At 68.6% G+C, this 41796-nt stretch carries 33 protein-coding genes; 16 read left to right on the top strand and 17 right to left on the bottom strand.

Translation table 11 applies throughout. The features are described from left to right. The 5 genes from Q664_RS07200 to Q664_RS07180 all read right to left on the bottom strand — a co-directional run. Positions 1 to 942: hypothetical protein (locus Q664_RS07200; protein ID WP_052517778.1), on the bottom strand; the 942-nt coding region annotated here is incomplete at its 3' end. Positions 943 to 1368: 426 nt separating this feature from the next. After that, a complete protein-coding gene (locus Q664_RS07195) occupies positions 1369 to 2268 on the bottom strand; it encodes a hypothetical protein (RefSeq protein WP_043391349.1) in 900 nt (299 codons plus the stop codon). Positions 2269 to 2429: 161 nt separating this feature from the next. Beyond that, complete coding sequence (locus Q664_RS07190) at positions 2430 to 4388, bottom strand: serine/threonine-protein kinase (RefSeq protein WP_043391347.1); 1959 nt, start codon at positions 4386 to 4388, stop codon at positions 2430 to 2432. Then, positions 4385 to 5959, bottom strand: coding sequence for an adenylate/guanylate cyclase domain-containing protein (locus Q664_RS07185; RefSeq protein ID WP_235216587.1), 1575 nt, complete (start codon positions 5957 to 5959; stop codon positions 4385 to 4387). Before Q664_RS07185 ends, Q664_RS07190 begins: the two co-directional genes overlap by 4 nt. Positions 5960 to 6165: 206 nt before the next feature. Then, on the bottom strand, positions 6166 to 7125 hold the full coding sequence (locus Q664_RS07180; RefSeq protein WP_043391342.1) for a hypothetical protein: 960 nt from the start codon (positions 7123 to 7125) through the stop codon (positions 6166 to 6168). Positions 7126 to 7220: 95 nt separating this feature from the next. Between Q664_RS07180 and truD the strand changes: the two genes are divergently transcribed. The 8 genes from truD (at position 7221) to Q664_RS07140 (ending at position 16517) form a co-directional block, all read left to right on the top strand. Next, positions 7221 to 8774 (top strand): tRNA pseudouridine(13) synthase TruD, encoded by a 1554-nt coding sequence (gene truD / locus Q664_RS07175; RefSeq protein ID WP_043391340.1) that lies wholly within the window; start codon positions 7221 to 7223, stop codon positions 8772 to 8774. 123 nt (positions 8775 to 8897) lie between these two features. Further along, positions 8898 to 9464 (top strand): RNA polymerase sigma factor, encoded by a 567-nt coding sequence (locus tag Q664_RS07170; protein WP_200883674.1) that lies wholly within the window; start codon positions 8898 to 8900, stop codon positions 9462 to 9464. Continuing rightward, complete coding sequence (locus Q664_RS07165; RefSeq protein WP_043391335.1) at positions 9461 to 9970, top strand: hypothetical protein; 510 nt, start codon at positions 9461 to 9463, stop codon at positions 9968 to 9970. The genes Q664_RS07170 and Q664_RS07165 overlap by 4 nt, the downstream gene beginning before the upstream one ends. 8 nt (positions 9971 to 9978) lie before the next feature. Further along, positions 9979 to 11382, top strand: coding sequence for a DUF8173 domain-containing protein (locus tag Q664_RS07160; RefSeq protein ID WP_043391332.1), 1404 nt, complete (start codon positions 9979 to 9981; stop codon positions 11380 to 11382). Positions 11383 to 11609: 227 nt separating this feature from the next. Then, complete coding sequence (locus tag Q664_RS07155; RefSeq protein WP_043391329.1) at positions 11610 to 12968, top strand: 2Fe-2S iron-sulfur cluster-binding protein; 1359 nt, start codon at positions 11610 to 11612, stop codon at positions 12966 to 12968. Then, the gene (locus Q664_RS07150; RefSeq protein WP_043391326.1) at positions 12965 to 14452 is read left to right on the top strand and encodes an FAD-dependent oxidoreductase; all 1488 of its coding nucleotides are present in this window, start codon (positions 12965 to 12967) and stop codon (positions 14450 to 14452) included. Before Q664_RS07155 ends, Q664_RS07150 begins: the two co-directional genes overlap by 4 nt. Before the next feature lie 479 nt (positions 14453 to 14931). Next, the gene (locus tag Q664_RS07145; protein WP_052517777.1) at positions 14932 to 16092 is read left to right on the top strand and encodes a protein kinase domain-containing protein; all 1161 of its coding nucleotides are present in this window, start codon (positions 14932 to 14934) and stop codon (positions 16090 to 16092) included. A gap of 47 nt (positions 16093 to 16139) precedes the next feature. Further along, positions 16140 to 16517, top strand: a complete 378-nt coding sequence (locus tag Q664_RS07140; protein WP_052517776.1) for a helix-turn-helix transcriptional regulator — start codon at positions 16140 to 16142, stop codon at positions 16515 to 16517. Between the two features lie 19 nt (positions 16518 to 16536). On the opposite strand, the gene Q664_RS54060 is transcribed toward Q664_RS07140, so the two are convergent. Beyond that, entirely contained in the window at positions 16537 to 16908 is a 372-nt protein-coding gene (locus Q664_RS54060) for a helix-turn-helix domain-containing protein (RefSeq protein WP_043391324.1), read from the bottom strand. 96 nt (positions 16909 to 17004) lie between these two features. Between Q664_RS54060 and Q664_RS07130 the strand changes: the two genes are divergently transcribed. Beyond that, positions 17005 to 18990 carry a serine/threonine-protein kinase gene (locus Q664_RS07130; RefSeq protein ID WP_043391322.1) on the top strand — a complete coding sequence of 662 codons (1986 nt, stop codon included), beginning with the start codon at positions 17005 to 17007 and terminating at the stop codon, positions 18988 to 18990. 97 nt (positions 18991 to 19087) lie between these two features. Beyond that, positions 19088 to 20020, top strand: coding sequence for a DUF2381 family protein (locus Q664_RS07125; protein ID WP_152621958.1), 933 nt, complete (start codon positions 19088 to 19090; stop codon positions 20018 to 20020). A gap of 158 nt (positions 20021 to 20178) precedes the next feature. Here the strand turns inward: Q664_RS07125 and Q664_RS07120 are convergent, their stop codons facing one another. Next, positions 20179 to 21060, bottom strand: coding sequence for an SDR family NAD(P)-dependent oxidoreductase (locus tag Q664_RS07120; protein ID WP_043391319.1), 882 nt, complete (start codon positions 21058 to 21060; stop codon positions 20179 to 20181). 389 nt (positions 21061 to 21449) lie between these two features. Between Q664_RS07120 and Q664_RS07115 the strand changes: the two genes are divergently transcribed. Further along, a complete protein-coding gene (locus Q664_RS07115; protein WP_043391316.1) occupies positions 21450 to 22247 on the top strand; it encodes a trypsin-like serine peptidase in 798 nt (265 codons plus the stop codon). A 285-nt stretch (positions 22248 to 22532) separates the two neighbouring features. Continuing rightward, positions 22533 to 22991: a universal stress protein gene (locus Q664_RS07110; protein ID WP_043391314.1), complete on the top strand. Its 459-nt coding sequence runs from the start codon at positions 22533 to 22535 to the stop codon at positions 22989 to 22991. A 2-nt stretch (positions 22992 to 22993) separates the two neighbouring features. Here Q664_RS07110 and Q664_RS07105 read toward each other — a convergent pair whose 3' ends face one another. Then, entirely contained in the window at positions 22994 to 24055 is a 1062-nt protein-coding gene (locus Q664_RS07105) for a hypothetical protein (RefSeq protein ID WP_235216588.1), read from the bottom strand. Between the two features lie 135 nt (positions 24056 to 24190). Here Q664_RS07105 and Q664_RS58885 point away from each other — a divergent pair, with 135 nt between their 5' ends. Next, the gene (locus Q664_RS58885) at positions 24191 to 27862 is read left to right on the top strand and encodes a tetratricopeptide repeat protein (protein WP_043391312.1); all 3672 of its coding nucleotides are present in this window, start codon (positions 24191 to 24193) and stop codon (positions 27860 to 27862) included. Between the two features lie 29 nt (positions 27863 to 27891). Further along, positions 27892 to 28926 (top strand): threonine aldolase family protein, encoded by a 1035-nt coding sequence (locus Q664_RS07095; RefSeq protein WP_043391309.1) that lies wholly within the window; start codon positions 27892 to 27894, stop codon positions 28924 to 28926. A gap of 3 nt (positions 28927 to 28929) precedes the next feature. Here Q664_RS07095 and Q664_RS07090 read toward each other — a convergent pair whose 3' ends face one another. From Q664_RS07090 to Q664_RS07080, 3 genes are all read right to left on the bottom strand, one after another. Then, positions 28930 to 30180 (bottom strand): hypothetical protein, encoded by a 1251-nt coding sequence (locus Q664_RS07090; RefSeq protein WP_043391306.1) that lies wholly within the window; start codon positions 30178 to 30180, stop codon positions 28930 to 28932. A 135-nt stretch (positions 30181 to 30315) separates the two neighbouring features. After that, positions 30316 to 30687: a hypothetical protein gene (locus tag Q664_RS07085; protein WP_043391303.1), complete on the bottom strand. Its 372-nt coding sequence runs from the start codon at positions 30685 to 30687 to the stop codon at positions 30316 to 30318. Then, positions 30687 to 31838 carry a fatty acid desaturase family protein gene (locus Q664_RS07080; RefSeq protein ID WP_235216586.1) on the bottom strand — a complete coding sequence of 384 codons (1152 nt, stop codon included), beginning with the start codon at positions 31836 to 31838 and terminating at the stop codon, positions 30687 to 30689. Before Q664_RS07080 ends, Q664_RS07085 begins: the two co-directional genes overlap by 1 nt. A 183-nt stretch (positions 31839 to 32021) precedes the next feature. On the opposite strand from Q664_RS07080, the gene Q664_RS07075 reads away from it, so the two are divergent. Then, the gene (locus Q664_RS07075) at positions 32022 to 32222 is read left to right on the top strand and encodes a hypothetical protein (protein WP_152621957.1); all 201 of its coding nucleotides are present in this window, start codon (positions 32022 to 32024) and stop codon (positions 32220 to 32222) included. On the opposite strand, the gene Q664_RS07070 is transcribed toward Q664_RS07075, so the two are convergent. The 5 genes from Q664_RS07070 to Q664_RS07050 form a co-directional block, all read right to left on the bottom strand. Next, positions 32209 to 32988 carry a lysophospholipid acyltransferase family protein gene (locus tag Q664_RS07070; RefSeq protein WP_043391298.1) on the bottom strand — a complete coding sequence of 260 codons (780 nt, stop codon included), beginning with the start codon at positions 32986 to 32988 and terminating at the stop codon, positions 32209 to 32211. The two genes, Q664_RS07075 and Q664_RS07070, sit on opposite strands and share 14 nt — an antisense overlap. A gap of 18 nt (positions 32989 to 33006) precedes the next feature. Further along, on the bottom strand, positions 33007 to 33795 hold the full coding sequence (locus Q664_RS07065) for an exodeoxyribonuclease III (RefSeq protein WP_043391295.1): 789 nt from the start codon (positions 33793 to 33795) through the stop codon (positions 33007 to 33009). A gap of 97 nt (positions 33796 to 33892) precedes the next feature. After that, entirely contained in the window at positions 33893 to 34927 is a 1035-nt protein-coding gene (locus Q664_RS07060; protein ID WP_043391292.1) for an aldo/keto reductase, read from the bottom strand. A gap of 100 nt (positions 34928 to 35027) precedes the next feature. Next, positions 35028 to 35615, bottom strand: a complete 588-nt coding sequence (locus tag Q664_RS07055) for an NYN domain-containing protein (RefSeq protein ID WP_043391288.1) — start codon at positions 35613 to 35615, stop codon at positions 35028 to 35030. Positions 35616 to 35670: 55 nt separating this feature from the next. Continuing rightward, positions 35671 to 36264, bottom strand: a complete 594-nt coding sequence (locus Q664_RS07050) for a dihydrofolate reductase family protein (protein ID WP_326938676.1) — start codon at positions 36262 to 36264, stop codon at positions 35671 to 35673. 159 nt (positions 36265 to 36423) lie between these two features. Here Q664_RS07050 and Q664_RS07045 point away from each other — a divergent pair, with 159 nt between their 5' ends. After that, entirely contained in the window at positions 36424 to 38142 is a 1719-nt protein-coding gene (locus tag Q664_RS07045) for a trehalase family glycosidase (protein ID WP_063934669.1), read from the top strand. Between the two features lies 1 nt (position 38143). On the opposite strand, the gene Q664_RS07040 is transcribed toward Q664_RS07045, so the two are convergent. Further along, a complete protein-coding gene (locus Q664_RS07040) occupies positions 38144 to 41776 on the bottom strand; it encodes a lamin tail domain-containing protein (RefSeq protein WP_152621956.1) in 3633 nt (1210 codons plus the stop codon). Positions 41777 to 41796: the final 20 nt, after the last annotated feature.

Below are 41796 nucleotides of genomic sequence, written 5' to 3'. Positions count from 1 at the left end.
GGCCAGCCGACGCTCGGGCTTGATCTCATAGCCCACGCGCACCGTGCCGTTGTGCAACATGCCGGGACCGCTCCCCGAGAGGGTGGCGCCGCCCGTGGCGGGCGTGTCGTAGCTGGGCACCACCTTCGAGGAGTCGAGCACCTTCTGGTAGCCCGCCATGCCATAGACGGCGTGAATGCCCGTCAGTACCTGGCGGACCGAGATGAAACCTCCGATGTCCTGCACGTCCGTGGCGGCGCGGCCCTGGGACAGCGACAGCATGCCCAGGTTGGCGGAGTTCTGCCCGAAGTTGAGCTCCACCCGGATGTTGGTGTTGTCGGTGGGCGACAGCTCGGAGAAGAGCGCGGTGGCGAAGGCGGCGGCGTAGCGCTCATCCACGGCCTTGAAGTTGAAGGGAATCCGCGTGGCGAGCGCCGAGACACCGGCCCGGCTCTTGCCGAACTTGAAGGCGCCGCGCACGGCCAGGGTGGGCAGGGCGCCAATCTCCAAGCCCACGTCCTTGGGCCCGACGTTGGGGGCGGGGAAGCCCACCGCCGCGCCCAGCTCGAAGCCCGGCGTGGTGTAGAAGTATTTGAACTGCTGGCGCATGAAGCCGGTGTTACCCGCCTGGAAGAGCCCGCCCACCAGGTTGATGCCATGCGGATTGAGGGGGGCGTGCAGATCCCAGTCCTGCCCCAGGGACACGCTGTGGCCGGGAGCGATGGTGTAGTCCACGTGCGCGATGCGCAGGCGGGGCAGGCTGGCCACGGTGGGCGTGGCCTTGGTGAAGTCCACGAAGTCGATCTCGACCTGAGCCCTCAGGGGTCCCTTCTCGTTGAGCCAGAAGCCCAGGCGCGACTGCGCCACCTGGAAGGAGTGGCGGGCCGAGTCCGGGAAGTTGGCGACGACGGGGTTGCCCGCGGCGGTGACGGCGGATTCGTTGGGCTGGCTGAAGGACTCCATCGCTCCGGTGGCCGCCACGAAGCGAGGCGTGAGGATGCCGTAGAAGCGGAAGAGGTTCTCGTCCTTGGTGTCAGCTGGCGGGGCAGCCGGGGGGGCGTCGGAGTCGGGGCGGGCTGCGTGGCGGACGGCGGGGTGGCGTCGCCCGTGCCGGGGGTGGGGGTCTGGGCCAGTGCGGTGGTGGCCGAGCAGAGTCCCCCCGAGACGAGCAGTACGGCAAGTCGAGCATTCTTCATGGCTTCCCTGGGGTTGTGGGGTCAATGGGTGCCTGGACGCTGTGAACGCAACGTCCGTACCATAGAACCCACACTCTGACCGACCCACGCTGTCGCGCCGCGTCCAGTGTGGATTCGTAACCTTTGTTACGGTCGGTAACAGCGCCCCGGAGCGCGCCCTTTGGGGCAAAGCACCCCCGAGGGGCAGATTGCCTCAGCCCGCGAGTACCCAGGCCGCGGCCACCGTGAGCCCTCCGGCCAGCGCGAACAGCTTCCAGGCCCGCCGTGCCAGCACCGAGCCCGTGCCCTCGCCCGCGTTGCCCAGGATGACCATGGCCGGGCCTCCCTGCTTCCCACGCAGCTCGTACACGCCCGGTACCGGCCCCCGCCGCAGCTCGCCCACCACCAGGCACTCCTCGCCGAGCCGCCCCACCCGCTCGTACGAGAGCGACTCCTCCACCCCCTGGCCCTCCGCCGGCACGCCGGTGCCCGTCTCCGCCAGGGGTTGGCTCAGCTGACAACGGAGGATGCGCACCGGCGCCAGCAGCAGCTCCGGCGAGAAGCTCACCGCCGCCTCCGCCCGCTCTCCCCTCACCCGCAGCACCGGCGCGTACGCCCGCTCCATCGACAGCAGCGGACCCTTGCTCCCGTCCGGCATGACGCCGCGCAACTCCGCCTCGTAGAAGGCGCACACCACGCCGCCTGGGGACGTCACCTGCTCGCTCGACGCCAGCCGGCCCCGGTACACGCCCCACCCCGGCGAGCGCCCCGCGCGCAGCTCCGCCACGCCCTCGTCGATGCGCCGGGGCGCCTCGGCCCGCAGCGCATCCGCGCGCACCCAGATCCTCGAGCCCAGCACCGCCAGCCCCGCCGCCACCACCAGCAACGTCAGGCCCAGCCCGTCACCGAGCTTTCCCGGGGACACCCACATGAAGGGACCGGCCCGGTAGCGCAGCGCGACGAGCGCGAAGAGCACCGCCAGCAGCCCGAACCACGCCATCGGCCAGCGCGGCATGAAGGCCCGGGCGTCCTTGCGTCCAAAGGCGAACGCCGCGACCACCAGTGCACCCAGGCCCGCCGCGTACAGCGGGGCGAATGCCCACCGCAAGTCCATGGCTCCCCCTCGACCCGGAGTCCACACCGCGGCTCGCGCTCACGGATGGACCGCGGCCCGGCCAAAGGTGGAGACGCCTCCCGCCTTCGGCAAGAGCACACCGGGCGCAGACTCCCGTGCACCCCCGGACGCGGACTCGTCCTCCAGGACGAGTCCTCCCGTCACTCCTGTTGGGTTTCCGCCACCTTGTTGGTGCGCGCGGACTTCTTCGTCTGGATGCCCCGCACCACCACGTCGTCGAAGGTGCAGACCAGGTTGCGGCACCCCACCGCCACCTTCGCCGAGCTCCCCGGGAATCCCGCCAGGAACTTGGACGCGAAGGGCTCGGAGGCACCGTTGAGATACCCGGTCACGTCCACGCCGTTCTTCTTCTTCTTGATCTGCAGCTTCACGCGGAAGAAGCCCGAGGGCACGGGCGTCTCATCCTGCACCAGGCTCTCCACGTCCTGCGCGCTGTTGCCCGCCACGACCTCTCCCTCGGGCGTGGTGTACTTCCAGCCCAGCCGCATCCCCGCTTCCGGGATGGCGAAGACGGACACCTGCAGCCCCGTCACCCGGTAGGACAGCTCGGCGAAATGCTGCGCGTCCGGCTCCTGGATGTAGCCCTTGTCCAGGGAGGCCACGCTCATCTGCGCCTCGATGGAGAAGTCGTCGCTGGAGAAGTAGCGGTGGGCCAGGTACGCGCGCGGAATCAACTGCTCATCCGTGGTCTCATCGCCGCCCTGGATGACGTGGAGCCGCCCGTTCTCCAGCGTCCACGTTCCCGCGTGGGCATTCAGCTCCTCCTTGCCCTCCTTGAAGTCCACCCGCAGCCGCACCTTCCCGTCCGTCTGGTCCTCCATCCTCGAGAACACGAACAGCTCCCCATCCGTGTTGGCCGGCCACGGCTTGCCCGCGTCCTTCCACCGGGGGCCCCACATGCCGAGCACCAGCACCCGGTTGCCCCAGCGAAACAGCTCCGCCTGGCCCAGCATCTGCCTCGCCGCGGCGAAGATCAGCACCAGGCCGCCCAGCACCGTGAGCACCGCCCGCACCGTGCGCCAGCCCGACCGCAGCCGGCTGCGCACCGGGCTCAGCGCCTCCCGGTCCCGCAGTGCCCCCGGCGGCAGCGAGGTGCTCGACACGAGCCCCTCCAGCGCCTGGCACACCTCCGCGGCCTTCGGGTAGCGGGCCTCGGGCTCGTTCTCCAGCAGCCGCGCCACGATCTCATCCACCCGCGAGTCCAACCCCTGCACCCGCTCGGACGGCAGCTTGAAGCGCCCCACCGGAATCTCGCCGGTGAGCATCTCGTAGAGCACCACGCCGAACGAGAACAGATCCGCCCGCCCGTCCACGTTCTTCGCGTCCCGGCGCTGCTCCGGGGCCATGTAGTTGAGCGTCCCCATGGCCACCGACGTGGCGGTGAGCTGCAGCCGCGAGTCCGGCCGGCGGATGCCCGCGAGGCCAAAGTCCGCCACCTTCACGAGCCCGCGCCCGTCCAGCAGGATGTTCTCCGGCTTCAGGTCGCGGTGGATGATGTCCTTGTCGTGCGCGCTCTCGATGGCCCGCGCCACCTGCAGCGCCACGCGCAGGGCCTCGGGAGGTGACAGCTCGCGCATCACGTCGCGCAGCGAGCGCCCCTCCACGTACTCCATCACGAAGTAGTAGTGGTCCCCCGCCACCCCGCGATCGATGATCTGCACGATGTTGGGGTGGTTGAGCGCCGCGAGCGCCGTGGCCTCCTTGTCGAAGCGCGTGACGAACTCGGGATCCTTCGCCAGCCGTGGCGGCAGGACCTTCACCGCCACCATGCGGTGCAGCGACTTCTGCCGGGCCAGCCACACCTCGCCCATGCCGCCCCGGCCCAGCACGCGCACCAGCTCGTAGCCCGGCAGCTCCACCGCGCCACCCAGGGACGTGTTCTCCCCTTCCTGCCCCCGCAGCTCCAGCGCCGTCCCCACCGCGGGCACGGGCAACGAGGGGCGCACCAGCGTGGGCGCGGACAGCACGGGCTCCAGCTCGGAGGCAGACGCGGTCCGCACCGGGAAGCGGGCACCACAAGCACACGCCACCTCGTGACCCTCCGCGAGGCCGCTCACGTCGTGCGTACGCGCACAGCTGGGGCAGTTCAGGGTCTTCATCGCTGGGAGTTGGTGATCTCCAACCCGAGGACGCGGAACGCCTGGACGCCCTTCTCCTTGCCCTTGACCTGGGTGACGGGCAGCGGCTCCACCTCGAAGCCGGTGCCGGCCTTCTGCACGGTGCTCTGGTTGGCCACCACATCGCCGCCCCGGGCCAGGCCGCACAGGCGCGAGGCCGTGTTCACCGTGTCGCCAATGGCGGTGAACTCATGGCGCTCGGTGCTGCCCATGTAGCCCACGACGGCCTGGCCGGTGTTCACGCCAATGCCCACCTCGATGGGCCGCTTGCCCGCCGCCATGCGAGAGCCGTTGAGCACCTCCACCGCGTCCTGCATCTCCAGCGCCGCGCGCAGCGCCCGCGCCGGATCGTCCGAGTGCGGCGAGGGAGGGCCCCACACCGCCATCACGCAGTCACCGATGAACTTGTCCAGGTTCCCCTCGTGGCGGAACACCACGCCCGCCATCAGGGTGAAGAACTCGTTGAGCATGGACACCACCTCCTGCGGAGACTCGTTCTCCGACAGGGTGGTGAAGCCGCGGATGTCCGCGAACAGGCACGTCACTTCCGCCAGCCGGCTCTGCCGCAGGTCTTCCGTCTCGCCGCGGATCACCGCCTCGGCCACCGCGCGCGACAGGAAGCGGCTGAGCTCGGCGCGGGTGATGGCCTCGGCTTGAATCTGCTCGCCCAGCGCCGCGTTCTCCAGGGCGATGGCCGCCTGCGCCGCGATGCCCGAGAGGATGGTCAGATCCTTCTCCGAGAAGGCGTTGGTCTGCTGGCGCGAGTCCAGGAACAGCACCGCCTCCAGCTTGCCCTTGGCCAGCAGCGGCACCGCCATGGCCGAGCGGATGCCCTGCGCCACGATGCTCTCCGAGGAGGAGAAGCGCTCGTCGATGATGGCGTCCGCGGTGAGCACGCCCTTCTTCGTCTCGGCCACCTTCTGCAGCACGGTGTCGGAGACCATCACGTTGGGCTGGCTGCCCTGCCGGTGCTTCATCGCCACGGCGTTGAACTGGCCGTCCGCGCCCGGCTTGAGGATGACGCCGTGGTCCGCCGCCAGCAGTTGGAAGGCCACCGAGAGGATCTGCTCGAAGAGGTCCGCCTGTTTGCCCTGCTGGCTCACCTGGCGGTGGAACTCGTAGGCGATGCGCAGCTTCTCGTACTCGCGCTTGAGGGTGGCCAGTTCCTGGATCTGCTCGGCGGGCCGGAAGTTCTGCGGCACCTGCTGATCCATCTGCGCGAGGAACGCGGGGATGGAGTGCGACTGCGCCACCACCGTCACCCGGGGCGCCGCCCGTCCCGGAACGGCGCTGGGGCCCGGCACGGGCGGAGCGGAGGCCGCCACCGGCTCCCCGGTGTGGAAGACGAGCTTGGAGGTGCCCAGGCTGATCTCATCCCCGTCCCGCAACCGCAGCTCCGCCACGCGCCGCCCGTTGACGAACGTGCCGTTGGACGAGCCCAGATCCCGCAGGATGAAGTCGCGCCCCATCCGCTCGATGGTGGCGTGCTCCTTGGACACCTCGCGATCCACCAGCCGCACCGTGTTGGACGGGTGGCGGCCCAGGGTCGTCATGTCTCCGAGGGGGTAATCCCCGGTCGTTCCATCCGGGAACCGCCCCTTGAGGTGCGGCCCCCTCGGGTTGAGGGACTTTGCGGATTGGGTGGAACCTTGACTCACGCGCGAGACCTCGACGGTCCGGACTTCGACGGAACCGGCGGGACACTACCAGAGCCGATGGAGCGCCGGAACGGCCACGGACGCCCGCCTGGAAGGCCGCTTCAGGGAACCGAAACCGGGTTTTGCGGGGCTGGCGGAGTCTCGGAACGGGACGCCCGGCTGCCGAGCGGCAAGGGGTTCTTGAAGGCGATGCCAATGGATGGGTACAGGGTGACCCCCCCCAGATCTCGCCGCTGGCCGAAGACGACGGGGCGGCAGTCGGTGTAGCCGCCGGTGAGCTCGGCATAGAGGTGGACGTACCTGAAGCCCAGGGCGAAGCCCACGCTGGCGCCGTAGAAGTGGCTGGACACCTCGGACGGCAGGGACAGGTCGAAGCCCGTCACGTCCTGGCCGGACTGGGAGGCGTTCACCAGCCGCGAGTCCAGCGAGGTGCGGCTGTAGATGTACTTGGGGGCCGCGTACACCTTGAAGATGTCTCCCAGGTCCATGCTCAGGTAGACGGGGACCTCCAGATCCCACCGGGAGAACTCGTCGATCTTCACGATCTCCAGCGCGTCCAGGACGGGGCTCTTGAAGACGTGACGCGAGTAGCCCACGCCAATGGCCAGGTCGTACGACTTGCGCTGGTAGTCCGGCAGGAGGGAGTCGTCGGGATCGCCGCCGTGCGCCAGGCGCACCTTGCCGTCAAAGCGCAGCGAGGTGGTGCTCAGGCGCAGGCCCAGATCCAGGGTGTTGGACTCCAGCAGGCCGGTGCGGATCATCAGCTCGTTGGCCGGACCCGGAGGGGCCACCGCCAGCGCCATGCCCACGCCGAGCAGCCGCTGGGCCTCCGCCTCTTCCAGGTGGTAGGGCTGGCCGGAGTCGATGGCGTCCCGGATCTCCTTGCCCTGGGTGATGCCCTCATCCAGCAGCGAGCCGAGCTGGCCCACCGGGGCGAAGACGCCCACCGCGCCGGAGACCTGGAACTGGCCCCGGGCGAGCGGCTTCGCCGTTTGCATGGTGGACAGGGTCGAGGCACAGCCGGTGGCCGTCAGCAGGGCGAGCAGGGGAAGGAGTCTCATGGGACGCGGCACGATACGCCGAGGGATGTCCGGTTGTCAGGCCCCGGACCATTCGTTCCTTCCTCTCAGGCCACCCTCGCTGTTAAGGGAGCCCCGTGCGAATCAAGCAGAAGCCCGAGGATTTCTCCGTCAAGGAGTCGTACCGCTTCGACGAGGTGCCGAGCGGTCGCCACCGCGTCTACCTGATGGACAAGCAGAAGCTGTCCACCTTCGACGCGGCGGACCGTATCCGCGACGCCTTCGGCCTCAGGCCCGGCTCCATCTCCTACTGCGGCCTGAAGGACAAGCAGGGCCGCACCGAGCAGCTGATCGCCGTGGATGGGGCGGACGTGGACATGCAGGACCCCGATCTGCGCCTGAAGTACCTGGGGCGCACGGATCAGCCGCTGTCGGCCGCCAACATCACCTCCAACCGCTTCGCCGTCACCGTGCGCATGCTGACGGAGGAGTCCATCGGCCCGCTCAACCTCGCCGCCGCGGAGATCAACCGCCTGGGCGTGGTGAACTACTTCGACAGCCAGCGCTTCGGCTCGCTCAAGCACGGCCAGGGCTTCATCGCCAAGGATCTCATCCGCGGTGACTTCGAGGCCGCGCTGCGCAACTACCTCGCCCAGCCCTCGGAGCTGGACCGCAGCGAGGACGCCAAGGTGAAGGCCTTCTGGCGCGAGAACTGGGGCCGGTGGGACGCGCGCGTGCCCTTCGAGGGCAGCCGCAAGTACCACCGCATCCTCAAGTCCCTGCGCGAGCACCCCGGCGACTACCTGCGCGCCTTCCTGCAGATCGACGCGTCCTACCGCGCCATGCTGCTCTTCACCTACCAGAGCTACCTCTGGAACGAGGGCGTGCGGCGCTACCTCCAGCTGCTGCTGCCCCGCGAGAACCTCTTCCCCCTGAAGTACCAGGCGGGCACCCTGCTCTTCCACCGCGACGCGGACATGGAGGTGCTCGAGACGCTGCGCCATTCCACCTTCCCGCTGCTCGCCCCGGACAGCACCTTCGAGGATCCGAAGGTGAAGCAGGCCGTGGACTGGGTGCTCGGCCGCGAGAAGCTGAAGCTGGAGGACCTCCGCGTCGAGGAGGCCCGGCGGATGCTCTTCTTCAAGCACGAGGAGCGCCCCACCGTCGTCATCCCGCACAAGCTCGTCATCGGCCGCGTCCAGAACGACGACCTCAACCGGGGCTACCTCAAGGTCAACATCGCCTTCACCCTGCCCCCCGGCGCCTACGCCACGCTCGTCATCAAGCGGCTCTTCCACTTCGAGTACGCGGAGGACTCCGCGCAGCAGATCCGCGAGTCCTGGCGCGCGCCCGTCGAGGACCAGGACGGCGAGCGGGAGTCCGGCGACACGGCCTTCGCTCCCCGGGGACCCCGCAAGGCCCCCGGCCCCACGCCTCCCGTCCCCGGATTCAAGGCGGGGCCCAGGGCCACCCCCACGGCGGGCCGCCCCACCGCCGCCCGGCGCACCCCGGCGCCAGAGGCCGCCCCCACCCCGGGCAGGCGGACCCAGCCCCGCGAGGCCGCCCAGGACCATCGCCCCTCCCAGCCCTCGGCCGGATTCCTCGAGCGCCAGCGGCAGAAAAAGGACGCCAAGGAGCAGGCCCGGCGCGAGCAGGCGGCCAAGCGCCCGGAATCACGGAAGAAAAAGTGACAGGGACCGCCGATTTCCACGGCGGTGCAATCAGGCGGGACATGTTCCGTAGACCTGGGCGTGAACGCTCTCTCCCTCAACGCAGCAAACGTCGCGGACCTCGCCCGGGCCATCGGCATGCTGATGGCCGATGACGCCCCGGCCACTCCCTGGAAGGCGGATGTGGCCGCCGCGCGGCGCGGGGACCCGTCGGCCTTCGAGTCGCTCGTGCGCAGCGTGCAGCGCCCGGTCTATGGCCTGGCCCTGCGCCTGCTCGCCAACGAGGCGGAGGCCTCCGAGATCGCCCAGGAGGCCTTCCTCCGCGCCTACCAGAACCTCCACAAGTACGACGACTCGCGCCCCTTCGATCTCTGGGTGATGGCCATCACCCGCAACCTGTGCCTGGACCTGCTGCGCCGGCGCAGCAAGGTGAAGACGGAGGAGCTCGAGTCCATGAAGGAGGTCCTCCCCAGCGGAGAGGCCTCGCTCGAGGACGGCGCCATCGCCCGCCAGGAGCGCCAGTCGCTCGAGGCGGCGCTCGCCACCCTGTCCGCCGACGACCGGGAGGTGCTGGCGCTCTACTACGTCCAGAAGCGCACCACGAAGGAGATCGCCCAGATCCTGGGCTGCGCGCCCGGCACCATCATGGCGCGCCTGTTCCGGGCCCGGGAGAAGCTCCGCAAGCAGATGAGCACGGAGGAGCCGACATGACGCCCACGCCCATCGAGTGCCCGGACCTCGAGGTGCTCTTCACCGAGCTGGAGGCCGGTGAAGGTCCCTCCCTGGAGCACGCGGAGCAGTGCCCGCTGTGCACCGCCATCATCGAGGAGCACCGGCTGCTGGAGAAGGACCTGTGCCGGCTGGCGGATCCGCTCCCCCCGCCGGACCTGGTGCACAAGGTGATGGCGCGGGTGGCCGCCGAGCCCACGCCCGTGCGCCGCGAGCTGTGGACGGGCCTGTCCATCCTCGGGGCCTCGCTGATGATGGGGCTCGGGTTGCTGCTCACCAGCGACGCCGCCCTGAGCGGGCTGGGTAAGACGATGGCCCGCACCCTGGTGGGCGGCACGGCCTTCACCGAGGCCCTGATGAGCGGAGTCCATGCGCTGTGGAGTACCGCCGCCGGCCCGCTGGTCGCCCTGGTCGCCTTCGTCATCCTCTCTTCCGTGTTCGGCCTCAAGCGGCTGATCCGCAACGATCCCACCCCTTCTCAAGCGTGAGTGTCGCCATGAAACCCTTCAATACCCGGGGCCTGCTGCTCTCCGCCGCCCTGCTCGCCTCGCCCCTCGCCCTCGCCCAGACGCAGGCCGAGGACACCAACATCAGCGTCCAGGCTCGCGGCACGCTGAAGGACGTGCTCCAGGAGATCTCCGAGGAAGGCGGGCTCAACCTGGTGCTCATCGGGCCGATGGACGCGCCCGCCGAGGTCTACCTCAACAACGTGAGCGCCCGGCAGGCCCTGCGCACCGTGGCCCGCGCCCACTCGCTGCAGCTGGACGAGCAGGACGGCATCTTCACGGTGCGCTCCACGGGCGCGGAGCCGGCCCAGGGCAGCGCGGTGGCGGCCCCCGTGCCTCCGGTTCCTCCCGTGCCCGCCGTGGCGCCTCCGCCCATGCCTCCCGTGCCCCAGCACGACGCGGACGAGGTGGCCGAGAGCGCCGTGGACGAGGACGAGGTGAAGGAGCGCATCCGCCAGAAGATGAAGGAGGCGCGGAAGGCCAGCAACGGCTCGCGGGACGTGGTGGCCCGCGGCCGTTCCATCGAGGTCAAGGAGGGCGAGTCGGTGGACAGCGCCGTCGTCTACGGCGGCAACCTGACGGTGAAGGGCCACGTGGACGATGACGCGGTCGTCTTCGGCGGCAACCTGGAGATCAACGGCCACGTGGAGGGAGACGCCCACGCCTTCGGCGGCAACGTGGTGCTCGGCCCGGGCGCCGTGGTGGAGGGAGACGTCTCGTCCTTCGGCGGCGCCGTCATCAAGCAGGACGGAGCGCGCGTCGAGGGCAGCACCGAGTCCTTCGGCGGCGCGAAGCTCGGCAAGGTGATCTCCGGCGAGCTGAAGAAGGCGAAGCACGCGCACGCCGACCATGACGAGCAGGAGGAGCGGGACAGCGGCGGCGGCTTCGGCGGCTTCCTCATCCAGTTCGCGGTGATGTTCGGGCTGGGCTTCCTGGGGCAGATGCTCTTCCCGGCGCGGATGAAGGCGCTGGCGGAGGACATCCAGACGAAGCCGCTCGCGGGCGGATTGGTGGGACTGGCGGGGGCGGTGGCGCTGATTCCCGCGTCCATCCCGCTGTTCTTGGTGTCGATCGTCCTGGCGGTGACGATCGTCGGCATCCCGGTGGCGGTGGCGCTGTGGCTGCTCCCGCCCCTGGCGGCGGCGGTGGGCTTCACGGCGGTGGCGAGCAGCATCGGCACGCGGCTGCCGGTGATGCGCGGCCGCAAGACGCAGGCGATGGTGATGGCGCTGGGGCTGCTGCTCCTGCTGGTGGTGGGACGCATTCCGGTGCTGGGACCGCTGGTGATCATCGCGGCGGTGCTGGTGGGCTTCGGCGCGGTCCTCCGCACCCAGCTCGGACGCCGCCCGCGGGGCATGCCGGAGCCCATCATCTCCGATCACATCCCGGTCTGATCAGCGGGGCGGGAAGACGGGCAGTCCCTCACGGGGGGCGGCACGAGGCGCGGGGGCGCTTCGGTCCGCCCCCCGGAGTTTTTCGACGCACCGCGCCAGCACGAGGGGAGAAGCCGGGGTACCAACCTCCATCACCCGCTCTGTCATCTCCTCCACGGAGGGAGCGGGCGGGAGTGCCGGGTGTCCTTTGACCGCCCGGGCCGGCTGGGACATTGTCCGCGCACCCTATGCGTCGCCTCCCAGATGCCGCCGCGCGCGGCAAGTCCATCACCCTGGACCTCGAGGGTGAGACGGTCCCCGCCGTCGAGGGCGAGCCGGTCGCGTGCTCGCTCATCGCCACCGGTGAATCCGTGCTCGCCCGCTCCATCAAGTACCACCGCGCTCGTGGGCCCTACTGCTTCTCCGGCGCGTGCTCGCATTGCCTCATGCGCGTGGACGGCGTGCCCAACGTCTACACCTGCCGCACCCCGGCCCGCGCCGGAATGAAGCTGGAGCGGCAGAACGCCTACCCCTCCGCGAAGGTGGACGTCTTCGAGGCGATCGACTGGTTCTTCCCCAACGGGTTGGATCACCACGAGATGTTCGCCGGCGTGCCGGTGGCCGAGCAGGTCATGGCCAAGGTGGCGCGCCAGCTCGCGGGCCTCGGACTGCTGCCGGCCTCCCCCGCTCCCGAGCGCATGCCCGTGCAGACGCTGCGCACGCGCGTGGCACTGGTGGGCGGTGGCGCGGCGGGCCTGGCGGCGGCGCGGGTGCTGGCCAGCCAGGGCGTGTCCTTCCTCCTCTTCGAGCGCGAGGGCTTCCTGGGTGGCCGCCTCGCCGCGGGCGCGCCGGAGCCGGATGCGCCGAAGGCTCTGGACGCGAGTGCCCTGCCCTCGGGCAGCGTGCGCACGCGCGCTACGGTGATCGGCCTGTATGACGACGAGGCCGGCCGCTTCCTCGCGGTGGTGGCGGATGGGCCGGAGGGGCTGCGGCTCCTCAAGGTGTACGCCGAGCGCTTCCTGCTGACGCCGGGAGGCCACCCGCCGATGCTGCCCTTCGAGAACAATGATCTTCCGGGCGTGTACGCGGGCCGGGCGGCGAGCCTGTTGATGCGCCGCTACGGTGTGGCGCCCGAGGTGGCGGCGCTGGTGGGCTGGGGCCCGGAGCTGTACGCGCTGGCGCGCCTCATGGAGGAGCACGGCACGAAGGTGGCGGCGGTGGTGGATCTGAAGGGCCCGGTGCCCTCGGGCGCGCCGGCCGGAGCCACCCAGGGCGGCGAGCCCAAGGCCCACGGCCGGAACGAGGTGAGCGGCTTCAGCTACACGAACGCCTCCGGCAAGCGGGTGAAGGTGGATTGTGACGCGGTGCTGGTAGCGGTGGCCACGAGCCCGAGCTTCGAGCTGGCCCGCCAGGGTGGCGCGAAGGTGGAGTTCGACGAGGCGCGCGAGGTGTTCGCGGTGGTGGCGGACGCGGACGGCCGCACCGAGGCGAAGGATCTGTACGTGGCTGGTGACGTGACGGGCGGGAGGAGCGCGGCGGAGGCGGCGGCGGATGGCAAGCGCGCGGCCGAGGCGCTCGTGGGCTCGCTCACGGGAGGGCAGTCATGAGCAAGACGCTGATCTGCTCCTGCGAGGACGTGACGGCCGAGGACATCCGGCACGCGGTGTCGCGGGGCTATAGCGATGTGGAGTCGGTGAAGCGCTTCACGGGCTTCGGCACGGGCATCTGCCAGGGCAAGGGCTGCCTGTCTGCGGTGGCGGCGCTGCTGTGCAAGGAGAAGGCGCAGAAGCCCGCGAGCCTGCTGCCCTTCACGCCGCGGCCGCCGCTCTACCCGACGGAGCTGTCGGTGCTGGCGTCGATGAAGGTGGACGAGTCGAAGCCTCCAGTGGGCGGGGTGCCCGAGGAGCTGGCCGTCTTCCCGCCGACGCTGCGGCCCGAGGGCCCGCTGCCGGCGAAGGCGAAGGTGGTCATCATCGGCGGCGGCATCATGGGCCTGGCGCTGGCGTACAACCTGTCGCTGCGCGGCGAGACGGACGTGGTGGTGCTCGAGCGCGGCTACCTGTGCGCGGGCGCGTCCGGGCGCAACGGTGGCGGCGTGCGCATGCAGTGGGGCACGTCGGCCAACATCGAGCTGGCCAAGCGCTCCATCGAGCTGATGGGCCGGTTCGCGCGCGACATGGGCATCAACGTGTGGCTGCGCCAGGGCGGCTACCTCTTCATGGCCAGGACGAAGGCCGTGGCGGAGCGCCTGGAGCGCAACGTGGCGCTGCACAACAAGCATGGCGTGCCCACGCGGCTGCTCACGGTGGACGAGGCGCGGGAGATCGTCCCGGGCCTGTCGCTCGCGGGGGCACGGGCGGCCTCGTACAACCCGGAGGACGGCGTCATCTTCCCGTGGCCCTTCCTCTGGGGCTACGCGAACGGCTGCCGCAAGGCGGGCATCAAGGTCGAGACGTTCACGAACGTCACGGGCTTCGAGACCTCGGATGGCCTGGTGCGCAAGGTGAAGACGGATCGCGGCGACATCGCCTGCGACACGGTGGTGCTGGCCTCCGGCGCGTGGAGCCCGGAGATCGCGAAGATGGTGGGCGTGAAGCTGCCCAACGAGCCGCACCGGCACGAGATCCTCAGCACCGAGCCGCTCAAGCCATTCCTGAGCCCGCTGGTGTCGGTGTTGGACTCGGGGCTGTACTTCAGCCAGTCGATGCGCGGGGAGATCGTCGGCGGCATGGGCGATGCGAAGGAGCCGGCGGGGCTGAACATGGGCTCGACGCTGCGCTTCGTGTCACGCTTCTCGCAGGCGCTGCTGGAGCAGATGCCGGACCTGGGGCACGTGAAGGTGCTGCGTCAGTGGGCGGGCTGCTACGACGTGACGCCGGACAACAACCCGGTGCTGGGCCGCACGCCGGGCCTGGAGAACCTGCTGCAGATGTCCGGCTTCGTGGGCCACGGCTTCATGATGGCGCCGGCGGTGGCCGAGCGGATGGCCGGGTGGATGACCACGGGCGAGTCCGACGAGCTCTTCACCCGCTTCAACCTGCGCCGCTTCCAGGAAGGCAAGCTGGAGCGCGAGGACATGATCATCGGCTGAACAAAGAACCCCCAGGGGAAAGTCCTGGGGATTGGCGCCCCCGGTTACGGGCGTGCTGCTGGTCCGTTTGAGGGGTTGCAGCAAGGATGCAGCAAACGGCATCGGATGCGCTGAACGGCTGCTGGGTTGGCCCCGCTCATCATCAACAGACTGGCCGTGGTGTGCCGCAAGTCGTGGAAGCGGATAGGCCGCACCTTGCCCGCAATGGGAATGACCTCGGCGTGTCCACCCTTGGTGGTGTCACGCGCCCAGGAGCGCGCCACCGTTGTAGAGCGACAGCAAAATTGACCCCCTCGCGACACTAAAACTGCCCCCCTCCCGACTCCGTCCTACTCCTACCGGTTACCCCAGCCTTCTGACCTACCCAGTAAGGCGGCTTCCATTTTTCCGCCCTTTCATGGTACGTATTGGAGCACTTTTCATGTAACCAATGGGGACCTTCGTTCCTCTCAAGCGATCCGCACCACACAGGAGACCACATGGCCGGATTTGACCTCCCGCCCACGGAGAGAGGGCGCTTCACCTTCGAGTCGGACGGGTTCCGCTACGAGGTGCTTCGATCCCTCCTCGAACACGTGGACTACGACACCCTGTGGCTGGCGAGGTGCAGGCCCTTGAAGGAGAAGGCGCCTCGTAGGCTCGTTGTCCTGAAGCAGGTAGAGGTCCCTGAAGGACGCGAGGGTCGAACCCGAGTAATCGAGGAAGTCCAACTCGCCGAGCACCTTCATCACCCGAGGATCGGCCGCGTTCTCCGGCTCGCCGAGTATCAGGACGCCCCTTTCGTGGCGATGGAGCACACAACAGGTGCGTTCCTGGCCACGGTCATCGGCTCAGCGCTGCTGCTGGCTCGGAAGCTCTCGCCTGCCTTCGCCACCTTCATCGCCGCCGAAGTAGCCAACGCTCTCGACTACGCCCATCACTGTGAGGACGAGAGAGGCCGCCCGCTTCACATCATTCACCGTGCCGTAGGTCCCATGGCCATCCGCCTTGGACGGAACGGTCGCGTGAAGCTCACGAATTTCGGTGCCGCGTTCTCCGAGCTGTTGGGCCGCGTGCCCACGCCACCGAAGGTGCTCCGAGGGAACTTCGCCTACGCGGCTCCGGAGATCATTCGCTCCATCTCCGAAAAGGGCCGAGCCGGTCTTCTCTCACCCAGGGGTATCGACAGCAGGGCGGACATCTTCTCGCTCGGGCTCGTGCTGCTGGAGATCATCGCGGGGAACCATCCGCTCGACCCTCTGGACACGCTGCCACCCGAAGTCTCCAAGCGCGCGCTTCGGCTCGTCTCCGGCGTGAAGGCCGAGCAGTCGGCGTGGGCTTCCATCGAGGTTCTGGCGGATCGTCTCCTGCGCTTCGGTCCCGAAGATGTGGAGCGCATCGCCCACAAAGCCCCGGCCCCTCTGAAGCAAATAGCTCACCGGGCTCTTCGGAGTGACCCTGCCGAGCGTTACCAGTCGGCTGCTGAGATGCGTGATGACCTCCGCACGTATCTACGCAGTCTCCGCCAGCCTTTCGGCGCTACCGAGGCGGCAGCGGAACTGGCCGACATCCTCAAGAAAGCATCCGCCCTCAAGCGGAAAGCAGCGCACCCTGTCGAGATTGGAGTCCTCCCGTGGCCGAAAGCGCTGAGCGTCCAGTAACCCCTGGGCCGAGTAGAACGAGCAGGCAGAACGACAAGAAGAAGTTGATGACCCATCTGGCAGCGGTCGTGCGCGAAGCTCGCAAGAAGACTGAGCTGACCCAGGCGGATGTCGCGGACCGCGTTGGCATCGTCACCGAAGTGTTCGGTCGGATTGAGCGAGGATACCTACTCCCGAGCGTTGCGACCTTTCGCAGGTTGTGCCGTGTGCTTCGCCTCGATGCGAACGTTGTCTTGGGACTCGATATCGAGAAGGCTCCTTCGTGGCTGAAGGAGCCTGAACCCGAGGCAGATGATCCGCCCGAGCTGCGCCGACTGGTGAGAACGATTCGCCGCATGGACGCTGCACAGGTATCCGTCATGCTCAGCACCGCCAATGCGCTGGTGAGACACACAGCGCAACAGCCAGATGCTCAAGCCGAGTAGGCGGATGGCTCTACCTGGTTCAATCCTCGAACGAGGAAGCGAGGACGGTCAGAACCTTGCTGAGCACCTTCAAGCGCTTCGGCGACCATGTCCGGAGCTGATGGACGATGCGCCGCAGCTCCGGGGAGAGGCTCCCATCTGGGGGTGCTTCATCCACCGTGGCCGCGACCTGAGAAGGGCTCACTCCCATCAGCGCGTCGGACGAGATGCCCAAGACGATGCTGATTCGCCGCAGGCTCGGGACGGATGGCATCATGTCGCCACGTTCGATCCGTCCGTAGACACCTGGAACGAGCCCCACCTTCTGAGCCACCTGAGCTTGAGTGAGTCCAAGGCGCTCCCGAGCAGCGCGGGCAACTTCTCCGAGAGAGCGCTGAAGTTCTTCGTCCATGGTGGCCGTCTACCACGATGGACGGGGGACCGGGGCTTGCGGCGTGCAGCTCGTTCTCCACGAGGCTGGTAGGCTCGGCATTCTCGGAGGTGCGTCGTGGGATTGGTCTACAGGCTGCCGGAACTCAAAGAGATGGTCGGGGGTTACCACATCATCGAGACGCTCGGCAGCGGGAGCTACGGCTACGTCTACAAGGCCGAGCAGGCCGGGCGGTTCTACGCGGTCAAGATCCTCCGGGGCCGCTTGTTGAATGACCGTGCCAGGCGCGAGATGGGCATCCTGAACCACCTGGATCATCCCGATGTCGTCCGCTTCTTCGGATGCGGATACTGGCCTGACCCCATCATCGGTCACCCCTACATCGTCATGGAGTTCGCCGGGGGCCGGACCCTGGAGACGTATGCCTCGGAGGAGAACCCATCGGCGCGCAGATCCGCACGCATCGTGCTTGATATCGGGCTGACGCTCGGAGAAGTGCTCCGGCAAGGCGTCATGCACAGGGACCTCAAGCCCGATAACGTCATCATCCGGGATGGGAACGCGAGACCACTGCTGATCGACTTCGGGGTAAGCACGCTCACGGGTTCCCCAGCCCTCACCACTTCGCGTCTTCCGCCAGGAACCATCGAGTTCCGCGCCCCGGAGGCGTGGCGCTTCAGCAGAGAGAACGATTCCGGGAGCTACGACTACAGCCCAGCGGACGAACTTTGGGCCCTCGGGGTGTCGTTCTATTGGCTGCTGACGGACATCCTTCCGTTCGGGGACCGGGAGGACGAAGAAGAGGGAGGACTCGCGGAACGCATCCTCCACCAGACGCCCTTGGCGCCGCACGTTCTCAATCCCCGCGTGCCGCGAGCGCTCTCGGACATCTGCATGCGGATGTTGGAGAAGGACCCGGCGGCGCGCTACGGGAGCGTGGTTGATTTCTGTACGGCGCTCGATGCGGCGATGGCTGAAGCCGAAGCTGACGCAAGTTGGGACCTACCGCTGTTCGAGCCGGACACGCCTCACAACAGGACGACCGAGGAAGATCCCGCGCTGGTGGATGTGGCCGACTCGAAGCGCTGGCTTCGACGTTGGCTGAAGAAAGAGCGGCGGAGAGGCCGGAAGCCACCGAAGAAGGTTCCGGCTCCTGTTCCCGAGGCCGAAGTTCTCGCCGCCATCCCGGAAGAGAATGTGTCCGCTGTTGCTGTTGCTCCTGTCCCGGAGCCGGTTGCGCCTCCTGCATCCCAAGCCCCGGCCCCTTTCGAAGCGCCACGAGCGGCAGCAGCTCCGACCCCTCCGGTGTCGCGTCGTCGCTCTCGTTTCGCCGCAGCAGCGGGGGGCGCGGCTGTGGTGCTCGGCACGCTCCTGTTCGCCACTTCGGTGCGCTCTCCCCCTGGGGCGGCTCCACTCCACACGTCATCCGAGGCCACTCCCACTCGACAAGCCGAGTCCGGTCGTGAAGTGGCGCACTCCGCGAAGCCGCAGGATCCTCCAAGCGGAGAAGGCGCCGAGCCCGCGATGGGCTCCATCTCTGCGCCTGTGATGATCACGATGCTTCGCAAGGACACCAGCGAGACGCCCCAGGAGAAGAAGCAGAAGGTTCTCGGACGCGCGGCCAAGCTCATCGGTACGGGCTTGGTTTGCAATGCGCTGACCGGATGCCCTCCCCCCCAGCAAGTGCGGCCCACTCCGGAACCTGCTCCGTGTCCGGCAGGTGCGGTCGAGGCCATGGCGGATAAGCTCGGCGTTCGCATCGGACAGAGCTTCGGCGCCTACCTCAATCCGGAAGACAGCGCCCAGGTCATTACCGTTCGCGAAGGCTCCACTTCCGCCCAGTTAGGGCCCCGCCGACCGAGGGAATCAGGCGGCATCATCTTCCTGTCCGGGACCCTCACTATTGGCGAGGGGCGCGTATACGGCCGGTTCACCGAAGCGCGCGACCTGGAGGGGGACGGGCAGCCGTTCCCGGTGTGCTTCGAGATGCGGGACGAGTTCAAGGGTGGCAGAGGCGCCATCATCCGCGAGCGAGGTGACAGCCCGGGCTCTGCTCGCATCTGGTCCACGAACTATGTGAAGGCCGTCAGTAGCTTCGAGTAAGCGCCGGGGAAGCGGATGGAAGTGGAAGGCCCGGGCACAACCGGGTCCGGAGACGTGGTACAGGCGGGCACCGTTCCTGCCCTGGAGTGGGTGTCCCGTGTTTGATTCGTCTCCTGTTGCGTTGCTGATGCTGCTGCTTGTCACGGGGTCTTCCGCCACCGCGCAGACATGTCCTCCGCGAGGAGAAGCGGAAGGCCGCTGCATCGAGTTGACGGCGGACGGAACTGCCGAAGTCTCCGAAGTTCAGATCAGTCCGGGACAGACCACCACCTTTGTCTTCGACTCGGACCTACGAGCGGATGGGCTGACGCTGGAAGGCCGCGAGCGCTTCGAAGTCGCGGACCCTGGGAAGCGCACCCTCACGCTCGTTCCCTCCGAAGAGATACGCGGTGAGAAGCCCAGCAAAGTGACGGTGTGCTTCGCGGATGACGCAGCTCCCGCCTGCACAACCTTCCGGCTGATCGTTCATCCCGCGATAGGGGAGCGGCAGGTGAGGATCTTCCGCAATCCGCGTCCGGTGGAGTCCGTCCAAGCCGAGTTGAAGAAGTCCTACGAGGAGAATGCGAGATTGCGCGCGGAGAACGAGCGGCTGCGCACGGAACGCGATAGGCCGGATGGGCTCGCTGGCCTGTTCGATTCCGGCATGATGGACGAGCGGGGCATCCCCTGCTCCAATGCTGATTTTCTCCTTCGCCCGAAAGCAGCGCTGTCCGTGCGACGGGTCATCACCTGCCGGGCTCCTGGGAGGATGCTCGTGCGGGTGGACTTGAAGGCTCCGGATGATGCGGCGCCCTGGATGACCCAAGGAGCGAAGCTCGTAGGTCCGAAGGGTGAAGAACTGGAGGGTTCCATCTGGCAGCCAAGGCCCCTTCATCCACGCAAACCGCTCACTCTCTACATCGAAGTGCAGACCGAGAACGTGCAGACCGTGGGCCCCTTCACCCTGAAGCTCTGGGAGGCAGATGGGCTCCGGCTTGTCACTCTCGGCAACGTGACCTTCCCAGCGCTGGCCGAGGGGCCGGGGCTTTGATGCGAGCCCGCCCGCGTGTCTCGAATCGGCAATACCACGTTGCCCCAGCCCTTCAGGGCTACGTCGAGACCGTGCAACCCGTCCCAATGGACAGGTACTCAGCAAGCGGACGGCTCTACATCGCGCCGTGACATCACATGGCGATCCTTGCCGTACTGTCACGCCTCCTCGGGACCCCCGGCCAGCAGCACGCGCTGGCCGGTGTCCGGGTGAGCGGGCTCCAGCAACGAGGTGCCATACCGGAGCTGTCTGGCGGCCGGAAGGCCCGCGGCCCGCAGCATGCCCCGAGGCATGAGCGAGGACAGCCGCATCATCCACCGGTACGCCAACCCCGGGTGCACGAGCGGCCGTGCGCGATCGAATCCCTCGATGGCCTCGCGGGCACACCGCGCGGCGGAAATGCGCATCCACGCCGGAGCCCTGCCCGCGCGCTCCTGGGTCCCCGCGACCTCGCTGAACTCGGTGTCCACGGGCCCGGGGGCCACCTGCGTCACCACCACCCCCGTGCCCATCAACTCCAGCCGCAGTGACTCGGTGAATCCATCGAGGAAGTGCTTGGTGGCGGCATAGACGGCCAATCCCGGGACGAAGGCCCGCGCCCCACCGGAGCTGATGTTGAGGATGCCGCCGCGCTTGCGCTCCACCATGAGCCGCAGCAACCGGTGGGTGAGCAGCAGGGGCGCCGTCACGTTCACCTGCAACATCTGGTGGATGCGTGCCCAGCTCTCCTGCTCGTAGAGGCTGTAGTCCCCCAGGCCGGCGTTGTTCACCAGCACGTCCACGCGGACCAGGTGCCGGTGCAGCGAGTCCAGCAGTGAGTCCACCTCGTCCGGATGGGCCAGGTCGCACCGCTCCACCATCACACCCAGGGTGGGGTTGCGCGCGTGCAGCTCGTGGCGTAAGGCCTCCAGGCGCTCCTCCCGGCGGGCCACCAGCACCAGCGTCCGGGCCCTCCGGGCGAGCTGACGGGCGATCTCCCGGCCAATTCCCGAGGAGGCCCCGGTGATGAGGACCGTGCCCGAATCGATGGGTGGACGCATGGGCTCCTCCTTGGCTCGCCAAAGAGGAAAGCTAGGCACCTCGCCCCACCCCCACATGGCGCGTCGGGACAGGCGCCCTCCCGGGCGGCCCCCCGCTCCCCGGACGGACCGCGTGAATTGTCCGTTTTCAGTACGAATCCCAGAAAGCATGATGTTCTGCTTCAGGACAGTCGGTTGGAGCCCCTAAGGTCCGGTGCCGATTCGGGTTTCTCCCGGCTTTGTGCAGTCCTTTTACATCTGCAACCCAGAGACAGGAGCGTGGACGCACCACCTGGAGCCCATCCAGGAGGAGCCGGCCCGAGGGAAAACGGCCACCTGGGGGCTTGGCACGACAAGTGCCATCAGCACGGCCCGCGCGCACTTCCCCGCGCGACGGAGAGAACCCCTTTATGAGCCTGAAGCTTGTCCGTGCGTTCCTGGTGGTGGGTCTGACGGGTTGTGGTGTGGCCGAGCTGCCCGAGGACGTTCCGAACGCCGATGCGGCCTCGGTGGAGTCCCCTGTCATCGTCGGCTCGGTGAACTGGTCGGAGGTCACGTCGCTGAGCTCCACCAGCACCCAGCGCACCCGCTCCAAGGCGGTGGGCTACCTGTCCATCCCCGCCGTGGGCAGCCGCTGCACCGCGTGGCTGGTGGCCAACGACAAGATCGTCACCAACAACCACTGCATCGGCAGCGCCTCCGAGGCCGTGGGCGCCCGGGTGTCCTTCAACTACGAGAACGGCGTCGCCTCCTCCAGCCGCATCTGGTACGACTGCTCCACCTTCGTGCGCACCTGGACGGCCGAGGACATGACCGTCCTCACCTGCAAGGCCCTCAACGGCTACCTGCCCGGCCAGGTGTACGGGAAGCTGACGGTGGCCAGCGCCAACGCGGCCAACGGCTCCGCGATGTACGTCCTCCACCAGAACTGCGACTACAACGCGACCCCGAGCTGCGTGCCCAACAAGAAGTACTCGCCGGGCAGCGTGCTCAACACCAACGTGACCAGCAACGAGCTGTCCTACAACGCGGACACGCTGGGCGGCTCCTCCGGCTCGCCGGTGCTCGCGGGCGCGGGCGCGGCCAACGCGCACCTCGTGATCGGCCTGCACCACGTGGGCGTCGGCTCCAACTACAGCACCAGCGCCTCCAACCGGGGCGTCGAGGCCACGGCCATCCGCGCCCGCCTGGCCGAGATCGGCCTGTAATCCCAGCCTCATGAGCTCCCGCGCGCCTCTGGGGGCGTGGGAACCGGCGGCGGCTCCTCACGGGGCCGCCGTTTTTCATTTCCGACACCTTCCGGGCCTCGCCCCCACCCCTCGGGGCAGGCCTCCGTCACGCGCAAGGCTTGCGCCCCGTTCAGCACTCCACGGAAGAGTTTGCGCACCAACTCCACACGGTGCGTGAAGCGGCCCTGGCATGCATCTTCCAGGGAGGAAGAGACAGATCGCCCGCCCCACGCCGGGGCCCGGGCCACAACGGAGGGAATACCGATGCCCACGCCTTCTCGCATCCTCGTACCCGTGGACCTGATGGAGGGCTCCAAGGCCGTCATCGACTACGCGGTGCAGCTCGCCAGACCGTTCAGTGCCTCCATCGAGGTGCTGCATGCCTGGGAGCCGCCCCAGTACGTGGCGCCGGATCTCCTGGTGGCCGCGCCGGGCTGGAATCCCCAGTCGCTGGAGAAGACGGCGCTCGAGGCGGCCCGCAAGGAGCTGACCACGCTCATCGGCTCGGTCAACGCCCCAGGTCCCATCACCCAGCGGCTGGAGGTGGGCGAGCCCGCCGCGGCCACCCTGCGCGTGGCCGAGACGGGTGGGTTCGATCTGATCGTCATGGGCACGCACGGCCGCCGGGGCCTGCCGAGGCTGCTGCTGGGCAGCGTGGCCCAGAAGGTCATCGCCCGGGCCCACTGCCCCGTCCTCACCCTGCACGTGACCGAGGAGAAGTAGGCTCACCGCTCCGGAGCGCCGGCCCCGGCCTCCGGGAGTCCAGCGGCCCGCTTCGCCGCCCGGCGGGCCGCGAGCACCGTGGGAAGGCCGAGCACCAGCATGGCCCCCATCACGAGCGCGGCGCCCACCATCTCCCGGGTGCCCGCTCCCGGCATTCCGAGCAGCGCGGAGAGCAGCCCGGTGGCCACCACGCCCGCGATGATGCTGGAGGCGCGGTTCACCGGGACGCAGAAGGAGTTCTCCCGGTGGTCCAGCAGGATGAGGCCTCCGAAGATGCCGGTGCCCTGGGACAGCACGCCCACGAGCAGCTCCTCGAGCACCCGCCCGCGCGAGAACAGCTCCGTGAAGCCGTGGCGGATGTCGGAGAGCACGGGCCCCTCGCCGATGAGCGCCCCCACGGCCAGGACCGCCACGAGGACCGGGGTGGCCACCATCTGCTCCTCGACGAAGTAGCGGATGCCCACCGAGGGCTCCCCTGACTTGGCCAGGCGGCTCATGAAGCGCAACCGGATGAAGTAGCCGAGCAGGTACACGCCCAGGTCCACCAGCGCCGCCGCGGTGACGCGGGCATCCACGCCGGGCGCGGTGGCCACGGCCACGGCCGCGAAGCTCAACCCGAGCGCCACCCACGAAGGCCACGCCACCCGGCGCCGGCTCATCACGTCCACCAGCGGCGCGAGGATGAGCACGCCGCCGCGCATGAGCAACATCATGAAGACGATGGACGTGCCGCTGAAGGTATAGGCCAGCGTGGTGGTGGCGATGATGGCGGCCGAGCACAGCCCCGAGAGGAACGTCCACGGGCCGGGGAACGGCACCCGCACGCCCAGGATCGTGCGGGTGCTCGCGTGTTGCCACCAGCCCCGGGCGGTGAGGAAGAGGAACATCCCCACCCCCGAGGCGAGCGTGCTCCACGGCAGCAGCTCGAAGCCGGAGACACCGCGCGTCATCCCGTCCAACGCTCCCTGTGAAAGCGCCTTGGTGAGCGCGCTGTAGGGCGCGTAGCAGGCGAAATAGCCGAAGGCGTAGCCCCAGATGGCGAGGTCGCGCCGGTGGGTCGTCATGTCCAAGTGAGGGCCCCTCCCCGGGCTCCACCCGGTGGACCCTGCAAGAGTGGCGCCTGGCGTGCGGGGGGCTCGCTCCCCACCCGGCGTATCGCCTATGGTCCCGCGCTCATTCAGTCCCTGGAGGGGGGAACGATGGAGCGCTTGAACACGCTGGCCGAGGACATCCGCCATGTCGCGGGGTTGCTCGCCGAGGATGTGCTGGAGCCGGATCCGGAGCGGACGGACTGGAACAGCATGAAGGTCCGCGTGGACATGGTGCGTCAGGGAATGGAGCGGGTGATCGACGGCCTGCCCGGCGCGCTGGAGGAGGCCGAAGAGGCCGAGATGAAGGTGCTCGTGCGCAAGCGGGTGGCGGGCGTGGCCGGCCGGGTCGCCGCGCTCCTGCACGCCACGGGCAGCGCCGAGGGTTGCCGCCGCCTGTTGGAGAAGGCCCTGAAGGTGTCCGAGGACGCCTCGCAACGCGCGGAGCTCGAGGCCGGACTGGCCGAGCCCGACGTCTTCTGCCGCTTCGAGTACGCGGGGTGGCTGCTGGGCAAGGGCCGCTTCGACAAGGCGGACACCCTGCTCAAGCGCGTGGTGAAGGACACCCGCCAGCCCACGCTGAAAACGGCGGCCCGGACGGCGCTGCGGGGCTCGCGTCCCCTCAATGGCGCCCCCACCCTCTTCCGCATCAACGGCTGCGGCGTGGGGCTGTACGGCAAGCGCGACGAGGCCCCGGACGGCACCTATGTGGCCACGTACTTCATCAGCCTGATCTTCATCCCCGTGTTCCCGCTGACGGCCTACCGGGTGCGCGAGGTGGAAGGCAACGCGTACCAGTTCTACGCCAAGGAGTCGCTCGGCCCCGTGACGCGCGTGTGGCAGCGGCTGATGCTCGCCGGTGCCGCGGGCCTGCTGCTCTGGTCGGGCGTGGACGGCTACCTGAACTCGCCGGAGCGGCTGGCGCGGCTGGCGCTGGAGGACGCCCAGAAGGCGGAGGCCACCCTCTCGCGCGAGCAGGCCATCGAGCGATACCGCTCCGTCATCGACGCGCACACGGAGGAGCCGGCGCGGGCCGGAGCGGCGGACGCCGTGGTGCGCCTGAGCCTCGCGGGCCTGCCCACGCCCTGCACGAAGGACTCGGTGGAGGCGGTGGGGCGCGTGGTGACGGGCATCAGCACCCTGCCCTCCAGCGCGATCAGCGGTGCCCCCTCGGACCGGTTCGGTGAGCGCCTCGACGCCTGCGCCCGGGAGATCGGCCAGGAGACGATGACGGACGCACGGGCGGCGCTCACGGTGGTGGACAACGCGCTGCGGGTGGCGGGCACTCCCGCGCTGAAGGAGCGGCGGGTGGCGCTCATGCGAGGCCTGGCACAGCGGCTCGTGAAGGACCAGCCCCTGCGGGCGCTCTCGCTCTACGTCGGGCTCCCCGGGAAGGAGTCGCTGGACGCGGCCGAGGCCATCATCGACACCTTCGGCGAGGCACCCTCTCTGTGGCTGGAGGCCTCCAGCGACGTGGAGGCGTGGACGAAGCACAAGGACCAGCACACGTCCCGCGGCGACAAGGTGGCCCTCTACCGCGAGCGGCTGGAGGCGGCCTCCGCCACGAACGCGAAGGACAAGGCGCTCATCGAGGAGGGCGACGAGAAGAAGATCGCCCAGGCCCTGAAGGCATCCCCTGGCAACCAGGAGCTGGCCGTGGCGATGGCCAGCCTGGCCCGTGCCCGGGGTGAGGCGAAGGAGGCCCTGGCCACCCTGACGGCGCTCGGGCCGGTGGGGCGGCTCACGGGCGATGCGCAGATGATGCTCGGTCTCTGCCACCGCGACCTGGGACAGCTGGCGGAGGCGGATGCGGTGCTCTCGTCCTACGTCGCCGATCGCCTGGAGTCCTTCCAGCGCGTGCAGCGCAAGTACGAGGAGGCGGCGGACGCGCTGCAGGAGCGGCTCGTTGCCCGGGCGCGCTCGGGCCAGCTCCCCGCCGAGGTGGAGAACCGGTTGAAGGTGGCCTCCGGCAGCGAGGATCAGCAGCGGAAGATCTTCGGTGAGTGGCTGTCCGAGCAGATGGAGTCGGACCCCGGCCTGGAGAAGCTGCGAGAGGAGTACCTGCGTCACCAGGCGGTGGTGCCTGCCTCGCTCATGCTGGGCATGGTGAAGCTGATGCGGGCCAACGAGACGGAAGGCGAGGCACGCCAGACCCTGCTGGGCGAGGCCGAGCGCGTCTTCCTCTCCATCCGCCAGGACGCCGAGGGCGATCCACGCTTCCACCTGGGACTGGGGCAGGTGTACCACCGGCTCGGCCGGAGCGAGGAAGGCGACAAGGAGCTGCGCGGCGTGGTGGAGCGCAAGGAGCCGTCGCTCACGCTGCAGGTGGTCCACGTCTACCGCGAGCTGGATCGGCTCGACCTGGCCCAGCCGCTCTGCGAGGAGGTGTACGACACCGCGACGGAACCGGAGATGAAGTACAGCGCGGCCATCCTCCTGGCCCGCATGGCCACGGACGAGGACGAGGAGGAGAAGTGGCTGCGCAAGAGCGATCCGCGCTCACCGGCCATCCAGGACGATCTGCTGCAGGTGGAGGCCTACCGGGCCCTGCGCGAGGGCCGGCTGGAGGACGCCGATCGCGCCCTGGCGAAGAACGTGGCCTTCCGGGCCCGCGAGGCGAAGCACAACTCGACGGCCGCCAACAACACGGCCACCGCCCTCATGGGCCGCTACCGGGCGACGGGAGACGTGACGCACCTGCGCTCGTCGGTGAAGTACCTGGAGGACGCGATACGCCTGGCGCCGGACAACTCCCTGGTGGTGGGCAACCTCGCGGACGCACTGGAGTACCTGGGAAAGATCACCGTCCTGGAGCGCTTCGTGCGTACCAAGGCGCTGCACCTGCGGGATGACGAGGCGCGGGAGTTGCTCGGAGTGCTGCTCGAGGGCCCGCTGCGCGAGGAGGTGCTGCGGGCGCTGGATGCGGACCCCTCCCTGCGCCGGGGCCAGGAGCTGAGCCAGCAGGAGCAGACCCTGTCACCGGGGAAGGCCTCGGCCTGGGAGCGCCAGGTGCGGTGGCTGCGGTGGCACCAGGACACGCAGGGCCTGACGTCGCTGGCCAGGCGGCTGGAGACGCTGCCGTCCTTCGAGGGAAGCTCCGGGATGCTGACCCGCAAGAAGTGGGAGTCGGGTGAGATGGACGCCCAGGTCCGCAAGTGGATGACCCAGCACGCGGCCTGGGCCGAGGCGACGCTGAAGCGGGCGAAGCAGACGAACCACGCGCCCACGATCGCGGCGGCCTGGCACCTGCTGGGCGAGGCACGTGACAAGCAGCACTACTTCGACGAGAAGCCGGAGCAGCTCGCCCCGATGGTGGAGGCCTACCGCGAGGCCGCGAAGCTCTGGCCCCAGTTCGGCGAGAGCAGATCCCTGGAGTGGGCGCTGGCCACCGTGGCGCTGGAGCATGGGGCGGCGAAGTCCGAGGCACTGGGCAAGGCGTGGAAGGAGGAGCGGCGCACCCATGGCATGGGGACGATCCTGCACCGGGCGCTGACGGGACCCGCGGGCGCGGAAGTGGCGGCGGCGCTGCGGGCGCAGCCGGAGCTGAAGGAAGCGGCCGAGCACGCGCGCGAGCGGGCCCGGGTCCAGCCCGAGATATCGGACTGGGTGCTGGCGAAGGCGGCGGGAGACGTGGTGCTGGAGCAGGCGGCGGCGGCGGTGTTCTCCCGGCCGGACGTGGAGCTGAAGCTGGCCATCGACGCGAGGCTGGCGGGAAACCACCCGCGCGAGAAGGCGGAGCAGGAACTCTTCAAGCAGGGCAAGGCGCAGCACGGCCGGCCCTGAGCACGGGAACGACAGGAGCGGACAACCGAATGAATCCGAAGCGAGGCTTTGCCAGCGACAACAACGCGGGGATCCACCCGACGATCCTCGAGGCCATTGCCAGGGCCAACGTGGGCCACGCCCTGGCGTACGGCGGCGACCCGTGGACCGAGCGCGCGGTGGCGAAATTCCGCGAGCACCTGGGCTCGCACGTGGACGTGCACTTCGTCTTCAACGGCACCGGCGCCAACGTGCTGGGCCTCAGCACGCTCCTGAAGCCCTACCACGCCATCCTCTGCGCCGAGTCCGCGCACATCAACGTGGACGAGTGCGGCGCCCCGGAGAAGGCCACGGGCTGCAAGCTGGTGGACATCCCCACCCCGGACGGCAAGCTGACCCCGGCACTGGTGGAGCCGCGCATCCGCGGCCTGGGTGACCAGCACCACGTGCAGCCCCGCGTCATCTCCATCTCCCAATCCACGGAGATGGGCACCGTCTACACCCCCGAGGAGCTCCGCGCGCTCGCGGACCTGGCGCACCGCCATGGGATGTACCTGCACATGGACGGCGCCCGCATCTCCAACGCCGCCGCCGCGCTCGGCGTTCCGCTGCGCGCCATCACCACCGATTGCGGCGTGGACGTGCTCTCGTTCGGCGGCACCAAGATTGGCCTGATGCTGGGCGAGGCCGTGGTCGTCTTCGAGCCCAAGCTCGCGCCGGACTTCCGCTTCCTGCGCAAGCAGGGCATGCAGCTCGCCTCGAAGATGCGCTTCGTGGCCGCCCAGTTCGAGGCGCTCCTCTCCGATGACCTCTGGCTGAAGAGCGCGCGCCACGCCAACGCCATGGCGGCGCTGCTCGCCCGGGAGGTCTCCTCCGTGCCCAGGGTGCGCATCACCCGGGCCACCCAGGCCAACGGCGTCTTCGCCACCCTGCCCAGGGAGCTCATCCCCCGGATGCAGGAGCACGCCTTCTTCTACGTCTGGGACGAGTCCATCTCCGAGGTGCGCTGGATGACGTCCTTCGACACCACCGAGGAGGACGTGCGCGGCTTCGTCTCCCGGCTGCGCGAGCTCGTGGGCGGCTGAGGCTCAGGGTCCCAACACTCCCCGGCGGTAGAAGCTCTCCCGGTTGCCGGGGAGGTCCTCCTCCCAGAGGACATGCACCTCGGCGGCCTTGCCCGAGGAGATGATGACGGGCGAGGTCGACTTCCCGGGGGACTGGCTCAGATTCTGGATCGGCCCGAAGTTCGCACCCCGGTCCGCGCTGGAGCGATAGAAGATGTCGCCCCCGCCCTCGGACCGATCGCGCCAGACGATGCGGACAGCACCACCGGAGGAGGAGATCGCGTACTGCGAAGACTTGCCCGGGGTCTGGCTCAGGTTCCTGGGCGCCTCGAAGGTCCCCCCGATGTTCACGCTCCGCGTGAAGAAGATGTCCGTCTCGCCCGCCACCTTCTCCTTCCAGAGGACGTAGACGTGCGGGTCACTCACCTTGAGCAGCGGATCCAACGAGGCCACGCTGTTCTGGCTGAGATTCAGGATGGGCTCGAAGCTCTCACCGCGCGTGGTGCTCCGGCGGAAGACGATCTCACTGTCACAGCCGCTGCCCTCCCGCCAGACGACGAACACGCCCGCCCCCATCAGCGCGAGCCTCGCGTCCTCCGACGGGGCACTCCCCGCATCGAGCACCTGCGTGGGCGCGAACGAGCGGCCCTCGTCCAGGCTCCGGCGTAGGAACACCTGGGAGCCATCGTCCCAGACGGCATGAACGGAGGCGCCGTCCGCCGCGAGGTCCAGATCGCCGTCCTTCGCCTGCTCGCTGAGCGCGATGGGGGGCACGAAGGAATCGCCGGAGTCACGGCTGGCCCGCAGCAAGAGGCCGCCGTCCTGGCCGCTCCAGGCCACGTAGACGTTCCCGCCGCTGGCCGCGAGGTGGGGCTCCCGGCCGCGCTCGCTCAGCACCTGGATGGGACCGAAGGTCTCCCCGGAGTCGTGGCTCACCCGGAAGCGGATGCCCGCCTCGGCCCAGACGACGTAGACGTGGCCCTCGACCCGGGCCATCCGGACGTCCGAGGCCCGCGTGGGATGGCTGTCGCTCAGGTTCCGGGCCACGCCGAAGCTCTGGCCCCGGTTCGAGCTCTGCCGGAAGTAGACGTCCCCATACCCCGTCCGCATGTCGATCCACGCGGTGAAGACATGCGCCCCCACGAGCGCCACCGTGGGTTCACGGGACGTGCTCCGGGTCTGGCTGAAGTTCGTGACATTCTCGAATACGTCCTGCGCGAACGCGGCCAGGGGCACGAGCAGCACCCCCAACCAGAGTCCCCTGAACGCCCCCATCGCCTCCCCCTCCCCTCACCCGCCGCCTGGGACGGCCAGGGTCAACTTCGCTACGGAGTTGGCCAGTCTGAATCGCACGGCGGACCATGTAGGCCGTCGAATGGACAACCAGCCCCCGGGTCCAGGCTCGGCGGCCTACCAGTAGCGGCGCGGCTGCACGGGAGGCGGGACTGGTACGGACACCGGCTCGAGCATGCCGCACTCCAGCAGGCGCTCGACCGCTGCCTTGATCTCTTTCGGGCTGGCACAGTCCTCGAGGTTGCGTGTCACCTCGGAGAGCGTCCGCTCGCCCACCCCGAACTCCACGAGATAGAGACCATCCTCGGAAGACAGGCCGCGAGGCCCGCTCCAATCACTCCGGGCCGCGTCGAACTGGGCGCGCCCCGAGCCAGCCCGTGCCTTCTCGACCATGAGGGTATACGCCGACACGGCCTCGCTTCCTTTCGAGGAGAGCCGGAACTTCTGCGCACGCCCGAAGCGGACCTTCTCCAGAGCCTCATCCTTCATCACATCGCCTCCACGGCCAGGGGTCGGCCCATTCGTTTGAGCCAGCGCACGTGGCTCCCCAGGGCCGTGCGCACGTTGTCCTGGGCGCGGTAGCGCACGCCGTGCTCCAGACACGTCTTCTCGATGATGCGCGAGAGCGCCGGGTAGTGCAGGTGGCAGACGCGCGGGAACAGGTGGTGCACCACCTGGAAGTTGAGCCCGCCGAGGTACCAACACAGCAACCGGTTGCCGCGCGCGAAGTCGACCGTCGTCTCCACCTGATGGACGGCCCACTCGCGCGCGAAGTCGCCACCCCCTTCTGGCACCTCGGGGAAGTCCGCCTCCTCCACGCAGTGCGCGAGCTGGAACACGCTCGCGAGCGTGAGCCCGAGGATGAACGACGTCAGGGCGTGGCAGAGCAGGACCTTCCACACGGGATGGAAGAAGGCGGGCAACACCAGGGCCCAGCTGAAGAAGAACAGCTTTCCGATGAGGACCTCGGCCAGCTTCCGCCCGGTGGGACGGGGCATCTTCTGCAGTCCGACCCGGCCGGAGAGCACGTCCTTGAAGTCATCGACGAACTGCCATTTCACCGCGAGCAGCCCGTAGAGCATCCAGATGTAGAGGTGCTGGAAGCGATGGGCCCGACGCAGCGGCTGGCTCGGAGCGACCCGGCAGAAGGGCTGGATGTTGATGTCCGCGTCGAGCCCGGCCACGTTGGGATGGCTGTGGTGGAAGATGTTGTGTTTCCAACTCCACACGTAGGAGGAGGCGCCGAGCACATCGAGCGTCAGGGCGAGCAGCCGGTTGATCGACCGCCGCTCCGAATAGCCGCCATGGTTGGCATCATGCTGGACGCTGAAGCCGATCCCCGCCATCGCCAGCCCGAGCGACACGCACCCGAGGAGCGCGCTGCCCACCCCATCCGCCACGAAGACGAGGAAGGCATACGAAGCCGCGAACCAACCGAGCAGCGCCGCCGTCTTGGCGTACATGCCCGGGAGATCGCGCGCCGGACGCCCACTGTCCTTGAAGTACTGGTCTACCTGCGTCTTGAGAGCCTGATGAAAGGGTCCCGCCTCTGGAAACTTCGCCTTCGTCGCCTGCGCCAACGTCCACCCGCTCTCGCGCCGCCGATGATGGGCCTTCGGTCCGACGGGGAGGATCCCCACGCGGCACGACCCCAGCTCGGCAGCCCCTCCTCGTAACACGTCCGGACCGTGAGGGGTGTCCTTGAATCCCGGAGCGTCCGATCCCCCGCAAGCCACCTCGGACAGCGCCGCAATCATTCGTGGGGACGTCCGTAGGACGGGATGCGCCGCCTCGAGCGGCCGCTCTCCCGGAGTCCACACACCATGTCCAGGTCCCTCGTGTCCGCCGTGACCGCCCCCGCCATCGGTGGACGGATTCAGGCCGACGAGGGGGCTTCCATCGCCGGGAAGAAGAACGATCTCTCCATCACCCTCAACGGAGAGGAGTTCTTCCAGAAGCTCATCGGAGCGGCCCTCAGCGGCCCGCTCAAGGGCGACTGCGAGCTGCGCTTCACGGAGGAGTGACGGCCCGCTCCTGCTCGGAGGGCGCTCCGCCCTCGACCCCGGTGAGCGGCATCAGCGTGGCCCGGAGCGCGAGGATCTGCTCCCGGGCCATCTGCTTGAGCCGCTCCACGTCCGCGAGCGTCATGCCCTTGGTGGAGATGGGCGTGCCCACCGTCACCAGCGCACGCGAGGTGGCGAAGCGCCACGAGTGCTTGGGCAGGGCGCGGCGCGTGCCACTCACCGCCATGGGCAGCACGTCGGCTCCCGTCTCGATGGCCAGCCGGAAGGCGCCGTCCTTGAAGGGCAGCAGATCCTCCGTCTTGGAGCGCGTGCCCTCGGGGAAGATCATCACCGGCATGCCCTTGTCCAGCCAGCGGGCGCAGACGGCCATGGCGGCCTGGGCCGAGTCCTTCTCGCCGCGGCGCACGGGGATGTCCCCGGCCAGCCACATGCTCCAGCCCACCACGGGAATCTTGAAGAGCGAGGCCTTGCCCAGCCACTTCATCTCCCACGGCAGGTAGGAGATGAGGAACGGGTCCGCGTTGGACTCGTGGTTGCTCACCACCACGGTCCGGGGACCGGGGGGCACCGGGTTGCCGTGGATGCCGAACTTCCAGAAGGGGTTGAGCCTGGCCGCGGTGACGCCGATGAGCCGGAAGGCCCGGCCGGTGATCACCTTGCGCTTGTCGAAGGGCCAGGTGATGACCAGGGGCGCCTGGAGACAGAAGCCCGTCAGGGCCACCAGGCCGGTTTCCAGCCACGCGTACATGGAGAGCAGAGCGTTCATGAAGTGCCTCCCGGCCTATCAGCGCCGGACCTTGGGGTCCAGATCCACGCTCACCGGGCAGTGGTCCGAGCCCAGGATGTGGGGGTGGATGGCCGCCCGCTTCACATAGGGCATGACCCCGGGCGAAGCCAGCACGTAGTCCAGGCGCCAGCCCACGTTGCGCTCGCGCACCCCGAAGCGCTGGCTCCACCAGCTGTAGTGCCCCGAGCCCTTCTCGAAGTGGCGGAAGGTGTCCACCCAACCCGAGCGGATCCACCGGTCCAGTTCCTCGCGCTCCTCGGGGCGGAAGCCGCTCGTCTCCCGGTTGTCCTTGGGGCGGGCCAGGTCGATCTCTTGATGCGCCGTGTTGAAGTCCCCCATCACCAGGATGCGCTCGCCGTCGCGCAGGCCCTTCTCCAGCCGCGCGAAGAGGCGCCGGTAGAAGTCGAGCTTGAAGGGGACACGGCTGTTGTCCCGCTCCTTCCCGTTGCCATTGGGGAAGTAGCAGTTGACCACCGTGAGGCGCCCGATACGGGCCACCTGGAGCCGGCCCTCGATGTCCATCTCCTTCACGCCCAGCAACGTCTCCACATCGTCCAGCCCCTTGCGCGCGAAGAGGCCCACCCCGCTATAACCGGGGCGCTCCGCCGCGACGAAGTGGGTGGTGCGCCAGCCCTTGGGCGCGCGGACCTCCTCGGGAAGCTGCTCCGAGCGGGCGCGCACCTCCTGCACGCCCACCACGTCGGCCTTCTCGGCCGCCAGCCAATCCAGGAAGCCCTTCTTGTGGGCCGACCTCAGCCCGTTCACGTTCCAGGAGACGATGCGCACACCCGTTCATTGCCCGAGCGGCGCGCGCTTTTCCAGCCCTTCCATGTGCCTCCCCGCTCCCTCCACGAGGGGGCGGGGAAACCCGGTGGAGCGTGCCTCAAGAGGTCGGGAAGGGATTGCGCTCCTTGAACTGCTTCTGGTGCCAGTAGGGGTAGACGGGAGGCGTGGCGCTGGCCGCGTCGAGCTTCTCCACCTGCGCCGGGGTGAGGTTCCAGCCGATCGCCCCCAGGTTCTGGCGCAGCTGCTCCTCGTTGCGCGCGCCGATGATGACGTTGGCCACCGTGGGCCGCTGCAGCAGCCAGTTCAGGGCGATCTGCGGCACCGTCTTGCCCGTCTCCTTCGCCACCTCGTCCAGGGCATCCACGACCTTGTAGAGGTGCTCCTCGGCGACCTGCGGGCCGCCCGCGGCCGTCGTGGCATTCTGCAGACGCGTGCCCGGCGGCAGCGGCTGGCCCCGCCGGATCTTGCCCGTGAGCCGCCCCCACCCCAGCGGGCTCCACACCACGGCGCTGACCTTCTGGTCCACGCCCAGCGGCATCAGCTCCCACTCGTATTCGCGCCCGATGAGCGAGTAGTACGCCTGGTGGGCCACGTAGCGGGCCAGGTTGTGCCGCTCCGACACCGCCAGCGACTTCATCAGGTGCCAGCCCGAGAAGTTCGAGCAGCCGATGTAGCGGATCTTCCCGCTGCGCACGAGGTCATCGAGCGTGTTGAGCGTCTCCTCCACGGGCGTGACGGCGTCGAAGCCGTGGAGCTGGAAGAGATCGATGTAGTCCGTGCCAAGGCGGCGCAGGCAGCCCTCGACGGAGCGGACGAGGTGGTGGCGCGACGAGCCCACGTCGTTGGGGCTCTTGCCCGCGCGGAAGGTGGCCTTGGTGGAGATGATCGCCTGCTCGCGCCGGCCCTTGAGCGCCTGGCCCAGGATCTCCTCGGCCACTCCACCGGAGTAGATGTCGGCCGAGTCGAACATGTTCAGCCCGGCGTCGAGGCAGATGTCGACGAGACGGGTGGCCTCCTTCACATCGCTCTCACCGAAGCCCTTGAAGAACTCGTTGGTGCCACCGAACGTCCCGGTGCCCAGACTGAGCACGGGGACCTTGAAGCCTGAGCTACCCAGTTGCCGGAATTCCATACGGTCGACCTTCCCATCCAGAGGACCGCACCAACAGGCGCGGTGATGCGCGTTCTAGCGAATCACCAACGATCCTCAAGCGGACTCGTGTCGACATGGATTACAGGAAGAGCGTGGGATCGAACTCGTCCACGCGAACCGGGAGCAGGCGCGGGAGCGGCCTCTGGAACACCCGGGCATTGAGCTCCAGGTCGAGGATCTCCAGCCCGGCGGGGATGAGCTCGCGGAAGCGCTGGCTCATGTACTCGCGCAGGCCCAGGATGGCCACCTGCCGCTTCTCCTCGAGCAGCAGGCGGAGAGCATCCGCGAAGTCCGTGCCATCATGGCTGGCGAGCGCGACCGCCGCCTTGGGACGCTGGGTGCGGATGGCCTCCAGGAGCTTGAGGATGCCCAGGTCCACCACCTTCTGATCGGACCGGCCATGGAGGAGCGCCACCTCACAGCCGGCGGTCTTCAGGGCGCGCACGAAGCCGATCATCACATCCGGCAACTGCTCGCCCCGGGCGTTCAGCACCACCACACACCGCACGGGCTTGGGGAAGTGTTCTTCACAGAAGGCCACCAGCCGATCGAACTGCACGCGATCCTGGGGCTCGGGCTTGCGTCCCACGACATTGGACACGGCCCAGTCGACGTTCTCGGCGTCGATGATGACGTAGGAGGCTGCGGGAGGACGTGAGGAAACCATGGCGCGGGAGAATACTCCGATCCCGCGCCATGCGAGGACGATCCTCTTCCGGGCCTCAGCGCTTGACCGCGTACTGGAGGAGCACCACCCCGTTGCGGTAGGCCTTGGTCGAGAGCAGCTCGAGATCGAGCTTGCGCGCCAGATGCGGGGCGAGCGTCTTGCCCGCGCCGAGCAGCACCGGATTCAGCTTGACGATGACCTCGTCGACGAGGCCCGCGTCGAAGAGCGCCGCCGCCAGGGGTCCGCCACCGCACAGGTAGATGTCCTTGGGGACGCTCATCTGCGCCGCCCGCACGGCGCGGCTCATGTCGGTCTGCGTGCCGGGACGCGACTTGAGCTCCCGGATGAAGGCGACGGGGTCCTCGCGGACGATGCGCACGTGCGGATCCGTGCTGTCCTTCAAGGTGCTCGAGAAGACGTAGGTCTCCAGGGAGGGATACGGATCGGTGATCCCCACCTTGAGCGCGGGCTCGTAGGTGCCTCGGCCCATCACCACCGTGTCGTACTCGGACAACAGGGAGTGGAAGTAGTCCATCACGTGCTCGGGGGAGAGGTGCGCGGGGAGGAAGTCGACCGAGTCGTCCTCGCGGGCGATGAAACCGTCGAGCGTCGTGGCCACGTGGTACTTGAGCTTGCGCATCTGTTGCATAGGGGCTCCGGTTGCGTTGGCGATGGGTTCCACGGACGCTTACCGGAGACAAGCTTCTCCTGCACCTGGATGTCTCGTTGCGAACGGCCCCCCTGTCCGTTGTCGCCCCGGGCATGGACGGCCACCTTTTCCCTCCGGGGACGGGGGCGGGAGGGGAACATGGCAGGCACTCGACGGTTGCGAGGACCTACGTGGGCGGCGGGGCTCATCGTCGTGCTCTCGATGGTGGCGAGCGCGGCTCCCCAGCCGGCATTGCCCGAGTACTGGGATGTCCGCGCATACATCACCCTCAACTGGAACGTGCTGACGCGCTCCCTGGACACGTGCAAGGTCCTGACGGATCCCAAGGTCCCGGATCGTTCCGTGCTCTACCTGCCCAGGGAACTGCCGGAGCCCACGTCCGTCCAGGCCTTGCGCGAACGATGCCCACAGGTGCGTATCGAGCGTCTGCCCGCGGATATCACCCGGCCAGGGCAGGCGAACGTCCAGGCGATCGATCCACCGGGGCTGCTCTTCCTGGAGCATCCGTATGTCGTGCCCGGCGGCATGTTCAACGAGATGTATGGCTGGGACAGCTACTTCATCATCCGGGGGCTGCTGCGCGATGGGCAGCGGGAGCTGGCCCAGGGCATGGTGCGCAACTTCTTCTTCGAGCTCGAGCACTACGGGACGGTGCTCAACGCCAACCGCACCTACTACCTCTCCCGCTCGCAGCCGCCCTTCCTCAGCTCCATGGTGCTGGCGGTCCACGACTCGCTCGGGGAGGCGGAGAAGCGCGCGTGGCTGACCGAGGCCCTGCCCTACGTGGTCCGCGACTACGAGATGTGGATCCGGGGAGAGCACCTGGCCGGGGACACGGGGCTGTCGCGCTACTTCGACTTCGGCGAGGGGCCCGTGCCCGAGCTCGACACGCACGCCCGCTACTACCGGGACGTGGTGATGTACTTCCTGCGCCATCCGGAGGAGGGCCAGCCCTATCTGCGCAAGGTGGATCCGGAGAACCCCGACGCGGCCTCGGTGGGCCCCGTGTTCACCGCGCAGATCTGCGAACGGACGGCCGGGATGACCAGCTGCACGGCCATGGAGTCCTTCACCCTCACGGAGGATTACTACAAGGGTGACCGCAGCATGCGCGAGTCGGGCTTCGACGTCTCCTTCCACCAGGGGCCCTTCAACGCGAGCACGCACCACTACGCGCCGGTGGATCTGAACAGCCTGCTGTACAAGACGGAGACGGACCTGGAGCGCATCAGCACGCTGCTGGGCCGGCCCGCCGAGGCGCGAGCGTGGCAGGAGCGCGCCGCGCGGCGGCGGGAGCTGGTGAACCGGTACCTCTGGGACGCCCAGCGAGGCATGTACTTCGACTACGACTTCGTGGCCGGCAAGCGCTCCACCTACGAGTACGCGACGACCTTCTACCCGCTCTGGGCGGGGCTGGCGTCCCGGGAGCAGGCCCAGGCCGTGGCGCGCAACCTCTCCCGCTTCGAGCAGCCCGGAGGGGTGGCGATGAGCCGCAACGAGTCACACACCCAATGGGACTACCCCTATGGGTGGGCTCCCCTCCAGCTCATCACCGTCGAGGGGCTGCGCCGCTACGGATATGACGAGCACGCCGACCGGCTCTCCCGGAAGTTCCTCGACATGGTCGCCGAGAACTTCCGCCGCGATGAGAACATCCGCGAGAAGTTCGACGTGGTGAAGCGCACCACGGAGATCGATATCAAGGGCGGAGGGTACAAGGAGAACGTCGTCGGCTTCGGGTGGACGAACGGTGTCTTCCTGGAGCTGCTGCATGGCCTCCAGCCAGAGCCGGCGCGCCGCGTGGGAACCCGCATGAAATCCCCACGGCGGGAACAGCGGACGTTGGGGCCTCCCTGAGTCACGGCTCCCGCGGGCTCGCCCGGTTCCGCGGATCGCGACTGCCGCGGAGCACGAAGTCCTGGGAGTTGTCGTTCGAGTCGAAGCCATTGCCGTGGAAGGCATGATCGCCGAACTCCATGGAGCTGCCCGTGGAGTCGGACCAGGCCTTGCGCTCGAAGCTGCCGCTCGCGCCGGGCAGCGTGGGGACGGGGCTGCCCTCCGCGGCATTGGCGGCCGTCCCATAGCCCACCGTGTCCACCGCCAGGGGATCCGCCGGCGAGGAGCCAATGCCCGGTTTGCCGAGCCGCACGTGACCACCATCCGGCGAGAGCCTCAACGAGGTACCCCAGTTGGCATCCCCTGCCACCGGGCCGGTGTAACCAGACGCCGTCACCAGGAAGAAGCCGTGGGAGGCGATCCTCACGCCCGCGGGTAGAACATAGGAAGAAGAGTAGGTGGAGCCCGTGCTGCTCTTGTACTGGAGCTTCCAGCCCGACAGGTCCACCTCGTCGCCAGTGGGGTTGTAGAGCTCGATGAACTCGTCACTGGCCGCCCCACCCGGCCCCTGCGGGGCGAACTCGCTGATGACCACATGGTCCGTGGTGGACGGCGCGATGACCTCGATCCAGGTCGAGCGCGTCTGGCTCCCGAGCGTCGCGACGAGGTTACCGACACCGCGCAGGCTCGAGGAGGCGGTGAACACGAACGAGGCGGAGAGCTGGCGCGCCGGAATGCTCACCGTGGAGGGCACCGTGCCCAGGCCTCCGGGAGACACCGCGAGGGACACCGATGTGGCCTCCCCGGGCGGAACCTCCAGCACGACGGAACACCGCATCTCCCCACCCTGCTCCAGCGTGGTGCGCTCACACCCCACGGAGCGCATCCAGGATACCCAGTCCTTGGAGAGCACGTTCACCGAGGCGGTCCTCGAGACGCCGTCGAGTGTCGCCATCAACGCCGTGCTCCCGGTGTACGCCCCCGCCGCGGAGAGGTCGACGTTCACCCAGAGCGGCGCGGAGCGCTGCCCCGCGGGGACGAGCACTCCCCCCATGGGAACGCTCACGCCCGAATTGTAGGACGTCACCGGGACGAACGTGTCCACCTCGGCCGGCCGGCTCAACGTCACGAGGATCTCCTGGGGGAACGTGGGACCGGCGTACCCCTCCCGCACGAAGGTCCCGTCCGAGGGGCCGAACTCCACGAGGAAGGGAATCGTGTCGCCCACCAGGTCAGCGCTGGAGCGCGGCTCCAGCTTGGAGTTGCCGTTGCGCCACTGCAGCACGCCGGTGATGGACGCGTAGAGATCGCCCACGGCCGGCATGGGAGCCCGGAAGAGCAAGTCGTTGACGCGCAGCACGCCGTCCACGACGAACTCGTGGGTGGGGCTGACGTCTCCCGGGCCGGGCAGCGGCTCGACCTCCGTCACCTCCAGGCCCCGGACGCGGACGAGCACGCCCTCCAGCTCCCGCGCGCGCCACCCACCACTCGCCACTTCCCAGGTCGCCACGTCGATGGGCACGGGCAACGCATTGTCCGAGCCCCGGATGGCGAGGCTGGCCGGATCGGTGACCTGCAACTGCCCGAAGTAGTTGGTGACGAGCGCATTGCCAATGTCCACCCGGTCGCCCACCTTGACGGTGTGGCCGGGCTCGTAGACGAAGAGGCCGGAGTACCCGGGGCCGGAGTAGCCGGGCTCGTCCGGGTGCACCTGGACGAAGAAGCCCGAGGTGCCCGCGCCCGTCACCAGCACGTCATGGAGGGACACGCGCTGGCCCACCCATGGCCAGGAACCACTCGCCGACGTCTTGAGCATGTAGATGCTCACCGGACACGGAGCGCCATCGGGGTTGGACACGGGGCACATATCGCAGGCGTTGCCCAGGCCATCGCCATCCGAGTCCTCCTGACCCGGGTTGTACGTGTAGGGGCAGTTGTCGTTGATGGTGAGCACGCCGTCGCTGTCCGCGTCGCTGGGGTAATGCGAGGCGCAGTAGGTGGTGTACGCATCGAGCGGGCACACGTCGCACGCATCCCCAACCCTGTCTCCGTCCAGGTCCGCCTGCATCCCGTTGTCCAGTGGACGCACGGGGTTGAAGAAGTTGGGGCAGTTATCGAGGGTATCGGGCACACCATCGCCGTCGATGTCATGGAGCTCGGGAATGCCCGAGTACGACGTCGAGCCATTCACGGAGCCCGGGAAGCGCGAATCGGTGGACGCGCGGCTCGGCGTGCACGGAGGCTCGTCGGAGGGAGCCGTGGAGCAGAAGAAGAGCGGGTAGGCACCCGGATTCTGGCTCTGGAGGGCGGCGAGCGACTCCGAGGTCTCCGACTGGAGGCATACCCGGCGCGAGGCCCCGCACACCTCGAGCGCATCGCATCCGGTGGCGCCGAGCGCCTCGACCAGCGCCGAGTCACCATAGAGCGGCTTGCCTCCGCGCAGGGTGAGGACCACGTCCTCGGGATTGGCGGCGATGACGGCGCGGTGCGGCGAGTGCTCGAAGGCGTTGAGCCGGAAGATGGCGATGTCCGCGATCCTTCCAGGGCTCAGGTCACCGATCTTCGACGAGGTCCGCGTGGCCCTGGCCGCGTTGCGGGTGACCAGGGACCACAGCTCGGCATCGCTGAAGGTGGCGTTGTAGTAGACGCTGTTGAGGTAGTCCGCGCAGCGCAATTCGCGCAGCAGGTTCATCGAGCCGGTGGTCAACCAGTCCGTGCCCAGCGCGACGTTGACGCCCATCCGCTTGTGGATGGCCACCTGGGCGGTGTCTCCGTAGAGGGCCACGTTGGAGCGCGGAGACCACACGAGGCTCGCGCCCCGGGAGGCCATGCGCCCGATCTCCGGCACGCGCAGGCCGATTCCCTGGATGATCGCCGTCCGGGGGCCAAGCAGCTCCTGCCCGGATGGGTCCACACCCGAGGTGCAGAGGAACTCGTTGAAGGCGGAGGTCTCGATACCCTCGGCGACGTGCGCCAGATAGGCGGAGTCGCTCGGAATGTCACTCGGCGGATCGATGAGCGGATAGGCGCAACCGCTGGTCAGCTCGGTGCCCGTGAGGTCTCCCAGGGGGAAGGTCTGGTAGTTGAGGCCGCTGACCCCCGCCCCCAACCCTTCCTGGTTGCCACCGCTCGTGGAGGTGCTCGGCTTGTCGAGGTTGCGCAGCAGCCCGTTCTCGCCGTCGCCTCCAGCGATGGAGGTGGTGCCCGCCATGACCTGACGCAATTCCGCCCAGCGGATGGCCGCACTGCTGGAGACGAAGGACAGGAGCTTCGTGTGGCCATCCTGGCCCATGCGCCAGTCGTGGCGGTGCTCGTAACGCTCCGAGGTGAAGCCGGAGAAGGGCCCGCCCTGGTAGGCGATGTGGTCATGCGAGTTGATGAGACCCGGCGATACGACGCCCTCGGGGCACACCACCCGCGTGGCCGAAGCCGCCTCGGACATGCTGGAGCAATCGCACCCCACGCACTGGATGACCCCGTCCGGATCGAAGAGGACCTGGCCCCCCTTGTAGACCGTGTCCGGCGCGAGGATGACGCCCGTGATGAGGCGGCTGGCGCTTCCCGGCGTCACCGAACACGTTCCCGACGTGGGCGGCGGCAGCGAAGAGCCCGGGCACTCGATGACGGGCCCCGTGCCCGCGTCAAAGCCCGGCACCCAACCTCCATCGGAGCCAG

This window comes from Archangium violaceum Cb vi76, assembly GCF_000733295.1.
Taxonomy (GTDB): Bacteria; Myxococcota; Myxococcia; order Myxococcales; family Myxococcaceae; genus Archangium; species Archangium violaceum.
The sequence above is the reverse complement of the archived record's forward strand: the minus strand, read 5'-3'. Positions and strand labels throughout refer to the sequence as shown.

Excerpts from the sequence above, each read along its gene's own strand:
- Q664_RS07185 (WP_235216587.1), bottom strand. The coding sequence starts at position 5,959 with ATGACGACCCTGGGCCGCCACCCGTCCAACACGGTGCGGCTGGTGGAT.
- Q664_RS07095 (WP_043391309.1), top strand. The coding sequence starts at position 27,892 with ATGAATCCGAAGCGAGGCTTTGCCAGCGACAACAACGCGGGGATCCAC.
- Q664_RS07165 (WP_043391335.1), top strand. The coding sequence starts at position 9,461 with ATGACGCCCACGCCCATCGAGTGCCCGGACCTCGAGGTGCTCTTCACC.
- Q664_RS07195 (WP_043391349.1), bottom strand. The coding sequence starts at position 2,268 with ATGGACTTGCGGTGGGCATTCGCCCCGCTGTACGCGGCGGGCCTGGGT.
- Q664_RS58885 (WP_043391312.1), top strand. The coding sequence starts at position 24,191 with ATGGAGCGCTTGAACACGCTGGCCGAGGACATCCGCCATGTCGCGGGG.
- Q664_RS07150 (WP_043391326.1), top strand. The coding sequence starts at position 12,965 with ATGAGCAAGACGCTGATCTGCTCCTGCGAGGACGTGACGGCCGAGGAC.
- Q664_RS07090 (WP_043391306.1), bottom strand. The coding sequence starts at position 30,180 with ATGGGGGCGTTCAGGGGACTCTGGTTGGGGGTGCTGCTCGTGCCCCTG.
- Q664_RS54060 (WP_043391324.1), bottom strand. The coding sequence starts at position 16,908 with ATGGACGAAGAACTTCAGCGCTCTCTCGGAGAAGTTGCCCGCGCTGCT.
- Q664_RS07115 (WP_043391316.1), top strand. The coding sequence starts at position 21,450 with ATGAGCCTGAAGCTTGTCCGTGCGTTCCTGGTGGTGGGTCTGACGGGT.
- Q664_RS07160 (WP_043391332.1), top strand. The coding sequence starts at position 9,979 with ATGAAACCCTTCAATACCCGGGGCCTGCTGCTCTCCGCCGCCCTGCTC.
- Q664_RS07060 (WP_043391292.1), bottom strand. The coding sequence starts at position 34,927 with ATGGAATTCCGGCAACTGGGTAGCTCAGGCTTCAAGGTCCCCGTGCTC.
- Q664_RS07145 (WP_052517777.1), top strand. The coding sequence starts at position 14,932 with ATGGCCGGATTTGACCTCCCGCCCACGGAGAGAGGGCGCTTCACCTTC.
- Q664_RS07075 (WP_152621957.1), top strand. The coding sequence starts at position 32,022 with ATGTCCAGGTCCCTCGTGTCCGCCGTGACCGCCCCCGCCATCGGTGGA.
- Q664_RS07155 (WP_043391329.1), top strand. The coding sequence starts at position 11,610 with ATGCGTCGCCTCCCAGATGCCGCCGCGCGCGGCAAGTCCATCACCCTG.
- Q664_RS07055 (WP_043391288.1), bottom strand. The coding sequence starts at position 35,615 with ATGGTTTCCTCACGTCCTCCCGCAGCCTCCTACGTCATCATCGACGCC.
- Q664_RS07120 (WP_043391319.1), bottom strand. The coding sequence starts at position 21,060 with ATGCGTCCACCCATCGATTCGGGCACGGTCCTCATCACCGGGGCCTCC.
- Q664_RS07085 (WP_043391303.1), bottom strand. The coding sequence starts at position 30,687 with ATGAAGGATGAGGCTCTGGAGAAGGTCCGCTTCGGGCGTGCGCAGAAG.
- Q664_RS07180 (WP_043391342.1), bottom strand. The coding sequence starts at position 7,125 with ATGAGACTCCTTCCCCTGCTCGCCCTGCTGACGGCCACCGGCTGTGCC.
- Q664_RS07140 (WP_052517776.1), top strand. The coding sequence starts at position 16,140 with ATGACCCATCTGGCAGCGGTCGTGCGCGAAGCTCGCAAGAAGACTGAG.
- Q664_RS07190 (WP_043391347.1), bottom strand. The coding sequence starts at position 4,388 with ATGAAGACCCTGAACTGCCCCAGCTGTGCGCGTACGCACGACGTGAGC.
- Q664_RS07105 (WP_235216588.1), bottom strand. The coding sequence starts at position 24,055 with ATGACGACCCACCGGCGCGACCTCGCCATCTGGGGCTACGCCTTCGGC.
- Q664_RS07045 (WP_063934669.1), top strand. The coding sequence starts at position 36,424 with ATGGCAGGCACTCGACGGTTGCGAGGACCTACGTGGGCGGCGGGGCTC.
- Q664_RS07050 (WP_326938676.1), bottom strand. The coding sequence starts at position 36,264 with ATGCAACAGATGCGCAAGCTCAAGTACCACGTGGCCACGACGCTCGAC.
- Q664_RS07070 (WP_043391298.1), bottom strand. The coding sequence starts at position 32,988 with ATGAACGCTCTGCTCTCCATGTACGCGTGGCTGGAAACCGGCCTGGTG.
- Q664_RS07110 (WP_043391314.1), top strand. The coding sequence starts at position 22,533 with ATGCCCACGCCTTCTCGCATCCTCGTACCCGTGGACCTGATGGAGGGC.
- Q664_RS07170 (WP_200883674.1), top strand. The coding sequence starts at position 8,898 with ATGGCCGATGACGCCCCGGCCACTCCCTGGAAGGCGGATGTGGCCGCC.